At 70.5% G+C, this 56,254-nt stretch carries 52 protein-coding genes and 1 pseudogene (1 of these 53 cut by a window edge); 35 read left to right on the top strand and 18 right to left on the bottom strand.

Going from position 1 to position 56,254, the window contains the following annotated elements:
- The 8 genes from ACIOJD_RS30585 to ACIOJD_RS30550 form a co-directional block, all read left to right on the top strand.
- Nucleotides 1–1,545, top strand: the 3' portion of a protein-coding gene (locus ACIOJD_RS30585) for a DNA polymerase III subunit alpha (protein ID WP_401919323.1). The gene continues 1,908 nt to the left of window position 1, outside the view; the window shows 1,545 of its 3,453 coding nt (coding positions 1,909–3,453); the start codon falls outside the window, past its left edge; it ends in the stop codon at nt 1,543–1,545.
- A complete protein-coding gene (locus ACIOJD_RS30580; protein ID WP_401919321.1) occupies nt 1,542–2,522 on the top strand; it encodes a DNA polymerase thumb domain-containing protein in 981 nt (326 codons plus the stop codon). Before ACIOJD_RS30585 ends, ACIOJD_RS30580 begins: the two co-directional genes overlap by 4 nt.
- A 70-nt stretch (nt 2,523–2,592) precedes the next feature.
- Nucleotides 2,593–3,582, top strand: a complete 990-nt coding sequence (locus ACIOJD_RS30575; protein ID WP_401919320.1) for an RNA polymerase sigma factor — start codon at nt 2,593–2,595, stop codon at nt 3,580–3,582.
- A 130-nt stretch (nt 3,583–3,712) separates the two neighbouring features.
- The gene (locus tag ACIOJD_RS30570) at nt 3,713–4,351 is read left to right on the top strand and encodes an alpha/beta fold hydrolase (protein ID WP_401919318.1); all 639 of its coding nucleotides are present in this window, start codon (nt 3,713–3,715) and stop codon (nt 4,349–4,351) included.
- A complete protein-coding gene (locus tag ACIOJD_RS30565) occupies nt 4,336–4,614 on the top strand; it encodes an alpha/beta fold hydrolase (RefSeq protein ID WP_401919316.1) in 279 nt (92 codons plus the stop codon). The genes ACIOJD_RS30570 and ACIOJD_RS30565 overlap by 16 nt, the downstream gene beginning before the upstream one ends.
- Before the next feature lie 241 nt (nt 4,615–4,855).
- Nucleotides 4,856–5,107 carry a hypothetical protein gene (locus ACIOJD_RS30560; protein ID WP_401919315.1) on the top strand — a complete coding sequence of 84 codons (252 nt, stop codon included), beginning with the start codon at nt 4,856–4,858 and terminating at the stop codon, nt 5,105–5,107.
- A gap of 119 nt (nt 5,108–5,226) precedes the next feature.
- Entirely contained in the window at nt 5,227–6,720 is a 1,494-nt protein-coding gene (locus ACIOJD_RS30555) for an FAD-binding oxidoreductase (protein ID WP_401919313.1), read from the top strand.
- Nucleotides 6,721–7,155: 435 nt separating this feature from the next.
- Nucleotides 7,156–8,079: an esterase/lipase family protein gene (locus ACIOJD_RS30550; protein ID WP_401919312.1), complete on the top strand. Its 924-nt coding sequence runs from the start codon at nt 7,156–7,158 to the stop codon at nt 8,077–8,079.
- Nucleotides 8,080–8,163: 84 nt separating this feature from the next.
- Here ACIOJD_RS30550 and ACIOJD_RS30545 read toward each other — a convergent pair whose 3' ends face one another.
- Entirely contained in the window at nt 8,164–9,255 is a 1,092-nt protein-coding gene (locus ACIOJD_RS30545; protein ID WP_401919310.1) for a lytic polysaccharide monooxygenase, read from the bottom strand.
- Between the two features lie 438 nt (nt 9,256–9,693).
- Here ACIOJD_RS30545 and ACIOJD_RS30540 point away from each other — a divergent pair, with 438 nt between their 5' ends.
- Nucleotides 9,694–10,593 carry a putative protein N(5)-glutamine methyltransferase gene (locus ACIOJD_RS30540; protein ID WP_401919309.1) on the top strand — a complete coding sequence of 300 codons (900 nt, stop codon included), beginning with the start codon at nt 9,694–9,696 and terminating at the stop codon, nt 10,591–10,593.
- 13 nt (nt 10,594–10,606) lie between these two features.
- Here ACIOJD_RS30540 and ACIOJD_RS30535 read toward each other — a convergent pair whose 3' ends face one another.
- On the bottom strand, nt 10,607–11,284 hold the full coding sequence (locus ACIOJD_RS30535) for a response regulator (RefSeq protein ID WP_401919407.1): 678 nt from the start codon (nt 11,282–11,284) through the stop codon (nt 10,607–10,609).
- Nucleotides 11,285–11,548: 264 nt separating this feature from the next.
- On the opposite strand from ACIOJD_RS30535, the gene ACIOJD_RS30530 reads away from it, so the two are divergent.
- The 4 genes and pseudogenes from ACIOJD_RS30530 to ACIOJD_RS30515 all read left to right on the top strand — a co-directional run.
- Complete coding sequence (locus ACIOJD_RS30530) at nt 11,549–12,532, top strand: Bug family tripartite tricarboxylate transporter substrate binding protein (protein WP_401919308.1); 984 nt, start codon at nt 11,549–11,551, stop codon at nt 12,530–12,532.
- Nucleotides 12,529–13,074, top strand: coding sequence for a tripartite tricarboxylate transporter TctB family protein (locus ACIOJD_RS30525; protein ID WP_401919307.1), 546 nt, complete (start codon nt 12,529–12,531; stop codon nt 13,072–13,074). The genes ACIOJD_RS30530 and ACIOJD_RS30525 overlap by 4 nt, the downstream gene beginning before the upstream one ends.
- 3 nt (nt 13,075–13,077) lie before the next feature.
- Nucleotides 13,078–14,583, top strand: a complete 1,506-nt coding sequence (locus tag ACIOJD_RS30520) for a tripartite tricarboxylate transporter permease (protein WP_401919306.1) — start codon at nt 13,078–13,080, stop codon at nt 14,581–14,583.
- Nucleotides 14,584–14,632: 49 nt separating this feature from the next.
- Nucleotides 14,633–15,733: pseudogene (locus ACIOJD_RS30515) on the top strand (methyltransferase domain-containing protein); the annotation flags it as partial.
- 70 nt (nt 15,734–15,803) lie between these two features.
- On the opposite strand, the gene ACIOJD_RS30510 reads toward ACIOJD_RS30515, so the two are convergent.
- Nucleotides 15,804–16,724, bottom strand: coding sequence for a GNAT family N-acetyltransferase (locus ACIOJD_RS30510; RefSeq protein WP_401919304.1), 921 nt, complete (start codon nt 16,722–16,724; stop codon nt 15,804–15,806).
- A gap of 130 nt (nt 16,725–16,854) precedes the next feature.
- Between ACIOJD_RS30510 and ACIOJD_RS30505 the strand changes: the two genes are divergently transcribed.
- Nucleotides 16,855–17,229 carry a GntR family transcriptional regulator gene (locus ACIOJD_RS30505; RefSeq protein ID WP_401919303.1) on the top strand — a complete coding sequence of 125 codons (375 nt, stop codon included), beginning with the start codon at nt 16,855–16,857 and terminating at the stop codon, nt 17,227–17,229.
- A gap of 172 nt (nt 17,230–17,401) precedes the next feature.
- Here the strand turns inward: ACIOJD_RS30505 and ACIOJD_RS30500 are convergent, their stop codons facing one another.
- From ACIOJD_RS30500 to ACIOJD_RS30485, 4 genes are all read right to left on the bottom strand, one after another.
- Entirely contained in the window at nt 17,402–18,511 is a 1,110-nt protein-coding gene (locus tag ACIOJD_RS30500) for a DUF5925 domain-containing protein (protein ID WP_401919301.1), read from the bottom strand.
- A gap of 163 nt (nt 18,512–18,674) precedes the next feature.
- Nucleotides 18,675–19,451, bottom strand: coding sequence for a polysaccharide deacetylase family protein (locus ACIOJD_RS30495; protein WP_401919299.1), 777 nt, complete (start codon nt 19,449–19,451; stop codon nt 18,675–18,677).
- A gap of 155 nt (nt 19,452–19,606) precedes the next feature.
- Entirely contained in the window at nt 19,607–20,812 is a 1,206-nt protein-coding gene (locus tag ACIOJD_RS30490) for a glycosyltransferase family 2 protein (RefSeq protein ID WP_401919298.1), read from the bottom strand.
- Nucleotides 20,809–21,630, bottom strand: coding sequence for a glycosyltransferase family 2 protein (locus ACIOJD_RS30485; RefSeq protein WP_401919297.1), 822 nt, complete (start codon nt 21,628–21,630; stop codon nt 20,809–20,811). Before ACIOJD_RS30485 ends, ACIOJD_RS30490 begins: the two co-directional genes overlap by 4 nt.
- Nucleotides 21,631–22,129: 499 nt before the next feature.
- On the opposite strand from ACIOJD_RS30485, the gene ACIOJD_RS30480 reads away from it, so the two are divergent.
- Together ACIOJD_RS30480 and ACIOJD_RS30475 are read left to right on the top strand one after the other, a co-directional pair.
- A complete protein-coding gene (locus ACIOJD_RS30480) occupies nt 22,130–22,939 on the top strand; it encodes an SGNH/GDSL hydrolase family protein (RefSeq protein ID WP_401919295.1) in 810 nt (269 codons plus the stop codon).
- 203 nt (nt 22,940–23,142) lie between these two features.
- Nucleotides 23,143–23,406 carry a hypothetical protein gene (locus tag ACIOJD_RS30475; protein ID WP_401919294.1) on the top strand — a complete coding sequence of 88 codons (264 nt, stop codon included), beginning with the start codon at nt 23,143–23,145 and terminating at the stop codon, nt 23,404–23,406.
- Between the two features lie 213 nt (nt 23,407–23,619).
- On the opposite strand, the gene ACIOJD_RS30470 is transcribed toward ACIOJD_RS30475, so the two are convergent.
- Nucleotides 23,620–24,417 (bottom strand): ABC transporter permease, encoded by a 798-nt coding sequence (locus ACIOJD_RS30470; protein WP_401919293.1) that lies wholly within the window; start codon nt 24,415–24,417, stop codon nt 23,620–23,622.
- A complete protein-coding gene (locus tag ACIOJD_RS30465) occupies nt 24,414–25,454 on the bottom strand; it encodes an ATP-binding cassette domain-containing protein (protein WP_401919291.1) in 1,041 nt (346 codons plus the stop codon). The genes ACIOJD_RS30470 and ACIOJD_RS30465 overlap by 4 nt, the downstream gene beginning before the upstream one ends.
- 64 nt (nt 25,455–25,518) lie before the next feature.
- Between ACIOJD_RS30465 and ACIOJD_RS30460 the strand changes: the two genes are divergently transcribed.
- Nucleotides 25,519–26,313: a TetR/AcrR family transcriptional regulator gene (locus tag ACIOJD_RS30460; protein WP_401919289.1), complete on the top strand. Its 795-nt coding sequence runs from the start codon at nt 25,519–25,521 to the stop codon at nt 26,311–26,313.
- 13 nt (nt 26,314–26,326) lie between these two features.
- Here ACIOJD_RS30460 and ACIOJD_RS30455 read toward each other — a convergent pair whose 3' ends face one another.
- From ACIOJD_RS30455 to hmgA, 3 genes are all read right to left on the bottom strand, one after another.
- Complete coding sequence (locus ACIOJD_RS30455; protein WP_401919288.1) at nt 26,327–27,682, bottom strand: type ISP restriction/modification enzyme; 1,356 nt, start codon at nt 27,680–27,682, stop codon at nt 26,327–26,329.
- 94 nt (nt 27,683–27,776) lie between these two features.
- A complete protein-coding gene (locus tag ACIOJD_RS30450) occupies nt 27,777–28,535 on the bottom strand; it encodes a GntR family transcriptional regulator (RefSeq protein ID WP_401919286.1) in 759 nt (252 codons plus the stop codon).
- Between the two features lie 110 nt (nt 28,536–28,645).
- Entirely contained in the window at nt 28,646–29,965 is a 1,320-nt protein-coding gene (hmgA, locus tag ACIOJD_RS30445) for a homogentisate 1,2-dioxygenase (RefSeq protein WP_401919284.1), read from the bottom strand.
- Nucleotides 29,966–30,172: 207 nt separating this feature from the next.
- Here hmgA and ACIOJD_RS30440 point away from each other — a divergent pair, with 207 nt between their 5' ends.
- The 6 genes from ACIOJD_RS30440 (at nt 30,173) to ACIOJD_RS30415 (ending at nt 38,903) form a co-directional block, all read left to right on the top strand.
- Nucleotides 30,173–30,781: a TetR family transcriptional regulator gene (locus ACIOJD_RS30440; RefSeq protein ID WP_401919405.1), complete on the top strand. Its 609-nt coding sequence runs from the start codon at nt 30,173–30,175 to the stop codon at nt 30,779–30,781.
- Between the two features lie 103 nt (nt 30,782–30,884).
- A complete protein-coding gene (locus ACIOJD_RS30435) occupies nt 30,885–33,212 on the top strand; it encodes a molybdopterin oxidoreductase family protein (protein ID WP_401919283.1) in 2,328 nt (775 codons plus the stop codon).
- A 193-nt stretch (nt 33,213–33,405) separates the two neighbouring features.
- Nucleotides 33,406–34,914 carry a CitMHS family transporter gene (locus tag ACIOJD_RS30430; protein ID WP_401919282.1) on the top strand — a complete coding sequence of 503 codons (1,509 nt, stop codon included), beginning with the start codon at nt 33,406–33,408 and terminating at the stop codon, nt 34,912–34,914.
- On the top strand, nt 34,914–36,320 hold the full coding sequence (locus ACIOJD_RS30425; RefSeq protein WP_401919281.1) for an MFS transporter: 1,407 nt from the start codon (nt 34,914–34,916) through the stop codon (nt 36,318–36,320). The genes ACIOJD_RS30430 and ACIOJD_RS30425 overlap by 1 nt, the downstream gene beginning before the upstream one ends.
- Before the next feature lie 44 nt (nt 36,321–36,364).
- Nucleotides 36,365–37,777: an aldehyde dehydrogenase family protein gene (locus ACIOJD_RS30420; protein ID WP_401919280.1), complete on the top strand. Its 1,413-nt coding sequence runs from the start codon at nt 36,365–36,367 to the stop codon at nt 37,775–37,777.
- Between the two features lie 43 nt (nt 37,778–37,820).
- A complete protein-coding gene (locus ACIOJD_RS30415) occupies nt 37,821–38,903 on the top strand; it encodes a zinc-binding dehydrogenase (RefSeq protein ID WP_401919278.1) in 1,083 nt (360 codons plus the stop codon).
- A 238-nt stretch (nt 38,904–39,141) separates the two neighbouring features.
- On the opposite strand, the gene ACIOJD_RS30410 is transcribed toward ACIOJD_RS30415, so the two are convergent.
- Complete coding sequence (locus ACIOJD_RS30410; RefSeq protein ID WP_401919277.1) at nt 39,142–39,972, bottom strand: LysR family transcriptional regulator; 831 nt, start codon at nt 39,970–39,972, stop codon at nt 39,142–39,144.
- A gap of 163 nt (nt 39,973–40,135) precedes the next feature.
- On the opposite strand from ACIOJD_RS30410, the gene ACIOJD_RS30405 reads away from it, so the two are divergent.
- Both ACIOJD_RS30405 and ACIOJD_RS30400 read left to right on the top strand, forming a co-directional pair.
- Nucleotides 40,136–40,624, top strand: coding sequence for a nuclear transport factor 2 family protein (locus tag ACIOJD_RS30405; protein WP_401919275.1), 489 nt, complete (start codon nt 40,136–40,138; stop codon nt 40,622–40,624).
- Between the two features lie 8 nt (nt 40,625–40,632).
- Complete coding sequence (locus ACIOJD_RS30400; RefSeq protein ID WP_401919274.1) at nt 40,633–41,544, top strand: NADP-dependent oxidoreductase; 912 nt, start codon at nt 40,633–40,635, stop codon at nt 41,542–41,544.
- A 249-nt stretch (nt 41,545–41,793) separates the two neighbouring features.
- Here ACIOJD_RS30400 and ACIOJD_RS30395 read toward each other — a convergent pair whose 3' ends face one another.
- Complete coding sequence (locus tag ACIOJD_RS30395) at nt 41,794–42,447, bottom strand: TetR/AcrR family transcriptional regulator (RefSeq protein ID WP_401919272.1); 654 nt, start codon at nt 42,445–42,447, stop codon at nt 41,794–41,796.
- A gap of 104 nt (nt 42,448–42,551) precedes the next feature.
- On the opposite strand from ACIOJD_RS30395, the gene ACIOJD_RS30390 reads away from it, so the two are divergent.
- The 3 genes from ACIOJD_RS30390 (at nt 42,552) to ACIOJD_RS30380 (ending at nt 44,803) form a co-directional block, all read left to right on the top strand.
- Nucleotides 42,552–43,703: an acyl-CoA dehydrogenase family protein gene (locus tag ACIOJD_RS30390; RefSeq protein ID WP_401919404.1), complete on the top strand. Its 1,152-nt coding sequence runs from the start codon at nt 42,552–42,554 to the stop codon at nt 43,701–43,703.
- A gap of 88 nt (nt 43,704–43,791) precedes the next feature.
- Nucleotides 43,792–44,079 (top strand): YiaA/YiaB family inner membrane protein, encoded by a 288-nt coding sequence (locus ACIOJD_RS30385; protein WP_401919271.1) that lies wholly within the window; start codon nt 43,792–43,794, stop codon nt 44,077–44,079.
- Between the two features lie 97 nt (nt 44,080–44,176).
- Complete coding sequence (locus ACIOJD_RS30380) at nt 44,177–44,803, top strand: TetR/AcrR family transcriptional regulator (RefSeq protein WP_401919270.1); 627 nt, start codon at nt 44,177–44,179, stop codon at nt 44,801–44,803.
- An 11-nt stretch (nt 44,804–44,814) separates the two neighbouring features.
- Here the strand turns inward: ACIOJD_RS30380 and ACIOJD_RS30375 are convergent, their stop codons facing one another.
- On the bottom strand, nt 44,815–45,276 hold the full coding sequence (locus tag ACIOJD_RS30375) for a MaoC family dehydratase (protein WP_401919269.1): 462 nt from the start codon (nt 45,274–45,276) through the stop codon (nt 44,815–44,817).
- A gap of 150 nt (nt 45,277–45,426) precedes the next feature.
- Here ACIOJD_RS30375 and soxR point away from each other — a divergent pair, with 150 nt between their 5' ends.
- Nucleotides 45,427–45,972 carry a redox-sensitive transcriptional activator SoxR gene (soxR, locus tag ACIOJD_RS30370; protein ID WP_401919268.1) on the top strand — a complete coding sequence of 182 codons (546 nt, stop codon included), beginning with the start codon at nt 45,427–45,429 and terminating at the stop codon, nt 45,970–45,972.
- A gap of 49 nt (nt 45,973–46,021) precedes the next feature.
- Here soxR and ACIOJD_RS30365 read toward each other — a convergent pair whose 3' ends face one another.
- Nucleotides 46,022–46,633 (bottom strand): hypothetical protein, encoded by a 612-nt coding sequence (locus ACIOJD_RS30365; protein WP_401919267.1) that lies wholly within the window; start codon nt 46,631–46,633, stop codon nt 46,022–46,024.
- 240 nt (nt 46,634–46,873) lie between these two features.
- On the opposite strand from ACIOJD_RS30365, the gene ACIOJD_RS30360 reads away from it, so the two are divergent.
- Nucleotides 46,874–49,726 (top strand): penicillin acylase family protein, encoded by a 2,853-nt coding sequence (locus ACIOJD_RS30360; protein ID WP_401919265.1) that lies wholly within the window; start codon nt 46,874–46,876, stop codon nt 49,724–49,726.
- A gap of 126 nt (nt 49,727–49,852) precedes the next feature.
- Here the strand turns inward: ACIOJD_RS30360 and ACIOJD_RS30355 are convergent, their stop codons facing one another.
- Complete coding sequence (locus tag ACIOJD_RS30355; protein WP_401919264.1) at nt 49,853–50,260, bottom strand: RidA family protein; 408 nt, start codon at nt 50,258–50,260, stop codon at nt 49,853–49,855.
- 140 nt (nt 50,261–50,400) lie between these two features.
- Between ACIOJD_RS30355 and ACIOJD_RS30350 the strand changes: the two genes are divergently transcribed.
- The 5 genes from ACIOJD_RS30350 (at nt 50,401) to ACIOJD_RS30330 (ending at nt 56,024) form a co-directional block, all read left to right on the top strand.
- The gene (locus tag ACIOJD_RS30350; protein ID WP_401919263.1) at nt 50,401–50,781 is read left to right on the top strand and encodes a winged helix-turn-helix transcriptional regulator; all 381 of its coding nucleotides are present in this window, start codon (nt 50,401–50,403) and stop codon (nt 50,779–50,781) included.
- A 288-nt stretch (nt 50,782–51,069) separates the two neighbouring features.
- Nucleotides 51,070–53,769 (top strand): class IV lanthionine synthetase LanL, encoded by a 2,700-nt coding sequence (lanL, locus tag ACIOJD_RS30345; RefSeq protein ID WP_401919262.1) that lies wholly within the window; start codon nt 51,070–51,072, stop codon nt 53,767–53,769.
- A gap of 45 nt (nt 53,770–53,814) precedes the next feature.
- Nucleotides 53,815–53,970: a VenA family class IV lanthipeptide gene (locus ACIOJD_RS30340; protein WP_401919261.1), complete on the top strand. Its 156-nt coding sequence runs from the start codon at nt 53,815–53,817 to the stop codon at nt 53,968–53,970.
- Nucleotides 53,971–54,066: 96 nt separating this feature from the next.
- Nucleotides 54,067–55,173, top strand: coding sequence for an ATP-binding cassette domain-containing protein (locus ACIOJD_RS30335; protein ID WP_401919260.1), 1,107 nt, complete (start codon nt 54,067–54,069; stop codon nt 55,171–55,173).
- The gene (locus ACIOJD_RS30330; RefSeq protein WP_401919258.1) at nt 55,170–56,024 is read left to right on the top strand and encodes an ABC transporter permease; all 855 of its coding nucleotides are present in this window, start codon (nt 55,170–55,172) and stop codon (nt 56,022–56,024) included. Before ACIOJD_RS30335 ends, ACIOJD_RS30330 begins: the two co-directional genes overlap by 4 nt.
- A 20-nt stretch (nt 56,025–56,044) precedes the next feature.
- Here ACIOJD_RS30330 and ACIOJD_RS30325 read toward each other — a convergent pair whose 3' ends face one another.
- Entirely contained in the window at nt 56,045–56,248 is a 204-nt protein-coding gene (locus ACIOJD_RS30325; protein ID WP_401919257.1) for a hypothetical protein, read from the bottom strand.
- Nucleotides 56,249–56,254: the final 6 nt, after the last annotated feature.

The following is a 56,254-nucleotide window of genomic DNA, read 5'->3' as shown; positions in this document are numbered from 1 at the left end:
TCGCCCGGCCAGCAGGACCTGCTGTCCCGGTTGCGGCCGCGCGACCCGCAGGATGTCATCGCCGACATCAGCCTCTTCCGTCCCGGGCCGGTCGCCGGGGGCATGCCCGAGCGGTACATCGCCGCGCGCCACGGCGGCACGCCGGCTTACGCCCACCCGGACCTCGAACCGGTGCTCGCCGACACCTACGGCGTGACCATCTGGCACGAGCAGATCATCGAGACCTTCGCGGTGATGACCGGCTGCGACCGGGCCCTCGGTGAGATGGCCCGGCGCGCGCTCGGCGACAGGAACCGGCTGCCCAGGGTCAAGGACTGGTTCCACGCCCAGGCACGCGCGCGCGGCTACAGCGAGACGGTGCGCGAGCAGGTGTGGAAGACGGTCGAGGCCTTCGGGCAGTACGGCTTCTGCCGGGCGCACGCGGTCGCCTTCGCCGTACCGGCCCTGCAGAGCGCCTGGCTCAAGGCGCACTACCCGGCGTTCCTGCTGGCCGGCCTTCTCGAACACGACCCCGGGATGTGGCCCAAGCGTGTCCTGGTCTCCGACGCCCGCCGCCGCGGTGTCCCCGTCCTGCCCGTCGATGTCAACCGTTCGAAGGCGCGGCACACGGTGGAGAAGACCGACGGAGAGCAGTGGGGCGTGCGGCTCGCGCTGTCCGCCGTGCACGGCATCAGCGAGGAGGAATACGCCCGGATCGAGGAAGGCCGGCCCTACGGATCGCTCTCCGACTTCTGGCAGCGGGCCCACCCCAGCAGGCCCGTCGCCGAACGCCTCGCCGAGATCGGTGCCCTGAACTCCCTCCACGACGGCCGCCTCACCCGCCGCGACCTGCTGCTCCAGATCGCCGAACTCCACCGGGCCTCCCGGACCCGGTCCGCTGGCAAGGGCCAACTGCCCATCGACGCGGGCGCCGTCGGCGGGGCGGAGCCGAGCGGGCTGCCCGAGATGACCGGACGCGAAGCCCTGAGCGCCGAGCTGAACACCCTCGGCATCGACGTCTCCAAGCACCTGATGGAGTACCACCACCGGCTCCTGCGGGAGATCGGCGCGACGGACTCGGCCCATCTGGCCGGCCTGCGCGCCGGTCAGCAGGTCCTCGTCGCCGGCGTCCGCGCCGCCACCCAGACCCCGCCGATCGCCAGCGGCAAGCGGATCATCTTCGTCACCCTGGAGGACGGCTCCGGCCTGGTCGACCTGGCGTTCTTCGAGGACTCCCACCCGGCCTGCGCGTACACCGTCTTCCACAGCGGCCTGCTGCTGGTGCGCGGCACGGTCCAGGTGCGCGGCACCCGCCGTACCGTCGTCGCCACCATGGCCTGGGACCTGGACGAGATCGCCACCGCCCGCCGCGACAACGGCCCCGAAGCCGCGCTCGCCCTCCTCGGCGCCGACCACCCGGACCCGGCCTCCGCCCAGCCGCGGCGCACCCTGGCCAACGGCACCACCGGCGCCCGCCTCCACCCCTACGCCGACCTGCTACCGGCCGGCAGCCGCTCCGCCGACCTGAAGAAGTTCGGCTACACCAGCCCGGGGAGCGCGGGATGACCCCACGTCAGCGGCATATCGCCCACCTCCATCTGCACGCCGCGCCGAGCGGGGACGCGTACAGCAACATAATCGAACTGATGTCTGGTATCACGCCCCATGTCCAGGCCATTCCGCCCAGCGCCGTCCAACTCGACCTGACGTCGGCGCTCAGATACTTCGACCTGTCCCCCCGCGACATCGTCCAGTTGACGAAGCTCAGGCTGAAGGCCTTCTACGACATCGACAGCAGCGCCGGTCTCGCGAACAACCGGATGCTGGCCGTCATGGCGGCCGACGCGTCCGCGCCGGATGACACCACCTGGATCCGCGACGGACAGGCCGCCGCCTGGTTGTACCCCCGTCCGGTCACCGCGCTGCCGGGAATCGGCCGCGCCACGGCGCACACGCTCAACCGGTACGGAGTGCACACCATCGGCCAAGTCGCCGACATGCCGGCGGCGACCCTGCAACGCCTCCTCGGAGCCGGCCCCTCCCGGCTGCTGGCCGAGCGCGCCCGCGGCCATGATCCCCGCCCGGTCACCCCGTCGGAACCGGCGGCGTACCTGGACGCCGATCTCGTGCTGGAGCGGGACTGCCTCGACCCGGCGTGGCAACACCGAGCGGTCCTGGGACTCGCCGACCAGATCGGCCAACGCCTCCGCGGCGAAGGCCTGATCACCGGCGGACTCACCCTCACGGTGCGGTACGCCGACCGCAGCTCCACCACCCGGACGCACGCTCTGCCGGAACCCACCAACCACTCACCTGCCCTGGTCGCGGCTGCCCTGGGGCTGCTGTCCTCCCTCGGACTGCAACGGGCACGAGTCCGTGCCTTCGCGATCCGAGCCGACGGCCTCTCGCCGGCCGACAGCGCCTGCCGTCAGCTCTCCCTGGACCCCGGCGAGGACCGAGCCCGCGCCGCCGAAGCCGCCGCGGACCGGGCCCGTCGGCGCTTCGGCCCGGGAGCCGTACGTCCGGCCACTCTGGGGAACTGAGGCTCAGGGGAGAGCCTTGACGATCACGGAGTACGGTCACGCACGACGGAAGACGTCGGAAGAGGACCTCATGAATCAGAACCCGGGCGAAGCCGCGGGCACCTCGGACGAACTCGCGCGCATCGAGGACGCGGGGCTCACACGTGCCGCGCAGGCGGGTGATGTCACCGCCCTGGGCCTGCTGTTGGAGCGGCACCGGGCGGGCATGCGCGCGGTGGCGCTGAGCATTCTCGGGCCGGGGCCCGACGTCGACGACGTGCTCCAGGACGCCGCCGTCACCGCGCTCCGCCGCGTGGGCGACGTACGCGATCCGGCGGCCGTGGGCGCCTGGCTGCGGATGATCGTGCGCAACACCGGCCGCTCCCTGTTGCGGGCCTCCGTCCCCGTACAGCCGATCGACGATCTGCACCTGCCCGCCACGGACGGCGGTCCGGAGCGATGGCTGGAGCGGCACGCGATGCGGGACTGGATCTGGGAGGCCGTGGAAGAACTGACCCCCGCACTGCGCCTGCCCCTGGTGCTGCGTCACTTCAGCACCGGCGTCACTTCCTACGAGCGGATAGCCGACGCCTGCGGGGTCCCGGTCGGCACCGTGCGCAGCAGGCTCAGCCAGGGACGGGCCAAGCTCGCCACTGCCCTGGCCGCAACGGCGGACGCCCCGCACGGCGACACCGCGCGGCGCGTCCGCGCCAGCCGTACCGAGGCACACGAGACGCTGGCCGCCGCCGAGAGCGGACGCTTCGGCGCGCTGATGACGGAGCGCTGGTCGCCCGGGATCACCCTGCTCAGGGGGAACGAACCGGTGGGCGACAGAAGCGTTCTCGTACGTGGCATGGACGGCGACCTGGAGGACGGCGTACGCCAGCGCCTGGCCCATGTCGTGGCCGGCCGGTCCCTCACCGTCTGGGAGATGGACCTCCTGTCGCCCGCCGACAACCCCGACCACTGCCCGCCCTCGGTGGCCTGGCTGATGACCCTGGACGCGGCCGGCCGTCCGCACCGGCTGCGTCTCCTGCACCCCAGGCCGGTCCAGGCCCTCCAGTCACTCACCCCGATGTGACGGGACCTCGACGTGATCTCGAACGCGACGGCATCAATGTGACGGGTGTCACGTAGTCCGGGTCGAACTTCGTCCTCTCCCCGGCGTCCTGCCGGTGTCATCGACACCTGCTGGATACGGAGAGACCCTCATGACCACCTCCACGACGCCCCCGGCGACCGATCCTCTGGCCGCCGGCACACACTCCGTCGAGATCGACGGAGTCGTGCAGCGCTATCACGTCCACGGCACGGGACCGGTGTGCGTCGCGCACTCCGGTGGACCGGGCATCGGGTGGGAGTACCTGCGCATGCCCGCACTGGAGCGGCACCTGACGATCGTGTACCCCGAGCCGATCGGCAGCGGCGCCTCCGGCCGCCTGTCCTCCCACCCCCACGGCTACACCCGGCCCCGCTACAGCCAGTTCCTCGACGCGCTCATCGAGCGCCTCGGCGTCCCACAGGTGTACCTCCTGGGGCACTCGCACGGCGGCTTCGTCGCCCAGTACCACGCGCTGCACCACCCCGAACGCATCGCCGGGGTGATCCTCTACGACAGCGCACCACTCACCGGTCCCGAACACATCGCCGAGGCCATGCGCCTGGTGCAGTCGTTCGCGGAGCGGCATGCCGGCCACCCCGAACTCCCCGGGGCCCTGGCGGCCTTCCAGGCATGTCGGCCGCTTCCGACGACACACAGACGACCGCCGCCGCCAAGGGGCTGCTCCCCCTGTACTTCGCCGACTACTGGGGCCGGGAAACGGAGTTCGCCCCCATGTGTGCCTCCCTGAGCGCCACATACATCTCCGGGCTGGACGAGAACCTCTCCCCGCACATCATCAACGACCGCGAGAACCTCGGCTCCCTCACCATGCCGGCCCTCGTCGTCGTCGGCCGCCACGACGTCATCTGCGGGGTGCGCTGGGCCGAGGAACTGCACCGGCTGATCCCCGGATCGGACCTGCTGATCCTGGAGAACAGCGGGCACTTCGGTCACCTGGAGGAGCCGGAGACCTTCTCCCGGGCGGTGACGCGGTTCGTGACGGCGCGGTGATCACCGACACCGCGTCATGAACAGCCACCCGACGCGGTCACGGTGACTCGCTTCGGTGGGCAGAAAACCTGGTGGGCGGTCGCTTGGTCACAGGCTGGCCGCCCCCTTCGATTTCTGAAAGAACGTCCTGGTCAGGGGCAGCGTCCGGTTTGGAGGCAGGCGTCGAGGAACACAACTGCCGCACGGTGCTCCAACGGCCAGGAAAGGGTGAAGCGGGACACCCGGCACATCCGGTCCGATCGTGATCGTGGGCAGGGAACGGCCGCATCCCGGAGCCCAGTTGCGCTTCACCGACGCCGACGGGATGCGGCTGGCCTGCTTCGTCACCAACATGCCCGACCTCTCGATCGCGGACATGGAACCGACATATGAACGGCATGAAAATCAAGCCGAGCCGGATGCGCCCGATTGGGCTAATCAATGCTCACCCGCACTGTCATCCTTCGAAATTCGGTATTTCCCTCAATTGGCGTGTCGGGCGACGCCGTCATGATATTACCTGTTAATCTGCGAGCCCAAAGCGTTGTCCATAAATCATCGAACGCGCCAGTCGACGGACAAGAAGCGCCCTCAGTCGAATGCTGGCGTATCCCGGTCGAGAGGATACTGACCATGCACGACTTTTCTCGTCGCGGAATGCTCAGGGCTACGGCAGCAGCCAGCGCGGGCGCGGTCGTTCTCCCAGGCATTACGGCCGCAGAAGCCCCGGGCGCGAACGCCGTGGCCCAAGAGGTCGAAAGCGCGACGTGCAATCCGGCGAAGCTCACCGGCCGCATCGTCCGTCCCGACGACCCCGACTACGCAAGTGCGAGCCTGGGTTGGGACGAGCTCTTCGTCCACTATCCGCTGGTCATCGTCTACGCCCAGAAGACCCAGGACGTGATCAACGCCCTCACCTGGGCACGGCAACACGACGTCGCGCTGCGGGTGCGAAGCGGTGGCCACAGCCTTGAGGGCTGGTCGAACGTGGACAACGGCATCGTGATCGACGTCAGCGAGCTGAAATCGGCCCACATCGACACGGCCGCTCGCACCGCGACGGTCGGGGCCGGGCTCAACCAGTTGGAAGCAGTGACCATGCTCGCGAAGAAGAACTTCGCGGTGACGACCGGAACGGAGGGCAGCGTAGGCCTGGCCGGTGCGACGCTCGGTGGCGGACTCGGTTTCCTCACCCGTTACCTCGGCATGGCCTGCGACAGCCTGATCGGCGCCGAGATCGTCGTCGCTTCGGGCACCGACTGCGCCAAGGTGATCAAGGCCGACCTGAAGAACAACTCGGACCTGCTCTGGGCGCTCCGCGGGGCGGGCAACGGCAACTTCGGAATCGTCACGTCCCTCACCTACAAGGTGGCTCCGCTCAAGAGCGTCGCTTACGTGCAAGCGACGTGGGACGGCCTCGGGGACCTGCACGGGGTATTCGACACATGGCAACATGTGGCGCCGAGCGCAGACAACCGCCTCGGAACTCAACTCGAAGTCCACAGAAAGCAGATCGTGCTGTTCGCGGTCCTTGCGGAAGGAACGCCGGCGGAAGCGAAGAAGCTGCTGGCCCCTATTCTGTCGATCGGTCGTCCCGACGTCTCCGTGCAAGAAGGTAACTGGGGCGACGTGTATGCGGGATTCCAGACTCCGACCGCGGACGACCCCGCGAACTGGAAGTTCTTCTCGCAGTTCACGAACAAGCCGTTCCCGAGTGAGGCGATCAGAGTGATCGCCTCATTCATGCGAGACGCGCCGACGGACGACAGCAACTTCTTCACCCAGGCCTTCGGCGGAGCGGTCAGGAAGAGCCCCCGCGGTGGCACGGCATTCCCTCATCGCGATGCGCTCTTCTACTCCGAGCCCGGCACCGGTTGGGGGACCCGTGGAGAACCTGGCAGCGGCGACGAGCTGACCCCGCAGGCCCAGGCTTGGATCGCCGAGTTCAGCCAGGCACTACGGCCCTATGTGAACGGCGCGTACGTCAATGTGCCGAACATCGGCATGCAGGACTGGGAAACCGCCTACTGGGGATCCAACTTCGACCGGCTGCGCAAGATCAAGGCGACGTACGACCCCCTCAACGTCTTCCAGTACGAGCAGAGCATCCCGCCCGCGTTCTGCTGACCGGCTCCCAGGCGGGACAGGTTCCCCTGGGGTCCGCCGGTTTCGCGACGCCGACCGTATGCGAACGTACCACCGCGTCGAACACGGCATCGGAGCGACCGGCGGCGGCCAGAATGGCCGCGTGGCGCGGTTCCCACTCAGCTCGCGGTCGGCGTAAGGGCGGTCGCCGAACAGGCCTGGGCTGTGTCTTCGAATGATCTCGAGTGGTGGATCACGGTCCGGTGATACGTCGCCATGAAGTGTCCGATGCGGAGCGGGAGTTCGTCCTCGATGACCGGCCACGAGGTGTGTACGGCGACCATTTTTTACCGACGTGTAACTTCCCTTCCTTGTCCTACTCGTGCGTAAGTTGGCATGAGCACAGCCGTACGTGTGGTCCGGGCCACAGGGCTGACAGCCATCGCAATTTCCCTTGAGCCGCAAGGAGATCGCCCGATGCTGCCCTGGAAACGCGCGCTCGGACCACTGGCCGCACTGCTGCTGGCCACGACGGTCACGGTCCCCCCAGCCGTGGCCGCGACCACCACCCCCGCGACCGCTACCTCTGCCACCACCCCCGCGACCGCTACCTCTGCCACCACCTCCGCTTCCGGCGCCGCTTCCGGTGGCTGGAACAACTACTCCTGCAAGCCCTCCGCCGCCCACCCCCGGCCCGTCGTCCTCGTCCACGGCACCTTCGCGAACTCCGTCGACAACTGGCTCGGCCTCGCCCCGTACCTGGTGAACCGCGGATACTGCGTCTTCTCCCTCGACTACGGGCAACTCCCGGACGTGCCGCTGATCCACGGCCTCGGCCCCATCGACGACTCGGCCGGGCAACTCGCCGCGTACGTCGACAAGGTGCTCGCGGCCACCGGCGCGGCGAAGGCGGACATCGTCGGCCACTCCCAGGGCGGCATGATGCCGCGCTACTACCTGAAGTTCCTGGGCGGGGCGGCGAAGGTGAACGCCCTGATCGGCATCGCCCCGGACAACCACGGCACCACCCTGCTCGGACTGACCCGGCTGCTGCCGTACTTCCCCGGAGCGGCCGATCTGCTGACCGAGAACACCCCCGCACTCACCGACCAGGTGGCCGGATCCGCCTTCCTCACCAAGCTCAACGCGGGCGGCGACACGGTCCCCGGGGTGCGCTACACGGTGATCGCCACGCGGTACGACGAGGTGGTGACCCCGTACCGGTCACAGTTCCTGAGCGGCCCCGACGTGCGCAACGTGCTGCTCCAGGACCTGTGTCCGGTCGATCTCTCCGAGCACGTGGCGATCGGCCTGTTCGACAGGATCGTCTTCCACGAGGTGGCCAACTCGCTCGATCCGGGAAGGGCCACGCCGACCACATGCGCGTCGGCGATCGGCTGACACGTCGTCGTCCGACGCACACTGCCGTCCGCACCGGCGAGTTACCGGGGCGGACGGCAGTGTGTCCGTGGTGACGACGCGGGATCAGCGGCCGTGGCGTGCGGCCGGTACGGCCTTGCGGCGGACGGTCCCGAACATCACAGCGGCGCCGACGGCGAGGGTCGCCGCGCCACCGATCGCGATGTACGGGGTGGTGCTGGTGCCACCGGTTTCGGCGAGGTTCTCCTGACCGGCGGCGGGCTGTCCGGCACCCTGCTCGACCGGGGTGCCGACGCTCTTCGCCTCGGGGGCGTTGGCACCGCTGCCCGGCGCCTCCTCCGTCTTCTCCTCGGCCTTCGGCTCCACGGCACTCTCCGGCTTCCCGGCCCCGGTTTCGGCGGCGTCGGTGCCGGTGTCGGTGTGGCCGTCGGTGTGTGTGCCGGCGCCGGTCTCGATGTCCCCGTGGCCGTTGTGTTCCACGGTGGACTTGGCCGCGCCCTCCGTGACCTCCTGGTCGGAGGGCGCGGAGGCGGCCGGGGCGGCGCCGCCCGCGCTGCCGTTGTCCTGGCCGAAGACCACGTCGGAGCAGGTGTAGAAGGCTTCGGGGCTGTCCGAACGCTGCCAGATCGAGTAGATCAGATGACGGCCGGACCTGTTCGGGACGACGCCGTCGAAGACATAGGCCCCGTTCTTCAGCGCGGGGTCGGTGACCGTGAGGAAGGGCTTCTCCTCCAGGTCCGACCACTTCAGCGGCTTGCCCGGGTCGTAGCCGTCCTTGGTGATGTACAGCTCGAAGGAGCCCTTGTGCGGGGCGGTGGCCTTGTAGTTGAAGGTGTGGCCGCCCGGCGCCATCGTGGACGACGGCCAGTCGCCGCGCGCCAGATCGAGCCCCTTGTACTTGTCCTTGCCCGCGCTGCACAGCTTCCCGTCCGGGATCAACTGCTTGTGGTTTCCAGCCGCGTTGGCGATGTTGACCTCGTTCCAGTCGTAGAACGCCTGCGTGCCGCCGGCCGCGACCGCCGCCTTGCACGCCGCCGATCGCGGACTCTCCGGCCCCTCGGCGAAACAGGCGGCGACCCGGCTGACCGGATCCGTCATCGACCCATGAGCGGCGGCGGGCGCGGCGGCCAGCCCGGTCAGCGCGAGCGGGGCGAGACCGAGGACGACGATCCCGGCGGCCGTACGGCGAGCGGTCATGGAACTGGTTCTCCTTCGGAAGAGGCGGGAGCGGTACGAACGGGACGCGGCCATGAGCGGCACGAGCGGCACGGGCGAACCGCCGGAGCGGCGGCCAGCCTCCCCGCTGAAAGCCGCCCCGGCGATCAGAAAGCTAGCCTCTCGGAACCACGAAATCGCCTGCTGGGACGGGGTGAAGGCGATCCTTATGGCGCCTTTAAGACGAAGCTAAGAAGGGGCACAGGAAGAGGCGTGGGGAGGGGCTGAGGAAGGCCGGTCGCGATGTGTCCCCGTGCCACGGTGTGGCTCGGGTAGGGTGGCCTCCCCAAGCAGGGAACGCGTCGAGGAGGTGGGACCCATTACCGCTGTAGCAGGTCGGGTGCTCCCCTCTCATGACCGTGCGGTCCATCAGGCATAGGTGACCGCGGGAGCAGCCCGGAGGCATTCCGAAAGGCTCCTATGTCGGTTTCACCGTCCGCACCGCCCCCATCACCTCCTCTTGTCCCGCCCGCCGTCGTCACCAGACTTCGGGCCGCCGGCTGTGTCTTCGCCGAGGACGAGGCGCGTCTGCTCGTCTCCACGGCACGGTCGCGGGCGGACCTCGCGGCCATGGTCGACCGGCGTGTCGCCGGACTTCCGCTGGAACACGTTCTCGGCTGGGCGGAGTTCAGCGGTCTGCGGATCGCCGTGGACGCGGGCGTCTTCGTACCCCGCCGCCGTACCGAATTCCTTGTCGACCAGGCCGCGGCCCTCGCGGCGTCCGCCGGTCCACGGGCCGTCGTCGTCGATCTGTGCTGCGGCTCGGGCGCGTTGGGCGCGGCACTGGCCGCGGCCCGGGACAGCGCCGTACCGCACACCGCGTCGGACGACGGTCCGTACTCCGCGTCGCACGCCGGTCCGCACACCGAGTTGTACGCGACCGACATCGACCCCACCGCGGTGCGGTGTGCCCGCCGCAACGTCGCCGCCGCCGGTGGCCGGGTGTACGAAGGCGATCTGTACGAGCCGCTGCCCGCCACCCTGCGGGGCCGCGTCGGCATCCTGCTCGCCAACGTGCCGTACGTACCCACCGACGAGATCGGACTGCTGCCGCCCGAGGCCCGTATCCACGAGGCCCGCGTCGCGCTGGACGGGGGAGCGGACGGGCTCGACGTCCTGCGGCGGGTGACCGCGGCGGCGTCGTTGTGGCTGGCACCGGGCGGCCACCTGCTGTTCGAGACGAGCGAACGCCAGGCGCGCCGGGCCGTCGACACGGTCGCCCGAGACGGTCTGATCCCGCGCGTGGCCGTCTCCGACGAACTGGACGCGACCGTCGTCATCGGGACCAGCCCCGGCGAGCGATCCGGGGAACAGCCCTGACGGGCGCCGGACTTCAGGCGGTCCAGCGGTAGCGGCGTTCCGGGCGGCCCGTACCGCCGTAGCGGAGGGTCACCTGTGCTCGGCCCGTGTCCGCGAAGAACTCCAGGTAGCGGCGGGCGCTCACCCGGGACAGGGCGCCCGCGTCCGCGCACTCCGTGGCGGACAGGCCGTCCGGGTGCCGGCGCAGGACGCCTTCGACCAGGTCGGCCGTGTGAGGGGCCAGGCCCTTGGGGAGAGTGCGGCTGCCGGGCGGGCGGGTGCCGAAGATACGGTCGACGTCCTCCTGGCGGGCCTCGCCCAGCCCGGCCAGCCGGGTGCGCAGGGACGCGACATGGCGCAGCTGCTCCTGGAGAGCCGCCTGGTTGAAGGGCTTGATCAGGTAGTGCAGCGCGCCCGCCCGCAGCGCGGCGCGGATGATGCCCGCGTCCCTCGCCGCCGTGATGAACAGCGCGTCGACGCTGATCCGGGCCCGGTCCCGCTCCTCCGCCGCCCGTAGCTCGCGCAGTACGGCGATCCCGTCCATGTCGGGCAGATAGATGTCGAGCAGGACAAGGTCAGGACGCAGCCGCTCGGCCGCGCGCAGCGCTTCTCCGCCGCTGTGCGCCACTCCGACGACCGTGAAGCCGTCCATCGCGGACACATAGCGGCTGTGGAGCTTCGCGACCATGAAGTCGTCGTCCACCACCAGCACTTTCGTCACATCGACACGCTAAGCCGCGACCGCAACGACCACAACGTCCGTTGATTCCGGAAGAGAGACAGGTTGTTAACGCGCAGGCAACATGTGGCCCACCTCACATAGCTTTCCGGACACCCGCTTTCCGAATACAGCCTCTTGGAAGCACCCCTTTTCCAAGCACCCCTCTTGCGCGCACAGCCTCTTCACTCACCACTCTTCACAGCTCTTCACGTACAGCTACAGCTCTCCGAGCACTACTTCCGAAAGGCGGCAGACGTGCGATTGCGCACCCCCCTGGCCCTGCTCGGGTCGGCGCTGCTGGTGCTGGTGGGGCCGCCACTGCTCACCTCGGGCGGTGGCACCGACACCGGTACGCAGATACCCGGCCTGCGTTTCATGGTCCCCAACACCCCCGGCGGCGGTTACGACATCACCGCACGCACCATGGCCAAGAACGCCGAGGACGCCGAACTCACCCACAACATCGAGGTGTTCAACCTGCCCGGCGCGGGCGGCACCGTCGGTCTCAGCCGGCTCGTCGGCGAGCACGGCAACGGCAAGCTCGCCATGTCCATGGGTCTCGGTGTCGTCGGCGCCGTGCACACCAACAAGTCGCCCCGGACACTTGCCGATACGACCCCGATCGCCCGGATCAGCGAAGAGTCGGACATCGTCGTCGTCAGCAAGAACTCCCCGTTCAAGACCATCGGCGACCTCGTCAAGGCGTGGAAGGCCAACCCGGCCAAGGTGCCGGTCGGCGGCGGTTCCTCGGCCGGCGGTCCCGACCATCTCGCTCCCATGCTGATGGCGAAGGCCGCGGGCATCGCGCCGAAGACGGTCAACTACATCCCCTTCGACGGCGGCGGCGAACTCCTCGCCTCGATCCTCGGCGACAAGGTCTCCTTCGGCGTCTCCGGTGTCGGTGAGTACCTCGACCAGATCCAGTCGGGCGAACTGCGCGTCCTCGCGGTCACCGGGCCCGAGCGGATACCCGGCGTGGACGCCCCCACCCTGCGGGAGTCGGGACTCGACACCGATTTCACCAACTGGCGCGGCGTCGTCGCGCCGCCCGGCCTCTCCGACGCCCAGCGCGACAAACTCATCGCCCTTTTCGAGAAGTTGCACGATTCGCCCCAGTGGCGGGAGTCCCTGAAGAAGAACAACTGGGACGACGCCTTCCTCACCGGCGAGAAGTTCGGCGACTTCCTCGCGGGAGAAGACCGCCGCGTGGACTCCGTCCTGAAGGAGCTGGGACTGTGACGACACCGCACACCGAACCCTCCGGCACGACCCCGGCCGCGCCCGGCGTCCGTTCCTGGCTTCGCGAGCACTCCGAGCTCGGCGTCGGGCTCCTCCTGCTCGTCCTCGGCGTCCTCGTCCTCACCGACGCCCTCACCATGAACGTCGACATCACCCAGCGCGGCCCCGTCGGCCCCAAGACCGTCCCGGTCGTCGTCGGGACCGGCCTCCTCGTCGTCGCCGTCCTGCTCTCGCTCGACGTCCTGCGCGGCGGCCGGGGAGAGGCGGAGGGCGGCGAGGACATCGACCTCAGCGAGCCCAGCGACTGGCGGACCGTACTGCTCCTGGCCGGTGTCTTCCTCGGCAACGCCGTCCTCATCGGCCCGCTCGGCTTCCCGATCTCCGGCGCCCTGCTCTTCTGGGGCTCCGCGTACGCGCTCGGCAGCCGCCACTACGACCGCGACCCGCTGATCGCCGCGGTCCTGTCGCTCGTCACCTACTTCGTCTTCGACAACCTGCTCGGTGTCCCCCTTCCCGGTGGCCCGCTGATGGGGGTGCTGTAACCGATGGACTCCCTCAACTCCCTCATCGACGGCTTCGGTACGGCCCTCACGCCGATGAACCTGCTCTGGGCCGCGATCGGTGTGCTGCTCGGCACGGCGATCGGCGTCCTGCCCGGCATCGGCCCCGCCATGGCCGTCGCCCTACTGCTCCCGGTGACGTACGGACTCGAACCGACCGGCGCGTTCATCATGTTCGCCGGTATCTACTACGGCGCGATGTTCGGCGGCTCCACGACCTCCATCCTGCTCAACACCCCAGGTGAGAGCGCCGCCGTCGTGGCCGCCATCGAAGGCAACCCGATGGCCAAGGCAGGGCGCGGCGCCCAGGCCCTGGCGGCGGCCGCGGGCGGTCACTTCGCCGGCGGCATGATCGGCACGATCCTGCTCGTGCTCCTCGCCCCGACCGTCGCCTCGCTCGCGGTGGACATCGGGGCCCCCGACTACTTCGCGATCATGGTGCTGGCGTTCATCGCCGTGACCTCCGTGCTCGGCTCGTCCCGGATCCGCGGCCTCGCCTCGCTGCTCATCGGTCTCACCCTCGGGCTGGTCGGTCTCGACCAGATGACCGGCCAGCAGCGGCTGACCTTCGGCACGCTCCAACTCGCCGACGGCATCGACGTGGTGATCGTCGCGGTCGGCCTCTTCGCGATCGGCGAGGCCCTGTGGGTCGCCGCCCATCTGCGCCGTACCTCGGGCGAGGCGATCCCGGTCGGCCGCCCCTGGCTCGGCAAGGACGACGTCCGCCGCACTTGGCGGCCGTGGCTGCGCGGACCCCTCATCGGCTTCCCGTTCGGGGCGATCCCGGCCGGTGGCGCGGAGATCCCCACCTTCCTCTCGTACGTCACGGAGAAGCGGCTCTCCAAGCACAAGGACCAGTTCGGCAAGGGAGCCATCGAGGGCGTGGCCGGCCCGGAGTCGGCGGCCTCGGCCTCGGCGGCCGGCACGCTTGTCTCGATGCTGACCCTCGGGCTGCCCACGACCGCCGTCGCCGCCGTGATGCTGGCCGCCTTCCAGCAGTACGGGATCCAGCCCGGACCGCTGCTCTTCGAACGCGAACCCGACCTGGTCTGGGGCCTGATCGCCTCGCTCTTCGTCGGCATGGTGCTGCTGCTTCTGCTCAACCTGCCGCTCGCGCCGGTCTGGGCCAAGCTGCTGCGCATCCCGCGCCCCTACCTCTACGCGGGGATCCTCTTCTTCGCGGCGGTCGGCGCGTACGCGGTCGGCGGGGAGGCGCTGGACCTGGTCATCCTGCTGATCATCGGTCTGATCGGCTTCGGGATGCGGCGGTACGGTCTGCCGGTGCTGCCGGCCGTGATCGGTGTCATCCTGGGCCCGGCCGCCGAGCAGCAGTTGCGGCGCGCCCTCCAGATCAGCGACGGAAGCGTCACCGGTCTGGTCAACACGCCCTTCTCGGTGACGGTGTACGCCGTGATCGTGCTCCTGCTGGTCTGGCCGGGGGTGAGGAAGCTGATCGCGCGGGGGCGCGAGCGCCGTGACGTGGCGGCCTGACGCGGAGGCATGACCGACGACTGTCAGTGGTGCCTGTCACCATCGGAACATGACCACGACGGACTGGGATTCCTACGCCGACTCCTTCGACCAGGAGCCCGACCACGGCTTGCTGGACCCCGACATCCGGGCCGCCTGGGCGGCCCGGATGTCGCACTGGCTGCCCGGGGAGCCGTCCCTGGTGCTCGACCTCGGCTGCGGTACGGGAAGTCTGGCCCTGCTCGCCGCCGAGCAGGGCCACCGCGTGACGGCGGTCGATCTGTCCCCCCGCATGGCGGCCCTGGCGCGGGCCAAGCTGGCGGGGACCGGCGCCGAGGTCCTGGTCGGCGACGCGGGCCGGCCGCCCGTGGGGGAGCGGACCTTCGATGTCGTCCTGGTCCGGCATGTGCTGTGGACGCTGCCGGATCCCGAAGGGGCGCTCCGGCACTGGTCCTCGCTGCTGCGGCCGGGCGGCCGGCTGGTCCTGATCGAGGGCGTCTGGTCCGGTGCGGGGCTGTCGGCGACACGGCTCGTCACGGCCCTGGCACCGCTCACCGAGCGCGTCCACCACGAGCCGCTCTCCCACGACCCCGCCCTCTGGGGGCGCGCGGTCGACGACGAGAGGTACGCGCTCATCGCACACCCGGCGCCGCCCCGGAGGCACCGGGAAGTGGTCGACGTCCACCTGATCCTGCGCAGGGGCGACGACGTGCTGCTCGCCCGCCGGGCGGGGACGGGATATGGGGACGGGCTGCTCAACGGCCCCTCCGGGCACGTGGAGGACGGCGAGGACGTCCGTGCGGCCATGATCCGCGAGGCGTTCGAGGAGATCGGTGTCGAACTGACCCCGGACGAGCTGCGCGTCGCGCTGGTCATGCAGCACCGAGGCCCCGGTGGCAGGCCCAGGATCGGCTGGTTCTTCGAGGCGGAGTACGACTCGGCGGCCGAGCCGTACAACCGCGAGCCGCACAAGTGCTCCGGGCTCTCCTGGCACCCCCTGTCCGCGCTCCCGGACGACTTGGTCGCCTACTGCCGGGCGGGCCTGGACGCGTACCGCGCGGGAGAGCGCTTCCTCCTCCACTGGCACGCGGACGACGACCCGATCGCCCACATTCCGGCGGGCGTTGACCGGGCGGTCGTCCTGCCCGCCACCACGGGTGACACGACCCGGCGGGGCCCCGCTCCCTCACCTGAAGAGCGGCCCTGATGCTCAGCGCACCGGGGTCTCAGCGCCCGCACCCTCAGGTGAAGGTACGGACATGACGTACGTGCGACGCGCAGATCTCGTAGCCGAACGACCGGTTGACCGCCAGCATCGGCCCGTTGTCCGCGTCGTTGGCGGTGAACGCGTCCGTGTAACCGGCCGCGCGGGCGCGGCGCAGCGAGTCGGTCTTGGCCAGCTTCGCCAGGCCCCGGCCCCGGTGGGCGCGCCGGGTGCCGGTCATGCCGGACCAGTAGCGCGTGCGGCCGTCGGTCTGGACGACGGCGTACGCGGCGACCTCGCCGTCCACCACGACCACGGTCGAGAGCCCGCGGTCGAACAAGGGGTGGTTCCAGGTGTGTCCCAGCCAGTCCTCGTAGTCGTCGAGGTCCAGGCCGATGTCGTCCGGTACGTCGGACGTGGCCTCCGCGTCGGCCTCGAACAGCGGCCGGGGGCCGTCGGTGTAGTCCGCCGCCGTCCGCAGTTCGGCGCCCGCGGGCAGCGGCGGCAGGCCGGGCAGCGTGCCGCCGGCCAGATCGAGACGCTGGAAGTGCGCGGGACGGGTGGGCCGGTAGCCGCGGAGCGCGGCGAAGGCCAGGCTGGACGGCTCGTCCAGCACCCAGGCGTAGATGCTCCGCACGCCCTCGGCCGCCAGATGCTCCTCTGCCGTACGGAGGATCAGCGAACCGGCTCCCCGGCCCCAGTGGTCCGGATGGACCTCCGGGAAGACGGACGACTGCCCCGGCTCGCCGCTGTCGTACACGACGCCGGCGCGAGCCGTACCGATGATCTCCCCGTCCTCCTCGGCGATCAACAGCCGGTACTTCTTGGCCGGATTGGCGGTCGCCACCTCGAACAGGACCGCTTCCTCGGTTGTCACCAGGTACGGAGAGCACACGCGCCGGAGACGGACCAGCGCTGCGGCGTCCTCGGCGCGGAAATCGCGGACGATCATAGTCATGGGGCGGGACCCTACGGGGGTGTTCCACGGGGCGCCTCTTCTTTATCCCCCTGCGTTCACCCCGTCGTGATCCGGCCAGCCGCGCCGTGTGACGCCCGGTGCCGGTGGGCCGTGAGAGAGAATCAGATCCGTGACCCTGAAGATCGTGATCGACCCGGCCGCCGCGACCGCTCCGTACGAGCAACTGCGTACCCAGATCTCCACGCAGGCCCGCAAGGGCACTCTGCCGGTGGGGTACAAACTCCCGACGGTACGGGGGCTCGCCGGGGAACTGGGGCTCGCCGCGAACACCGTTGCCAAGGCCTACCGCGCGCTGGAGACCGACGGTGTGATCGAGACCCGAGGGAGGAACGGCACGTTCGTCGCCGCCGCGGGGGAGGCCGCCGAGCGCGAGGTGGCCCTCGCCGCCCGGACGTACGCGGAGCGCGCCCAGCGCCTGGGGCTCGGCCGGGCGGCAGCCCTCGCCGCGGTCGAGGACGCGGTGCGGGCCGTCTACGCGAAGTGACCCGCGTACGGATCGGGCCCGATGCGGTCCGGCCTGATGCGGTCCGGACCGATGCGGTCCGGACCCATCCGTTCCTCGGCGGCGGACTGGGCTGAAGAGGCCGACGGGGCCGAAGAGGCCGGCGGGGCCGAAGAGGCCGGCGGGACCGCGGCGGTGGACGTGTCCGAGCCCCTCAGAGGTAGAGGCCCGCGTCCGCGCCCGGGTGCTGCGCCGGGACCGATGCCGGGCCGCTGCCGCGCCGCAGCGCGTACAGCTCGGCCAGCGTCGCGCCCTCGCGCCCGATCGACGCCTCCCAGTCCCCGTCCTCCTCGCTCAGCCAGGACATCGCCTCCGAGCGGGTCAGCGAGCCGACCTCGATCCGGGCCAGACAGCGGCCGGGGCGGACCACGGCCGGGTGCAGCCGCTCCAGGTCCTCGTTGGTCGTCACCCCCACCAGAACGTTCCTGCCCTGTCCCAGCAGGCCGTCGGTCAGGTTCAACAGCCGCGACAGAGCCTGCCCGGCCGTGTGCTTGGCCTCCCCGCGGATCAGCTCGTCGCAGTCCTCCAGGAGCAGCAGCCGCCATCGCCCCTTGGCCGAGCCGTCGTCCTCACCGATCGCGATGTCCATCAGATAGCCGACGTCGTTGAAAAGCCGCTCCGGGTCCAGTACGCAGTCGACCTGGCACCAGTCGCGCCACGAACGGGCCAGCGTGCGCAGCGCGGAGGTCTTGCCGGTGCCGGGCGGTCCGTGCAGCAGGAGCAGCCGGCCCGCGATGTCGTCCGGCGTCACCTTCATCAGCCGGTCCATCGCGTCGGCGACCGGCGCGGTGTAGTTGGCCTTGACCTCGTCCCAGGTGCCGGCGGCGATCTGCCGGGTGGTGCGGTGCGGACCGCGCCGCGGTGAGACATACCAGAAGCCCATGGTCACGTTCTCCGGCTGCGGCTCCGGCTCGTCCTGCGCGCCGTCGGTCGCCTGCCGGTGGACCTTCTCGGCGAGCTCGGAGGTGACGGCCGTCACCGTGACATCGGCGCCGCGGTTCCAGCGGGACACCAGGATCGTCCAGCCGTCGCCCTCGGCGAGGGTCGCGCTGCGGTCGTCGTCCCGGGCGACGCGGAGTACGCCGGCTCCGGGCGGCATCAGGGTCACACCCGGCTTGACCCGGTCGATGGTGGAACTGTGGGAAAACGGCTGCTCGCCCGTCGCGAAGCGGCCGAGGAACAGCGCGTCGACCACATCCGACGGTGAGTCGCTGTCGTCGACGGTGAGCCGGATCGGCAGAGCGTCCTGAGGCTTGGCAGACATGCCGCCCATGATCCGGCACCGGGACGGCCGATGCACGGTGTTTTGCCCTGTGGCGGCGGGCCACGTTCCGCCCCGCGACGGCTGCCCGCCGCCACGTGGCGGAACGCCCGGTGGCCGGTTCGCCCCTCACCTCGGTCAGGACGGGTCTCAGCCCGTCCTGATCTCAGCCCGTCCGGCGGTCGACGACGCGTCGAGCGGCCCGGCGGGCGCCGCGCACGAGCGCGTACCCCTTGGTCAGAGCCCGGTCCCGCGCGAAGTGACGGCCGATCGACCGGCCCTCGATCAGCGTCGCGAACTCCTCGATCCCGGTGGAGCGACGTACCGTCACCCGCTCCAGGGCGTACGGACCCTGACGGCGGCGGGCCAGCGCGTTGCCCACGGCCAGCGACTGGGCGAACCCGGCCGCGCGGACCCCGTCGCGCACCCGCCGGCTGGAGTAGCCGTACGGATAGGCGAAGGACACGGGCGCCGTGCCCAGTTCGTCGGCGACGATCTCCCGGCAGCGCCGAAGCTCGAACTCAAGCCGTCTGTCGCGGAGTTGGTCCAGTTGCGGGTGGGTGTGACTGTGGCCGCCGATCTCCGTGCCGGCGGCGGCCAGTTCGCGCGCCTGGTCCCAGTCGAGCATGGTGTCCGGGGCCCCGCCGTCGTCGTACGGCCCGCGCAGCCACCCCGTCGAGACGAACAGCGTGGCGGCGAAGCCGTGCGTGGCGAGAGCGTGAAGGGCGTGCCGGTGCACGCCCTCGTAGCCGTCGTCGAAGGTGATCAGCACGGGGCGTGGCGGCAGCGGCCTCCCTGTTCGCCAGTTGTCGGCGAGGCGCGCGGTGGTGAGAGGGGTGAACCCGCGCCCGGCGAGCAGTTCCATCTGTTCCGCGAAGGCCTCGGGCGAGACGGACAGCGCGCGCGTGGCCGGAGCCGGCCGGTGTTCCACGGCGTGGTACATGAGGATCGGTACGCCGGATGCCGCACCGGCCGCCGGACCGCACGCCGTACCGGACGGTGCACCGGCCGTGGGACAGGACGGCGAAGCGGCCGCCGGACAGGAGGGTGAACCGTACGGGCCCGGCACACTGCCCGCCGGACCCGTCCGACTTCTCCTCATACGGCGGCCTCCCGAGCGCTCGTAGGACCGGGACCTGGACCGGGACCCGGACTCCGGGGGCCCGTCGCGACCTGCGAGGAGCCGCCGGGACTCTCGGCGAGCGGCGTCCCGGCCCGAGACCGCGCCCCTTCCCGCTCGATACTGCCCGACGAGAACGTCACGGCCCCACCACGGGTGCGCAAGCGGCCCACCAGATAGCCGGCCGCCGCCGCCGTCACCCCCGTCACGATCGCCCCCGCGCGGCCCAGGCCGCCCGGCCGGTCCCTCCGCGCCCGTACCGCGAACGCGTCGCGCACCCCGCGCACGACACCCGCCGGGAGTACGCGGGTGGTGTAGCGGCGCTCGGATTCGAGCCCCTTGTCCGTGCCCACGCTCCGGGCCACCAGCGCCTTGGAAAGCCCCTCGGCGTAGGCGCGTTCACGGAAGTAGCCGAACCGCTCGCGCACCGCGGGGACCTTGTGGTGGATGACCGCCCGGTCGTCGATGAGCAGCACCGCGCCCGGTACGGCCCCCGCCAGCCGGATGCACAGCTCCGTCTCCTCGCAGCCCAGTGGGCGTCCGTCGCCCTCGCGTCGCCCGATGCCCGTCGCGAAACCCCCGGCGGCGTCGAACGCCGACCGCCGGAACGAGGCGTTACCGCCGAGGACGTTGCGGACCCGTACCCGGCCCGCCGGCAGCCCCCGGTATGTACAGCCGACGACCCAGTCGAACTCCTCGGGGAACCAGCCGGGCCTGCTCCCCGACGACCAGGCAGGTACGGTCCTCCCGCCGACGGCCAGCACCCGGGGGTTCTCGTACGCCTCGTCGAAGAACCGCAGCCAGTCGCGCTCGGCCACCGCGTCGTCGTCCAGGAACGCCACCAGCTCACCGCGCGCGTGGGCGATGCCGGTGTTGCGGCCCGCGGAGAGGCCGCGGGGGCCCGCGTTGGCGAGCACCCGTATCTCTGCGCGTGCCACCTGTTCCCCTGCGCGTGCCACCTGTTCCTCCCCGCGCGCCGCCCGTTCCTCCCCGCGCGCCGCGCGCTCCCCGTACTCCCGGCCGAGCCGCTCCAGGAGAGCGGTGTTGTGGTCGACCACGAGCAGGGTCTCCAGCGGCGGCAGTGACTGCCGACATACGGAGTCGACCGCCGCGAGGATGTCCTCCCAGCGGTCCTCGGTGTAGACGCAGATCACCACGGAGAAGGACCGGGGACAGGTGTTCAAGACACCTCTCCCCGAGGGATCGTGACCCTGAGCGTGACCGGGCGACGGCGTGACGCCCGGGGAACGCCCCTCTCCTTGAGGATCACCTTGAGGACCCGCAGGCCGTCCCGGACCGCTCTCAGATTGCTGACCCCGTGGATGCGGTCGTACTCGTGGCTCGGGATCTCCTGCACCTTCAGACCGGCCTTGACGACCCGGATGTTCATCAGGGTCTCGACCTCGAAACCCGTGCAGTCCAGGGTGATCTCGTCCAGGCAGCGGCGCCAGAAGGCGTTGTAGCCATAGCAGAGGTCGGTGTAGCGGGCGCCGAACTTGGCGTTGACGACGGCGCACAGCACCCGGTTGCCGAGCTTGCGGATCGCCGTCATGTCGTCCGTGCCGCCGCCGTTGGCGAACCGCGAGCCCTTGGCGAAGTCGGCGCCGGAGACCAGGGCCGACACGTACGAGACGATCTCGTGGCCGTCCGCCGAGCCGTCGGCGTCGACCATCACGATGATGTCGCCGGTGCACGCCGCGAACCCGCTGATCAGCGCGTCTCCCTTGCCCTTGCCGCGCTGCTCGACGACTTTGACGCCCGGCCACAGGTCGCGGGCGACCTGGATGGTGTCGTCGCTGGAGTCACCGTCCACGAGGACGACTTCATGGATCCAGTCGGGCAGTGTCTTGAAGACGTACGGAAGGTTCTCCGCCTCGTTCATCGCGGGGATCACCACGCTCACCGGCGGAGCGATCGCGAGGTACGAGGTGATCGGCCGGTACTGGACCGGAGGTATCAACGGATCTTCGCCTGGCACCGCCGGGCGCAGAAAAGTGCTCACGAGTCTGATTCCCTCTCGTCCGGTGGACCGCCCACCCCCGGGCGGTCCGTGTGTGTTTCCGGTTCGAAAGGGGGGTTCTCACCCCGGTCATGACGGCATGGAACTCCGTGCTGGATGGGTGAGCTGTGGAACTGGCCGCGCGGCACGCGACTCGGCACGTAGTGCACTGTGTGCGTTCATCGAGCACGGCACCCCCCTACCGCGCCCCGCTCCGGGAGCCATCGCGGCGCTTGCCCCTCCCCTGGAGCCGCTGTGCGTGATGGGCCGATGCGGGTGAAAGTACGAAGATATTGACGATTGGGACTGTATGGCAAGGCCTGGAGGCTGGGCTCACTTTTTTACTTCTTTGGCCATACTTCGACGGTCGTATCCGGAACGTCCCCCGCGAGTGACTATCTGTCAGGAAATCTGCACCGAATGTACTTGGCATGGACGCTTCCAGCGAAGTGGGTCCGCTGGTACGACAGTTGTGGCAGAAAACCCGCTGAGGAGAGGTTCTATGAAACTGTCCCGCATCACGGCATTCTCATCCTCGCTCCTTGCCGCCGCCGTCCTCGCTCTCACCGGAGCGGCCTCGGCCAAGGCGGCGGAGTCGGCCGCCGCCGTCGACTATGTGGCGCTCGGCGACTCGTACTCCTCGGGTCTGGGAGCCGGCGGTTACGACAGTGTCAGCGGTGCCTGCAAGCGCACCCCCAAGGCCTATCCGGCCCTCTGGGCGGCCGCGCATTCACCCTCGACCTTCGCCTTCACCGCCTGCTCGGGTGCTCGTACGGGTGATGTGACCGCCGGTCAGCTCGCTCCGCTCGGAGCGGCGACCGACCTCGTCAGCATCACCATCGGCGGCAACGACGCCGGCTTCGCCGATGTGATGACGACCTGTGTGCTCCAGTCGGAGGCCACCTGCGTCAGCCGGATCAACCAGGCCCGCGCGTATGTCGACAGCACCCTGCCCGGGAACCTCGACTCGGTGTACACGGCGATCAGATCCAAGGCCCCGGCCGCCCGGGTCGTCGTCCTCGGCTATCCCCGCTTCTACCGGCTGAGCGGAAGCTGTATCGCCGGGCTCAGTGAGAAGGAGCGCACCGCGATCAACAACGCCTCCGACCATCTGAACGCGGCGACCGCCAAGCGGGCGGCCGACCACGGCTTCACCTTCGTCGATGTCGCCGGGACGTTCACCGGCCACGAGATCTGCTCGGGGTCGGCCTGGTTGCACAGCGTGAACTGGCTCAACATCGGGGAGTCGTACCACCCCACCGCCGCAGGTCAGTCGGGCGGCTACCTGCCGTCCTTCGCTTCGGCCGCCTGAACGGGGCGTGCGACGAACCTCCGGCCCGGGTGACCAACCCCTTCCGATCTGTCCAACTCGCCCTGAAATCACACGTATCGATGTGTGTCCCTCCCACCTCGTACGGGTGTGGTTGACCGTGGAGGCGGGATACACGAGTGTTGCCAAGGAGCGATAGGGTTAATCTGCCCGGGCCGGGTGTCTCGTATCGGGTGGGGAGTGAAATGGAACAGATAACAGTGCACAGCAGGGCGCGAATCCCTGCGATCACCTGCGGAAGCAGCGCGACCAGTTCGCGCCTCGACCGCCATCTCTCGGTGCTCGGCGGTCCCGCCGTACCGCAGCGGGAGACAGCCGAGGCCACGCTGCTCATGCGGGAACTGACCTCGCGTGACCGGTCGGAGCGTCACCGGAGCAGGAGCGCGCGTGTCTCGCTCTTCGCGCCGCTGCGACGTCTTCGCCGTTCGCTGTTCGGCAGCCGCGGCTGACCTCATACGGCATCACGGCGTTCTGAACGCGCTCGGGCGGATCATGTCGTCCGACGCAGTGCTGTTGCCCGGTCTTCTGACGTCCCCACGGCCGGCGGTAGTGCGTCGGTGTGGTCGCCGAGCGCGGTGATTTCCTTGTTTCAGCGGGGGCCCGGCCGGTGAGTTGACTCCCCGACACCGGCCTTGGCCTTCCGTTTTCCGCCCCGATTCCCGTCACTCTCCGTTGTTGGCATATTGCCGTACTGCTAGCGGTACGAACAGTACGAGCAGCGCCAGCGACCAGAGCATGGATCCGGCCACCGGGTGGGTCACGGGCCACGCGGCGCCCGCCGTGTCCGTCGCAGCCCCGGCGTTGCCGCAAAGATCACGTACGGCCGTGGCGAGGGCGCTGATCGGGTTCCACTCCGCGGTTGTCCGCAGCCACCCCGGCATCCCGTCCGTCGGGATGTACGCGTTGGAGAGCAGCGGCAGGACAAACGTCGTGGAACCCAGTTGACCTGCCGCTTCCTCGTTGCCGATGAGCAGTCCGAGGTACACGCCGACCCAGGTGGTGGCGAAGCGGAAGAGCAGCAACAGCCCTAGGGCGCCAAGGGTTTCAAGCACCCCGCCCTCGATCCGCCAGCCCACCGCGAGCCCCACGAGAAGCAGCGGAACCAGGCCCGCCGCCGTCGTCAGCAGGTCCGCGGCGGTCTGACCGAACGGCACCGCGACCCTGCTCATCGGCATTGTCCGGAACCTGTCCATCACCCCGCGCTGTGCGTCCTGTGACGACTGGAACATCCCGGTCATGATGCCGCCGGCGGCGGTGGCGGCGAGCAGCCCCGGCACCAGGTAGGCGCGGTACTGCTCGCCCGGCACGGCCAGCGCGCTGCCGAACACGTAACCGAAGAAGAGCAGCATGGTGATCGGCATGGTCTGGGTGAGGATCACCACGCCGGGCGCGTGCTTGATCCGCTGGAGGTGGCGGGCCAGGACGGCGCCGCTGTCGTACGCGATCGTGGTGCTGCTCATGCGGCGTGCTCCTCGGTCCTGGGGCCGGTGGGCCCGGTCGGGGTGTTGGGGCGGTGGGCGCTACGGCTCGTGGTGCGGTCGGTCAGCCGGAGGAACACCTCGTCCAGCGTCGGCGGGCGCAGGCTCGCGTCGATCACCGGCACGCCCGCCGCGTCCAGTTCCCGGACGATCCTGGGCAGGGTCAGCGCGGGGTCCCTCGCCACCGCTCCCGCCGTACGGCGCTCCCGGTCGAGCACCGGCTCCGCGCCGGTCAGCTGGTCGAGCACGCCCGCCGCCGCGAGGAGTGCCGCCTCCGAGGCCCCCGCCGTCGCCTCCTCGGCCAGGACCACTTCCGCGTACGAGCCGATACGCGACTTGAGCGCGGCCGGTGTGCCCCGGTGCGCGGCCCGGCCCTGGTCGATCAGCACGATGTCGTCGGCCAGTTGGTCGGCCTCCTCCAGATACTGCGTGGTCAGCAGGACGGTGGTGCCCTGCGTGGCGAGGTCGCGCACGGCGTCCCAAATCTGGTTGCGGCTGTGCGGGTCGAGGCCGGTGGTCGGCTCGTCGAGGAACAGCACCCGGGGGCGGGTCAGCAGGCTGGCGGCCAGGTCGAGCCGGCGCCGCATGCCGCCGGAGTAGGTCCGCGTCACCCGGTCGGCGGCGCCGGTCAGTTCGAAGCGTTCCAGGAGTTCATCGGCGCGCGCCCGGCCGGCCGCGCCCTTGATACGGAGCAGCTTGGCGAACAGCCGGAGATTCTGACGCCCCGTCAGCTCACTGTCGACGGAGGCATTCTGACCGGTGACGCCGATCGCCCGGCGCACCGCGCCCGGATCGCGGGTGACGTCGTGTCCGGCGACCAGGGCGGTCCCGGCGTCGGGTGTGGTCAGGGTGGTCAGGATCCGCACGGCGGTGGTCTTGCCCGCTCCGTTCGGCCCGAGCACCCCGCAGACCGTGCCCTCGGCGACGGCCAGATCCAGCCCGCTCAGGGCCCGCACTCCGCCGTCGCCGCCGAATCGCTTCTCCAGACCTTCACTAAGTACAGCGTACGTAGTTGTCATGCGGCCCACCGTACCGCACTACGTACGTTGTACGTAACTAAGATGGTGGGCGAGGTGATGACCGATGGCGGGGCGACCTGCTGAACCCGAAGTGATCTGGTCGCGTCCGGAGCGGGCCGGCCGCGGCCCGAGGCCGGCGTACAGCCGCGCGGACATCGCGGCCGCCGCCGTCCGGCTCGCCGACGCGGACGGCCTCGAAGCCGTCACCATGCGGCATGTGGCCGGTGAGCTGGGCTGCGGCACGATGTCGCTCTACAACTACGTGCCGCGCAAGGAGGATCTGTACGAGCTGATGGCCGACGCGGTCGCCGGGGAGTACGAGCTGCCCGAGAAGCCGTCCGGCGACTGGCGGGCGGATCTGACCGCCCTCGCCCACCGGGCGCGCACGATGATGCACGGGCACCCGTGGATGTCGCGGCTGATGTCGTCGGTGTACGGATTCAGCCCGAACTCGCTGCGGTACATCGAGTACAGCCTGGCCTGCCTGGACGCGCTCGACATGCCCTACGCCGAGAAGATGGAACTGGTGGCGATGGTCAACGGTGTGGTCACCACCTATGTCGCCAACGAGCTTCAGAGCGCCGAGCGCACCCGGTCCCTGCCCTGGTCCGCGGAGCAGGAGCACACGGTCCGGATGGCCTATCTGGGGCGCGAGATCGCCTCCGGCCGCTATCCCCGGCTGGCGTCGGCGTTCGCGGAGGATGCCGGGCCGGTCGATGTGGAGGTCTTTTTCGACCGGGCGCTCAACCGGGTCCTGGATTCGTTCACCGGGCGGCCGGAAGCGCCCGGCGGAGGTTCCGCTTCCGCTTCCGGATCTGGTTCCGCCCCGAACCGGAAGCAGGCTCCGACCGGAGCGTGAGGCCGGTCTCCCGTCAGATCAGTGCGAACTGGCCTTCCGGGCCCTCCTCGTGGTGATCCAGTACGGAAGCGGGTCTGCGGGCAGCCGCCGGTACGGGGAGAACGCCCGCCGCCCGCAGTTCCGTCCGGCCGATCCCCGGGGCGCCGTCGCCGCTGCTCTCCGAGTTGATGATCTCGTGCAATTCGCTCTGGAGCGGGCGGAGTTCCGCGAGGAGCGCCAGCACCGTGATCAGCTCCAGCAGCTCCGAGGTCCACTCCTGCGGCCAGGCCGACGGACGGATCGCCGCCAGCGTGCCCGGCTCGGGAGCGACCGTACGGCGCTCGAACCACAGCTCCAGCATCCGTACGTCTCCCACCGAGTAGTCCCAGGCCTCGGCCGGTACGGGCGAGATGCGGCCCGTGCCGAGCCGGAGCACCTGGTCCTCGGGGTCGTACGAGATCGTCCCGGGCCGGGCCGGGACGGCGGCGCGTACATAGGGTCGGCGACCACCGGGCAGCCGGGGCCGTTCGCCGCCGCGCGCTCCGCGCAGCTGGATCCCGGTCATCCGCCGTCCCAGCTCCACGCCTCGGGCCCAGGCCCCGGAATCGGCGGTCAGCGGGACGGCCGGGCCCTCGGGGGTGGCGACGGCGGCGGCCACGGACCAGGCCAGCACCTCTTCGGCGGTGACCTCACGGCCATGGCGCGCGGTCAGCACGGCGAGCAGACCGGGGGCGAGGTTCGGTTCCTGGCCGCCGGGGCGGCGGTAGAGCGGACGGATCCGCCCCGGCCGCCCGGCCGGTGAACGGCCCACCGGGAGCAGGGCGCTGACCAGCAGGGCGGGGCTCATGGCCGGGGCGCCGGGCACGTACCCCTGCTCCACGGCGAAGATCTGGTGGTCGTCGGCCACCCGCCACAGTTCGGGGCGGGCCGCGTCGATCAGCCGGTGGTCGGGGATCAGCCACTGCTCGTCGAACGGCCCGTGAAGCACCCGCGACGGCGGGGGGCAGCGGCCCGATTCCCGCACGAACCGCCCGGTGCCCGTGGCCCGCCCCGGCAGCGCGGCGACCGCGCTGTGCGGTGTACGCGCCCGGGTCGGCTCGAACAGCGCCTCGCGCTCGGCGTCCTGGGCCGCTATGAGCCGGTCCCAGCGGGCCGTGAGGGACGGGCGGTCGGGGGCGAGGATCCAGTTCCTGCCGAACCGCAGAGGAGCCGTCGACCACGGCATCAGCTCGCTCAGCAGCGGGACCTCGGAGACCGGCGCTGCCCCGGAGCGCGGCGACGGCGGCTCCGGGACCGGCTCCGTGACCGGCGGCGGGGCCTGCGGAACAGCGGGCCGTGGGGCCTCGGTGAGCGGGGCGTCCCCGGCCGAGCCGGACCGCGTCGCCGTCATGGGGGCATCCTTCCTTCGCCCTGTATGTCCGTGTGAGCCGTCGGCGGCATCGTAACCGCCCTGGCCGGACCGGGGGCCGGGGCGGGTTGGGGCTTCACCCCATGAGGTCCGCCTCGACGGTGACCGAGAACGAGAACCGGTCGCCCCGGTAGTGGATCCGGGCGACATCCACGACCCGGCCGTCCTTGTCGTACGTCACCCCCGTGTAGTGCAGGATCGGGCTGAGCAGCGGCACCCGCAGCAGCTCGGCCGTGGCCGGATCCGCGAGCCGCGCCTCGACCGTGTCCGTGATCCGGCTGATCCGTACCCCCACCACGTCGCGCAATACCTTGGTCATCGGCCAGCGCTCCAGATCGGCGACGTCGAGACGGGCCGCCACCTCCGGGTGTACCGCGTTCTCGGCCCAGTTGACCGGCTCCCCGCTCGCGGCGTCGCGGCGCAGCCGCCGGTAGGCGACCACCGAATCGACGTCCGGGAAATAATCCGAGAGCTCACCGGGCACCGGCGTCGGACCATGGCCCAGAACCGTGGTCGGTTCGCCCGACTGCTGGGCCACGATCGCGTCGATGGACCCGAGCAGCCGGCGCGGGGCGCCGCGCCGCGCGCCCGGTTCGATGAAGGTGCCGCGCCGCCGGTGCCGGCTGATCAGGCCCTCCGTCTCCAGCTCCTTGAGTGCCTGACGCATCGTCAGCACACTGACGCCGTAGTGCGCGGCGAGCTGCTCCTCGGTGGGCAGCCGCAGCGGATCGTGCGGGCGGCGGCCCAGTATCGAGGCGCGCAGCGACTGGGAGACCTGGTACCAGAGCGGCAGCTTGCGGTTCAGGTCCAGCGAGTCGGGGGCGAAGGCGGTCACGGTGTCTCCGATGGCTCCGTAAGGTCTGTCGGTTCGGTCGGTTCTGTCGGGTGTCCGGTGCCGGCGTTCTGGTGCCCGCCGGCTCCGGATCAGGGTCCGCTCGTTCCGGATCAGGGCCTGAAGTGGCGCTCCAGTCCCTGCCATACGGTGTCGTACCCGCGCTGGAGATGCCCGGCCCCCGCCGCCTGCGCGGTCGTGGTCACCGGCCAGCGGGTCTCGAACATGAAGGCCAGCCCGTCGTCGATCTTCTGCGGCTTCAGTTCGGCGGCGCTCGCCCGGTCGAAGGTCTCCCGGTCCGGGCCGTGCGCCGACATCATGTTGTGCAGTGAGCCGCCGCCGGGGACGAAGCCCTCCGCCTTCGCGTCATACGCGCCCTCGATCAGGCCCATGTACTCGCTCATCACATTGCGGTGGAAGTACGGCGGACGGAAGGTGTCCTCGCCGACCAGCCAGCGCGGTGCGAAGACGACGAAGTCGACACCGGCCAGGCCCGGGGTGTCGGACGGCGAGGTCAGTACGGTGAAGATCGACGGGTCCGGGTGGTCGTAGCTGATGGACCCGATGACATTGAAGCGGCGCAGATCGTACACGTACGGCACATGGTTGCCGTGCCAGGCGACGACATCGAGCGGGGAGTGGTCGTAGGTGGCGGCCCAGAGATTTCCGCAGAACTTGTTGACCACCTGGGTCGGCCGCTCGATGTCCTCGTACGCGGCGACGGGCGAGAGGAAGTCCCGCGCGTTGGCGAGGCCGTTGGCGCCGATCGGGCCGAGGTCGGGGAGCACGAAGGGCCGGCCGTAGTTCTCGCAGACATAGCCGCGCGCTGTGCCGTCCAGCAGCTCCACGCGGAAGCGCAGGCCGCGCGGGATCAGCGCCACCTGGCCGGGACGGGCGGCGAGCAGGCCCAGCTCGGTACGGATCAGCAGGCCGCCCCGCTCGGGGACGATCAGCAGCTCCCCGTCGGCGTCGCTGAACACCCGGTCGGTCATGGGGGCGTTGGCGTAGTAGAGGTGGACCGCCATGCCCACGCGCCGCGTCGCGTCGCCGTTGCCGCCCAGCGTCCAGAGACCCGTCAGGAAGTCGGTGCCGGGGGCGGGGTCCGGCAGGGGATTCCAGCGCAGCCGATTGGGGTCGGGGACGGTCTCGGTGAACGGGGCGCCCCGCACCGAGCCGTTGTCGACACGGACGAAGGGCGGATGCGCGGCCGACGGGCGGATGCGGTACAGCCAGGACCGGCGGTTGTGGGCGCGGGGCTCGGTGAACGCGCTGCCGCTCAGCTGCTCCGCGTAGAGCCCGAGCGGCGCGCGCTGCGGTGCGTTGCGGCCCTGGGGCAGCGCGCCCGGGACGGCCTGCGAACTGTGTTCGTTGCCGAAGCCGGGGGAGTGGTCCAGATCCCCGGCCGTCTTCCGCGCCTGCTCGATGCCGCTCATCATCCGCGTCCGCTCCTCGGTGAAGGAAACCTGGAATCCTATGGAGCACCGTAGGATTGTCGGCACAGCGCGTCAACGGCGCCGCGCGGCATCATGGAGTCCGTGTCCCACGACCGTACGAACGCGACACCGCAGGCCGGTGCCGGTGGCGGTGATGGCAGTGGCCGCGGAGGTGGCAGAAGCGCCGGCGGTCTCCGGCGGGCGCCGGTGCAGCGGCGCAGTACGGAGCGGCTCGCCCGGATTCTCGACGCCTGCGCCGAACTCCTCGACGAGAGCGGCTACGAGGCGCTGTCCACCCGTGCCGTCGCCGTCCGCGCGGGGGTGCCCATCGGCTCCGTCTACCGCTTCTTCGGCAACAAGCGCGCCATGGCCGACGCCCTCGCCCGGCGCAATCTGGACAGGTACGCCGCGCGCGTCACGGAGCGGTTCGCCGCCCACGCAGCCTCCGACTGGCGGGGTGCGCTCGATGTCGTGCTGGACGAGTACCTGGCGATGAAACGCGGTGTGCCCGGCTTCGCCCTGGTCGACTTCGGTGCCCAACTCCCGCTGGGCACGCGCGTTCCGGCGTCCGGCCGGTCCCCGGCCGACCCGGCGGCCGACCCCAACCAGTGGGTCGCCGACCGCCTCACCGCTCTCCTCTCCGGCCACCTCGGCCTTGCCCCGAGCGCGGCGCTGCGCCGTACGGTCCTGGTCGCCGTCGAGGCCACCGACGCGCTGCTCCAACTCGCCTTCCGTACCGACGCGTCCGGTGACCCCGGGATCGTCTCCGAGACCCGGGAACTGCTCCGCGCCTACCTGGCCAGGACGCTCGACTGAGCCCTCTCCGGCCAGTTGTGCGCTCCCCCTTCCGCTGGCCGTACCGGTCGGTATGCTCGGCAGTGCTCGCGCGCCACCGCTGCCGCCGCCCCGGAGGACCCCCATGCTTCCCGAGAACACCGTCCTTCCCGAGAGCACCGTCGGGGGTGCGCACCGAGCCCGTACCGCCCTCCGCATTTGCCCACTCTGCGAAGCCACCTGCGGACTGACGCTCACCATCGAGGGGCGCACCGTCACCGGCGCCCGGGGCGACCGCGAAGACGTCTTCAGCAAGGGCTTCATCTGCCCCAAGGGCGCGTCCTTCGGAGAGCTGGACGCCGACCCCGACCGGCTGCGCGCCCCACTCGTCCGACGCGGCGGCCGGGACGGAGAGCTGGCGGAGGCGAGCTGGCAGGAGGCCTTCGACTTGATCGCCGTCCGGCTCCGGCCGCTGATCGAGGAGCACGGGGCGCAGTCCGTCGGTGTCGTCCTCGGCAATCCCAATGTCCACACCATGGCGGGGGCGCTCTACCCGACGGCCCTGCTGGGCGCGCTCGGCACCCGTAACCTCTTCACGGCCAGCACGCTCGACCAGATGCCCAAGCATGTCTCCAGCGGGCTGCTCTTCGGCGACCCGTTCGCCATTCCCGTACCGGACCTGGACCGTACGGACCATCTGCTGCTCCTGGGCGCCAACCCGCTGGAATCCAACGGCAGTCTGTGCACCGCCCCCGACTTCCCCGGCAAGCTCAGGGCGCTGCGCAAACGCGGCGGCACGCTCACCGTCGTGGACCCGCGCCGTACCCGCACCGCGAGGCTCGCCGACCGGCACGTCGCCATCCGGCCCGGTACCGACGCCCTGCTGCTCGCCGCCCTCGCACAGGTCCTCTGCGAAGAGAAGCTCACCGACCTCGGACGGCTCGCGGACCATGTCGAGGGAATGTCCGAAGTCCACGACGCGATACGGGACTTCACCCCCGAGGCGGTCGCGCCTGCCTGCGACATGAGCGCCGGGGAGATCCGTGCCATCGCCCGTGAACTCGCCGCCGCGCCGACCGCCGCCGTCTACGGGCGGATCGGCAGCTGCACCGTCGAGTTCGGCACGCTCGCCAGCTGGCTGGTCGACGTACTGAACATTCTCACCGGCAATCTCGACCGGCCCGGCGGCGCGCTCTTCCCGCTCTCCGCGACCGACCGGGCGCCCCGGACTCCCGCTCCGGGCAAGGGTTTCGCCCTCGGCCGCTGGACGAGCAGGGTGAGCGGACACCCCGAGGCGAAGGGGGAACTGCCCCTCTCCGCGCTGGCCGAGGAGATCGAGACACCGGGGGACGGACGGATCCGCGCGGTGATCGCCCTCGCGGCCAATCCCGTACTGTCGGCACCCGACGGCGACCGCATCGACCGGGCCCTTGCCGGGGTCGACTTCATGGTCAGCGTCGATCCGTATCTCAACGAGACCTCCCGCCACGCGGATGTCGTGCTGCCTCCGCCGCCACCCGCGCAGAGCGCGCACTTCGACTTCGCCTTCAACGGCTTCGCCGTGCGCAACCAGGTCCGCTACACCCCGGCCGCCGTTCCGCTGGAGGACGGCGGGCTCGACGAGGGCGAGATCCTGGCCCGGCTCATTCTCGCCGTGAGCGGGATGCACGGAGCGGCCCCTTCGGCCGTGGACGAGATGGTGATCGACCGTACGCTCGGCAAGGCCGTCGCCGACCCGGACTCACCGGTCCACGGCCGTGACCCGAAAGAGCTGTCGGCGCTGCTCACCGGCCGTACGGGCCCCGAGCGGCGGCTCGATCTGATGCTCCGCCTCGGCCCGTACGGCGACGGCTTCGGCGCGGAGGAGCCCTCCGGCGCGACCGGTACGTCCGGCACCGCCGACGCGGAGGGCCTGTGCCTCGACCGGCTGCTGGAGCGTCCGCACGGCATCGACCTCGGCCCGCTGCGCCCCCGCGTCCCGGCGCTCCTCAGGACCCGCAGCGGACGGATCGAGCTGCTGCCCGCGCCGATCGCCGCCGATCTGCCCCGGCTGCGCCGTGCCCTGGCCGCGCGGCCCGCCTCGCTCGTGCTGGTCGGCCGCCGTCATCTGCGGTCCAACAACAGCTGGCTGCACAACATCCCGGCGCTGAGCGGCGGCTCCAACCGCTGCACCCTCCAGATCCACCCGGACGACGCGGCCCGGTTCGGTCTCGCGGAGGGCCGTCCGGTCCGTATCAGCGCGGACGGAGGCTCGCTGGAGGCGCCGGTGGAGATCACCGACGCCGTCCGGACCGGTGTGGTGAGCCTGCCGCACGGCTGGGGCCACAACCGCCCCGGCACCCGGACATCGGTGGCGAGCGCCCGGCCCGGGGTCAATGTCAACCAGCTGCTCGACGGCTCACGGCTCGATCCGCTCTCCGGCACCGCCGTGCTCAACGGCTTCCCGGTCGAGCTGTCCCCCACGGACCGATAGGCGGCCACGGCCGAATCAGTACCCCCGCTGCCTCACCATTTCGATCTCTGCCCCGCTACCCCCGGCATGACCTGGGCTTTTGCTCGTATTGCTCACACGTCAACATCTTGTTAACGGCTGGAAACCAGCCCTAACGTCATCCGCACCGCCGCCCCCGGCGGAGTTCAACGGTGAACGTGAGGGGCCTCCCAACATGCTGACTATCCTCGGCTTCGGCATGATCGCCACCTTCTTGGTGCTGATCATGATGAAGAAGATGTCGCCGATCGCGGCGCTGGTGCTGATTCCGGCACTCTTCTGCGTAATCGTCGGGCAGGGCGGCCAGCTCGGTGATTACGTCCTCAAGGGCGTCGGCGATCTCGCGCCCACCGCGGCGATGCTGATGTTCGCCATCGTCTATTTCGGCGTGATGATCGACGTCGGACTCTTCGATCCGATCGTCCGGGGCATCCTGCGCTTCTGCAAGGCCGACCCGATGCGGATCGTCGTCGGTACGGCCGTGCTCGCGGCGATCGTCTCGCTCGACGGTGACGGCTCCACCACCTTCATGATCACCGTCTCCGCGATGTACCCGCTCTACAAGCGGCTCGGGATGAGCCGGATCGTGATGACCGGTGTCGCCGCCACGGCGAACGGCGTGATGAACACCCTGCCCTGGGGCGGCCCGACGGCCCGCGCCGCCACCGCGCTCAAGGTCGACGCCGGTGATGTCTTCGTCCCGATGATCCCGGCGCTCGCCGTCGGACTGGTCGCCGTGCTCTTCCTCGCCTACGTGCTGGGCATCCGGGAGCGCAAGCGCCTGGGCATGCTGACCCTCGACGAGGCGCTGGAGACCGGCACCGAGACCGCGGGGGGCTCCGGAACCACGTCCGGGAGCAAGCTCGAAAAGCTGCTGGTGAAGACCGGAGCCGGCTCGTCCACGACGACCGGGAGCGGCACGGGCGCCGGTACGGGCAGTGGCACCGCGACCGGCGGTGCGGGCGATTCCGGTACGGCGTCCGCCGGGAACACCGACAAGTCCGACGGTGCCGATGAATCCGACGAGTCCGACGACGACGGCTTCCAGGGCCTCGACCCCAACCGCGCCACCCTGCGCCCCCGTCTCTACTGGTTCAACGCCGGGCTGACCGTCGCGCTGCTCACGTCGATGATCCTGGAGCTGCTGCCGATCCCGGTCCTGTTCCTCCTCGGCGCGGCCCTCGCCCTCACCGTCAACTACCCGAACATGGCCGAGCAGAAGGCCCGGATCGCGGCCCACGCCGACAACGTCCTCAACGTCTCCGGGATGGTCTTCGCCGCCGCCGTCTTCACCGGTGTCCTCACCGGTACGGGTATGGTCAAGCACATGGCCGACTGGCTCGTCGGCGCCGTTCCCGAGGGAATGGGCCCGCACATGGCGATCGTCACCGGTGTGCTGAGCCTGCCGCTCACGTACTTCATGTCCAACGACGGCTTCTACTTCGGAGTCCTGCCCGTGCTCGCAGAGGCCGGCGCCGCCCACGGCGTCTCCCCGCTTGAGATCGCCCGCGCCTCCCTCGTCGGCCAGCCGCTCCACATGTCGAGCCCGCTCGTCCCCGCCGTCTACGTCCTGGTCGGCATGGCCAAGGTCGAGTTCGGCGACCACACCAAGTTCACCGTCAAGTGGGCCGCGCTCACCTCGCTGGTGGTGCTCGGCGCCGGAATACTCTTCGGCATCATCTGATGGTCCAGGCATCCCGCCCGGAACGGGTGCCCGGTGGGAGAGGCTGGCTCCTCCGCCTCGTCATCGCCTTCGCCTTCGCGCAGGGCGCGGTGTCGATGGCTCGGCCGGCGGTCTCCTACCGGGCACTTTCCGTGGGCGCGGACGAGCGCGCCATCGGTGTGATCACCGCGGTGTACGCGCTGCTGCCACTCTTCGCCGCCGTACCCCTGGGCCGCAGGACGGACCAGGGGCGGTGTGCCCCGCTGCTGGTCGTCGGCGTCTTCCTGATATCCGGCGGCTGCGCCCTCAGCGGCCTGTCCGGCTCACTCACCACCCTGGCCGCCTGGAGCGGAGTGATGGGCCTCGGCCATCTCTGCTTCGTCATCGGCGCCCAGTCGATCGTCGCCCGCCGCAGCGCCCCGGCCGAACAGGACCGTAACTTCGGCCACTTCACCATCGGAGCCTCTCTCGGCCAGCTCGCCGGACCGATGGCGGCCGGGCTGTTCGTCTCCGGACAGGGCGAGCAGATGGCCCGTACGAGCGCCCTCGCCCTGCTGGCCGCCGCCGCTGCCGCCGCGGTCTCCTTCACCTCGCTCTGGCGGATCGAGGCCCGTACGGCGCGCCCAACGGTGGCCGAACGGCCGGCCAAGGTCCCCGTCCTGGGCATCCTGCGCACCAAGGGGGTGGCCGCGGGCATCTTCATCAGCCTGGCCGTGCTCTCCGCGACCGACATCCTCACCGCCTATCTGCCGGTCATCGGTGAGCAGCGCGGGATCGCGCCGGCCACCATCGGCCTGCTGCTGAGCCTGCGCGCGGCGGCCACCATCGCCTGCCGGCTGGTGATGACGCCGATGATCCGGCTGATCGGCCGTACGGTCCTGCTCGTCGTCACCTGTCTGGTCGGCGGGCTGCTGTGCGCGGGCATCGCGCTGCCCGTACCGGTGTGGGCGCTGGCCCTGATGCTGGCCGTGCTCGGTTTCTGTCTGGGGGTCGGCCAGCCGCTGTCGATGACGACGGTCGTACGGGCCGCTCCCGACGGGGCACGCTCCACGGCGCTGGCGCTCCGGCTCACCGGCAACCGCCTCGGACAGGTCGCGGCCCCGGCATCGGCCGGTCTGGTCGCGGGGATCGCCGGGACGGCCGCGCCGTTCGTGATGCTCGGGGTGCTTTTGCTGGTGGCGGGTGGACTGGGGCTGCGCAGGCCGGGCGGCGACGGCGCCGGGGAGGAGTCCACAGAACTCCCGGAGCGTACGGGGTCCATGGAACCCACGGAGTCCACGGAACATACGGAGACCACGGGATCCACGGAGACCACGGGATCCATGGAGTCCTTGGAACCGGCCGTCGTCGATCCTCAGGTCGTCGAACCTCAAGCCGACTCGCACGGATCTCCCGGTTCTCTGGCGCCGAAAAACTATCATCGCTAGTTTGGGGCGCACGAAGAGATGCGACAGCCCTGGGAGGAATGGCGATGAAGGCATACGACGGGATGTACATCGGGGGAACGTGGCGGCCCGCAGCGGGCACGGACACGATCTCCGTGGTGAACCCGGCGGACGAACAGATCATCGCCACCGTCCCGGCCGGTACGGCGGAGGATGTCGACGCCGCCGTACGCGCGGCGAGGGCGGCCCTTCCGGACTGGGCCGCCACCCCGCCCGCCGGGCGCGCCGCGTACATCACCGCGCTGCGCGACCTGCTGGTGGCCCGTAAGGACGAGATCGCCGAGACCGTCACCGCCGAACTGGGTGCGCCCCTCGCCCTGGCCCAGCGGGTACATGCCGGCGCCCCGGCCAGGGTCGCCGGTTCGTACGCCGAACTGGCGCTCACCTACCCCTTCGAGGAGAAGGTCGGCAACTCCACCGTGCTGATGGAGCCGGTGGGGGTCGTCGGCGCGATCACCCCGTGGAACTACCCGCTGCACCAGATCGTGGCGAAGGTCGCCCCCGCGCTCGCTGCGGGGTGCACCATCGTCGTCAAGCCCGCCGAGGACACCCCGCTGACCGCACGCCTCTTCGCCGAGCTGGTGCATGAATCAGGCCTGCCCGCAGGCGTCTTCAACCTGGTCACCGGCCTCGGCCCGGTCGCCGGCCAGGCTCTCGCCGAGCACGAGGACGTCGACCTCGTCTCCTTCACCGGCTCCACGGCGGTCGGCAAGCGGATCGGTGCCACCGCCGGAGCGGCGATCAAACGGGTCGCCCTGGAACTGGGCGGCAAGTCCGCCAATGTCATTCTGCCGAGCGCCGATCTCGCCAAGGCGGTCAAGGCCGGCGTCGCCAACGTCATGTCCAACTCGGGCCAGACATGCAGCGCGTGGACCAGGATGCTGATCCACACCGATCAGTACGACGAGGCTGTCGAGCTGGCGAAGGCCGCGGTCGCGGCCTACACCGCGGGCGACCCGCACGACCCCGCGAACCGCCTCGGCCCGCTCGTCAGCGAGAAGCAGCGGACGCGGGTGCTCGGCTATCTGGAGAAGGGCATCGCGGACGGCGCCCGGGTCGTCGCGGGCGGCACCGAGGCCCCGCACCCCGCCGGCTATTACGTCGCGCCGACCGTCTTCGCCGATGTCACCCCCGATATGACCATCGCCCAGGAGGAGATCTTCGGCCCGGTCGTCTCCCTCCTGCGGTACGAGGACGAGGAGGACGCCCTTCGTATCGCCAACGGCACGGTCTACGGCCTCGCGGGGGCGGTCTGGGCCGGGGACGAGAGCGAGGCCGTGGCCTTCGCCCGCCGGATGGACACCGGGCAGGTCGACATCAACGGCGGCCGGTTCAATGTGCTCGCGCCCTTCGGCGGCCACAAGGAGTCGGGCGTCGGGCGCGAACTGGGCGCACACGGGCTCACCGAGTACCTCCAGACCAAGTCCCTCCAGCTCTGAGCCGCTCGGGCCCCGAACAAGAGAAGAAGGAGAGAGGAAACCCGTGGTCCGCGCAGCCATTCTGTCCGCCGTCGGAGCGCCGCTGGAGATCGCCGGGATCGACCTTCCCGAGCCCGGTCCCGGCCAGGTGCGGGTCCGTATCGCCGCCGCCGGTGTCTGCCATTCCGATCTGTCCCTGTCCAACGGCACGGTGCGGGTACCGGTCCCCGCCGTCCTCGGCCACGAGGGCGCCGGTACGGTCGTCTCCGTCGGCGAGGGCGTCACCCAGGTGGCACCCGGCGACGGTGTCGTCCTCAACTGGGCGCCGTCCTGCGGCACATGCCACCCCTGCGCCATCGGTGAGGTCTGGCTCTGCGACCGTGCGCTCGTGGGCGTGGCCGGCATCCACGCCGTCCGTAGCGCCGACGGCACGGAACTCCATCCGGGCCTGAACGTCGGCGCGTTCGCCGAGGAGACCGTCGTCGCCGCCAACTGCGTCCTGCCGCTGCCCGGCGGAATCCCGCTCACCGACGCCGCGCTGCTCGGCTGCGCGGTCCTCACCGGATACGGCGCCGTCCACCACTGCGCGCGCGTCCGCGAGGGGGAGTCCGTGGTGGTCTTCGGAGTCGGCGGGGTAGGCCTCGCCGTCCTCCAGTCCGCCAGGATCGCCGGCGCCCCGACGATCATCGCCGTGGATGTCTCCCCGGAGAAGGAGGCACTGGCGCGCGCGGCCGGGGCCACCGACTACGTCGTCGCCTCCGACACCACAGCCAAGGAGATCCGCAAGCTCACCGGCGGCCGGGGCGCCGATGTGGCCGTCGAGTGTGTCGGCCGCGCCGCGACCATCCGTACCGCCTGGGACTCCACCCGGCGCGGCGGCCGTACGACGGTCGTCGGCATCGGCGGCAAGGACCAGCAGGTCGGCTTCAACGCGATGGAACTGTTTCACTGGGGCCGTACGCTCTCCGGCTGCGTCTACGGCAACAGCGACCCGGCGAAGGACCTGCCGGTGCTCGCGGAACACATCCGGGCCGGACGCTTCGATCTGGGAGCACTGGTCACCGAACGGATCGGCCTCGACGGCATCCCCGCCGCGTTCGAGAACATGCTGGCGGGACGGGGTGGCCGCGCGCTGGTCGTCTTCTAGGTCCTGTCCGGTCGGTCCTGTCCGGTCGGTCTTGTCGGATCAGCACGGGGCGTCCGGGGGGGGGGGCGTCCAGGGCGGTGGATCGCAAGGCGCCGGGGCGCCCGCAGAGTGGTTTCCCGTGGGCGTTTCGGCGACGCGGCGAGGTGCCGTGCCGGGCGTTCAGGGCCCGGCGAAGACCGACCCGACAGGACCTGGCCTGTGGTCAAAGTGCCGGCCGGAGTCCGCCCGTTGCCAATGCTCACGGGGTCCGTTCGCCGAGCAGTTGAGTGTCGGCGCGATCGGCGGCGATGCGCTGCGCGGTGCGGGCGAAGGAGATGATCTCGGGCCGTGAGGTCTGCGGGAGCCAGCCGAGGGCCAGCGTCGTCGTGGGCAGATCCGGTACGGGGACGGCGATCACCTCCCGGGTCAGGCGGTCGGCGGTGCCCGAGCCTGCGACGGTGATGAGCCGACCGAGTGCGACCCGGTCGAGGATCTCGTCCAGGCCCATCGGCGGGCACTGCTCCTGATAGACGGACTGCCGTCGGAGTTCGGTGGTGGTCACTGCCGCACGGCGCGCGAGATGGTGGTCGCGTGGCAGGAGGACGACGGGGTGTTCCTCCGCGACCTCGATGGTCCGCAGGCCGGTGAGGCCGTCGCCGTCCGTGCACAGCAGGGCGACATCGGCCGTGCCGTCGCGCAGGGCGCCCGCCTGGTCATGGGTGAAGACGAGTTCGGGTTCGGCGCCGTCGTGGTACCGCAGGATCCGCGCGAGCAGACCGGAGCCGGTGCCGGGGCGGACCGCGAGGGCGAGCCGGGAGGGGGAGACCGCCCGCCGGGTGCGATGCACGGCGGCGTCCAGAGCCAGGAGCAGACGGCGGCATTCGTCCAGGAAGACAAGGCCCGCGGCGGTGAGTTCCACGCGGCGGCTGGTGCGCTCCAGGAGCCGCACTTCCATGCGGCGCTCCAGCCGGGACACGGCCCGGGACAGCGGCGGCTGAGCGATGCCCAACCGCTCCGCCGCCCGGCTGAAGTGCAGTTCCTCAGCCACGGTGACGAAGTAGACGAGTTCCCGGGTCTCCAGTCGATCCATACCGCCAGGGTATCGCCGCGTACGGAAACGATCATGGCTCCCCGGGCGGTGCCCTGGTCTGCTGGAGGCAGCGGCTGCCGTGGGGTTCGTTGCCCCGCGGGAGGGCGCTACGCCGGGACCCCGCCGCGGGTCCCGGATGCGACGAGGAGAGGAATCCGCTCTGATGAGCGACGAGCGCAAGATCTCGGAAGTGCTGGCCCGTTACGTCCGTGCGACGGACCGGCGCGACGGCAGGGCGCAGGGTGGCCTGTTCACCGACGAGGCGGTGGTGCAGATCCACACCAAGACCGGCCCCGACAGCTACGAGCCGTTCGGTGAGCCCCTGGTCGGCGGGGCGGGCGTGGAATACGGGGTCACGAACCTCATGGCCGCACACCCGGAGGGCGGTTCCAGTCACCACATCACCTCCGACCACCTCATCGACGTCGATGGCGACCACGCCCACCTGAACGCCCAGTTCGTCGTATTCGAGACGCGGGCCTTCGCCCGCCCGGCCGACGGCTGGCCGGCCGGGGCCTCCGGCCTCCAGGGCACCGTCCGGCCGATCGAGTCCGGGTACTACGACACGGATCTGCGCCGGGTGGACGGCGAGTGGAAGATCGTCAGGCACAGCGTGCTGCTGGACATGCCGTACGCGGTTGCGGGGGCATGATGAAAGCCATGGTCTATCGCCGCTACGGCGGTCCGGAGGTCCTGGAGCCGGCCGAGCTGCCCGAGCCCAAGACCCATTTCGACTCGGTCCTGGTACGGGTGCGGGCCGCGGCGCTGAACCCTGCCGACCTCTCCCTGCAAGCCGGGGCGCGCGACAGCGCCGTCGACACGTACTTCCCGGTCGTCCCCGGCTGGGACATCGCGGGCGTGGTGGAGCGTCCCGGTCCCGCGGCCCCGGAGTTCGCCCCGGGAGACGAGGTCATCGGGTACGTGCGCGGCGACGTCCAGCGTGCCCACGGGGGCTTGGCCGAACTGGTCTCCGCCGATGTACGCACTCTCGTCCACAAGCCCCGTGCCATGGGCTTCACCGAGGCGGCAGGCCTCCCGATGGCGGGACTGACCGCCTACCAGGCCGTCGTCCACGTTCTGGACGTTCGGCCCGGCGAGATCCTGCTCGTGCGCGGAGCGGCCGGCGGGGTGGGCTCCCTCGCCGTCCAGATCGCACGATCCCGCGGAGCCCGCGTCATCGGCACCGCCTCCGCGCGCGATCACGGTTACCTGCGCTCGCTCGGCGCCGAACCGGTCACCTATGGCGAGGGGGCCGCCGACCGCGTACGGGAACTCGCCCCGGACGGTGCGGACGTGGTCCTCGACACCGTCGGCGGTGTACTCGCCGCGACGGCGGGTGCCGTCCGCCCCGGCGCACGCGTGGCGTCCATCGTCGAGGTCGGTGCACCCGGCGTCACGTCGGTCTTCTGCCGCATGAGCCACACCGATCTCACCACGCTGACGGAACTCGCCGGGACCGGGAAGCTCACCGTGCGGGTCGGGGCCGTCTACCCCCTGGAACGCGCGGCCGACGCCCAGCGCGCACTGGCCGCCGGTGGGAGCCCCGGCAAGGTTGTCGTCGAGATCACCTGACGCGACATCCCATGGTCCCCGGCCGGAACGGGGGCCTTGGATCGAAAGTGCTGGTCAAAGCGGCTCATCGATGACCGCGACGGTGGCCTCGTGGCGACAGCGGGTTTGTCGTACCTCGTGGCCACCGTCCGGTGGCGCTTGAGGCGGTCGATCCCGCACCCGACCGCGTGGCGCTCCCGGTGGTCAGCCTTGTCGGAAGCCGGTCTTGTCGAACCGTCGGCGACGGACCTGTGGCCGGGGGCTCCGGGGTCATCCGTCCGTATCCGGGGCAATCCGCTCGTACTGGAGCGAGAGCCCGTCGAGCAGTGCCCGCAGGCCGGTCTCGAAGGAGCCCTCGTCCACCTGCTGTCGTCGTTCGGCCAGCAGATGTGCCTGGCCGAGGTGCGGGTAGTCGGCCGGGTCGTACGCCGTCGCGTCGTCGACGAAGCCCCGGGCGAACGAGCCGAGCGCCGAGCCGGTGATGAAGTACCGCATCAGCGCGCCGATATGGGTGGCCTGCGCGGGCGGCCAGCCGGCCCGGACCATCGCGCCGAAGACGGCGTCGGCCACCCGCAGACCCGCCGGGCGGCGGCCGGGGCCGCGGGCCAGGACCGGGACGACGTGCGGATGGTCGGTGAGCGCGGCGCGGTAGGAGACGGCCCAGTCGTGCAGCGCGGTGCGCCAGTCGCGGTCGTCGCTCTCCTCGAACATCGACAAGTCGACCTGGGCGCTGACCGCGTCGGCGACGGCTTCGAGGATCTCGTCCTTGGTGCGGAAGTGGTTGTAGAGGGAGGGCCCGCTCACCCCCAGCTCGGCGGCGAGCCGCCGGGTGGAGACCGCTTCGAGCCCCTCGGCGTCCACGAGCGCGCTCGCCGCCACGACGATGCGCTCTCGGCTGAGGAGGGGCTTGCGCGGTCTGGCCATGGCGCTCATAGTAGGGCCTGCCGATCAGAAACTAGCAGTGCTAATTAATCGTGCTCGCACGTGCTGGTGACCGTGCCTGCTCGCCGACCCTGGGGGTGCCCGCCGTGAATCTGGAGCTGAGCGAGGAGCAGGAAGCCGTACGCAAGGTCGCCCGGGACTTCGTCGACCGTGAGGTCACGCCGTACGTCGTGGACTGGGACCGCGGCGAGAGCGTCGACCGGGGCATCGTGGCGAAGCTGGGCGCGCTCGGCTTCCTGGGGCTCACCGTGCCCGAGGAGTACGGCGGCTGCGGCGGCGACCACTTCACGTACTGCCTGGTCACGGAGGAACTGGGGCGCGGCGACTCCTCCGTGCGGGGCATCGTCTCCGTATCGCTCGGGCTGGTCGCCAAGACCCTCGCGGCCTGGGGCGACGAGGAGCAGAAGCGCGCGTGGCTGCCGGGGCTCACCTCCGGCGAGGCCATCGGCTGCTTCGGGCTCACCGAACCCGGCACGGGCTCGGACGCGGGCAGTCTCACGACCAGGGCCGTCCGGGACGGGGGTGACTGGGTCGTCAACGGCTCCAAGATGTTCATCACCAACGGGACCTGGGCCGATGTCGTCCTGCTCTTCGCGCGGACCAACGACGCTCCGGGCCACCGGGGCGTCTCCGCCTTCCTCGTACCGGCCGACAGTCCGGGGCTGACGCGCCGCACTCTGCACGGCAAGCTCGGACTGCGCGGCCAGGCCACCGCGGAGCTGGTCCTCGAAGACGTACGGGTCCCGGCCACCGCCCTGCTGGGCCCCGAGGGCAAGGGCTTCTCGATCGCCATGTCCGCGCTCGCCAAGGGGCGGATGTCGGTCGCCGCCGGCTGTGTCGGGATCGCGCGGGCGGCGCTCGAAGCGGCCGTGGGGTATGCGGGGGAGCGAGAGCAGTTCGGCAGGTCCATCGCCCACTACCAGCTGGTCCAGGAGCTGATCAGCGACATCGCCGTGGATGTGGACGCGGCCCGGATGCTCACCTGGCGGGTCGCCGATCTCATCGACCGCGGCGAGGAGTTCGCCACCGCCGCCTCCCAGGCCAAGCTCTTTGCCTCCGAGGCCGCCGTACGCTCCGCCAACAACGCGCTCCAGGTCTTCGGCGGTTATGGCTACATCGACGAGTACCCGGTCGGCAAACTGCTGCGCGACGCCCGGGTGATGACGCTGTACGAGGGCACGAGCCAGATCCAGAAACTGATCATCGGGCGTGCGCTGACCGGGGTTTCGGCCTTCTGAAGGCCGCTCCGAGGTCCCTCCCGGCTGAGTACCGCTCTGAGTACGGATGCGGATGAGATCCGCCGGGCGGCCCCGGATGCTGTCCCCCATGACCGAGACCTCCGTCAAACAGCAGAACACAGCGGCTTTCTACGGACAGGCCGTCGCCTCCTTCGCCCTCGCGCTCACGGCCGTGACCGTCGGCATCCTCAAGCTCGAAGCCAGCGCCTGGGTGCGCGGCTTCCTCGGTATCGCCGTCCTCTACCTCACGACCTCGGCGTTCACGCTGGCCAAGGTGGTCAGGGACCGGCAGGAGGCGGGGCAGATCGTCAGCCGGGTCGACCAGGCCAGGCTGGAGAAGATCCTCGCCGAGCACGACCCTTTCCAGAAGCTCTAAGCGCTTGCTCAGCCTCGGGGTATGGTGTTCGTCCTGCTGGGTGAGCCCAGTGAGCCGAGTGCCCGCAGTGGCTTGAGCGAGTGGGTTGGGGTGAGCGATGCGTACGGCGATTCAGACGGCGGACGGCGAGAACGAGCCGTGGGGTGAGGTCGCCCCGGAAGCGGCCCGGAGGCTGCTGGTCGCCGCCGTCGAGGCGTTCGCCGAGCGCGGGTACCACGCCACCACCACGCGCGATATCGCCGGACGCGCGGGGATGAGCCCGGCGGCGCTCTACATCCACTACAAGACCAAGGAAGAACTGCTCCACCGGATCAGCCGGATCGGCCACGACAAGGCCCTGGAGATCCTGACGGCGGCCGCGGGCGGCGAGGGTACGGCGGCGGACCGGCTGGCCGAAGCCGTACGGCTCTTCGTCCGCTGGCACGCGGAACGGCACACGACCGCGCGGGTCGTCCAGTACGAGCTGGACGCGCTGGGCGCGGAACACCGCGCGGAGATCGTGGAGCTGCGGCGGCGCAGCAACGCGGCGGTACGGCGGATCCTCGTCGAGGGCGTGCGGGACGGGGAGTTCGACGTCCCCGATGTGCCGGGGACCACGCTCGCGGTGCTGTCGCTCTGTATCGATGTGGCGCGCTGGTTCAACACGGCGGGGGCCCGGACGCCCGACGAGGTCGGCGCGCTGTACGCCGACCTCGTTCTGCGGATGGTCGCGGTCCGGGAGTAGCCCGGAAGGGGTCAGAAGTGGTAGCGGGAGACGGACTCCGCCACACAGGCCGGCTTGCCGCCGCCCTCTCGTTCGACCGTGACGAGCATGGTGATCTGCACCCCGTCGGTGACGTCGGTGACCTCCTTCAGGACGGCCGAGGCGCGCAGCCGGGAGCCGACGGGCACGGGGGAGGGGAAACGGACCTTGTTGGTCCCGTAGTTGATGCCCATCCTCACGTTCTCGACCCGCAGGATCTGCGGCACGAGCACCGGCAGCAGTGACAGCGTCAGATAGCCGTGCGCGATCGTCGTGCCGAACGGCCCGGCCGCGGCCCGTTCCGGGTCCACATGGATCCACTGATGATCACCGGTGGCATCGGCGAAGAGGTCGATCCGTTTCTGGTCGATCTCCAGCCAGCCGCTGTGACCCAACTGCTCGCCGACTCCGGCGCGCAGCTCATCGGCGGAGGTGAAGACTCTCGGCTCGGCCATGTCTCTGTTTCCCTGCCTCTCGGACCCGTCGAACGCGCACAGCGCGTGGCGCCTGTCTAAGCGCTTGCTCAGCATGGGCGGCGGGTGTGCTCCTGTCAACGAGGACACCGGCGCCGGTGGACGCCCGGCCCGGCCAGTAATCTTCGGGGGGTGCCACAGATTCCGGAGAAGATCCATGAGCTCAGCGTCGGCCAGCTGTCGGCGCGCAGCGGCGCCGCCGTGTCGGCCCTGCACTTCTACGAGACCAAAGGGCTGATCAGCAGCCGCAGGACGAGCGGCAACCAGCGCCGTTACGGTCGTGACGCGCTGCGCCGCGTGGCGTTCGTCCGGGCCGCCCAGCGGGTGGGTATCCCGCTCGCGACGATCAGGGACGCGCTGGCCGAACTCCCCGAGGAGCGCACCCCGAACCGCGAGGACTGGGCCCGGCTCTCCCGGGCCTGGCGCTCGGAGCTGGACGAACGCATCAGCCGGCTGGGCAGGCTGAGGGACCACCTCACCGACTGCATCGCCTGCGGCTGCCTCTCCATGGAGACCTGCGTCCTGTCCAACCCGGACGATGTCGTCGGTGACCGCATCACGGGCTCGCGCCTGCTTCCGGAACACCGGGTCCCGCAGCGCCCGAAGGCCCCCGGGGGCGCGGGGGCCGCTGAGGTTCCGCAGGCCCCTGAGGGCTCGAAGGACCCGGGAGCCCGATGACACCGCGGGGGCGCGCCCAAGAGCTGCCCGAGGCAGGCCCCCGCAGGCCTCATGCCACCGACGCCAGCTCCTCCAGCCGTATCAACTTCGCCCGGCGCAGCGCCTCGGACGTGAGGACGGGCGCCGGCACGACGATGCCGCAGCCCGTGCAGACCGGTCCCGACCACGGCTCGTTGGTCAGATCGGGCCGCCAGATGATTCCGTGCTCCGCGCACACCGGGCAGGTCACTCCGGGGCCCGTCTCCAGGCCGGAGATCAGTCGCCGCAGCACCTCGGCGAGCGACTCCGACGGATGGACCGCGGGGTTGTCGCACCGGGCGACACCGTTCCCGCCCCAGGTGCGGCGGTGCCAGTCGTCGAAACTCCCGGGTCGTCGTAGCCCGTCGTGCTTCTCGCGCTTGCGCCGCTCCGCGAACTTCACCTCGTACGCGAGCCATACGGCCCGCGCCTCTTCCAGTTCGTCCAGCGCGGCCATCAGCCGCGCCGGTTCGGGTGCCCTGTCCTCGGGTTCGATGCTGTGCCTCGCACACAGATGATCCCAGGTCGCCCGATGCCCATAAGGGGCGAATCGTTCCAGGCACTTGCGCAGTGAATACCGTCGCAAGGCCAGATCGCACCGCGGGTCGCGCACCTGTCTCGCAAGACTCCGGAATCCGGCCATCGCATGCCACCTCCGTCGCTTCTTCGGCGTTGAGGAATGGACGTACGTCTGCCCCATTCGGCTCCATCAAAAAGTAGATGGCGACCAGGAGTCGGGCATTCAGGTGGATATCGACCGTGATTCGAAGGTGATTCTCAGAAAGTGCGCGATGTCGATTCGGAAAAGGTGACTGATGTTCACCTTACTGATGAGTCATACCATCGGTAACCTCCGGCGCACCGCCCTCCCTGAGGAGCATCCATGCGACGACGCACCGGAAGACCCGACCGCTTCGCCCCCACCGCCGTCACCGTCACCGCCGCCGCGGTGTTCGCACTGGGCGCGGCTCTGCTGACCCCGCTGCCGCAAGCCGCCGCCGACCCCGCACGCGCACCCGCCGCTGCCCCCGTCTCCGCCGATGTCACCGATCACTGCCAGAGCCAGTGCGCCGACATCCTGCCGCCCGGCGAGAACGGCAACGCCACCCTCGCCGACATCCTCGGCAACCGCCTGTTCGGGACGTTCCCCGCCCACGCCTCCGATCAACTCGGGCGGTACGACTCCCTGGTGGCGGGATACGGCGGGCTCACCAACGCGAAGCTCACCGACTTCTTCAACGACTCCTCCTTCGGCGTCGCCGCGGACCAGGTCGAGTCCGTCACCTCCCCACGCGACGACGTCACGATCACCCGGGACAAGAAGACCGGCGTCCCGCACATCAAGGGCACCACCCGTTACGGCACCGAGTTCGGCGCCGGCTACGCCGCGGGCCAGGACCGGCTCTGGATGATGGACCTCTTCCGGCACATCGGCCGTGGCGAACTGACCTCCTTCGCGGGCGGCGCGCTCGCCAACCAGGGCCTGGAGCAGCAGTTCTGGCCCTCGGCCCCGTACACCGAAGCCGAGTACGAGGCCCAGATCGAACGGATCAGGACCACCCAGGGAGAGCGCGGCGAACTGGCCATGGCCGACGCCCAGGCGTACATCGACGGCATCAACGCCTACCGCCAGAAGTCCAAGGACGGACGCTACTTCCCCGGCGAGTACGTCCTCACCGGCAAGATCGACTCGATCACCAACGTCGGTGAGATCCAGCCCTTCAAGCTCACCGACCTGATATCCATCGCCTCCGTCGTCGGCGGACAGTTCGGCGGCGGAGGCGGCGGCGAGGTGCAGGCCGCCCTCTCGCTCCTGGCCGCACAGCAGAAGTACGGCGTCGTCAAGGGCACCGAGGTCTGGGAGTCCTTCCGCCAGCGCGACGACGCGGAGGCCGTGCTCACCATCCATGACGGCACCAGCTTCCCGTACGCGCAGAAGCCCGCGAACCCGCGCGGTACGGCCCTGCCGGACGCGGGCTCGGTCGCGGCCGAGCCGCTCGTGTACGACAGGACCGGCTCGGCGGGCACCAACACCAAGGCCCGGATCACCGTCCCGGCCAAGCTCAAGCCCGCCCAGGGGATCTTCGACAACGGTGTGATCCCGGCGGGGTCGCTCTCCGCCAAGCGCGGCATGTCGAACGCCCTGCTGGTCTCGGGCCGGCACACCGCGAGCGGAAACCCCGTCGCCGTCTTCGGACCCCAAACCGGCTACTTCGCGCCACAACTGATGATGCTTCAGGAACTCCAGGGCCCCGGCATCAGCGCGCGCGGCGTCGCGTTCGCCGGAGTCGGGATGTACGTCCAGATGGGCCGGGGCCAGGACTACGCCTGGAGCGCCACATCCTCGCAACAGGACATCACCGACACCTACGCCGTCGACCTGTGCGAGCCCGACGGCTCCACCCCGACCAAGGCGTCCACGCACTACCTCTACCGCTCCGTCTGCACGCCGATGGAGAAGCTGGAACGCAGCAACTCCTGGAAGCCCACCACCGCGGACTCCACCGCCGTGGGCTCCTACCGGCTCCAGGTCTGGCGTACCGCGTACGGCATGGTCACCCACCGCGCGGCCATCGGCGGCAAGCCCGTCGCGTACACCTCGCTGCGCAGCACCTACGGTCACGAAGCCGATTCGATCATCGGCTTCCAGATGCTCAACGACCCGGCGTACGTGACGGACGCCGCGTCCTTCCAGCGGGCCGCGTCCAACATCGGCTACGCCTTCAACTGGTTCTACGCGGACTCCCGCACCGCCGCCTACTACAACAGCGGCCTGAACCCGGTGCGGGCGGCGAGCGTCGACCCGGCGCTGCCCGTCAAGGCCGAACGGGCCTACGAATGGCAGGGCTTCGACCCGGCGGCCAACACCGCCTCGTACACGCCCTTCGCCCAGCACCCGCAGTCCGTCGGGCAGGACTACTACATCTCCTGGAACAACCGGCAGGCCAAGGACTACGACGCGGCCGGTTTCGGCTTCGGCGCGGTGCACCGCGGCGACCTGCTGGACGACCGGGTCCAGAAACTGGTCGCGGCCGGAGGAGTCACCCGCGCCACCCTCGCCAAGGCGATGGCCGACGCGGCCCTGACCGACCTGCGCGGTGAACAAGTGCTGCCGGAACTCCTGAAGGTGGTGCGCTCGGCGGCGGTCACCGACCCGCAACTGAACACTGCCGTACAGCAGTTGGAAACCTGGCGTGCGGCCGGCGCGCAGCGCAAGGAGACCGCGCAGGGCTCGCACACGTACGGCAACGCCACCGCCGTACGGATCATGGACGCCTGGTGGTCGAGGCTGGTCGAAGCGGAATTCAAGCCGGGCCTGGGCGACGCTCTCTACACGGCCCTCACCGCCTCGCTCCAGATCGACGAGTCCCCGGCGTCGAGCCATGGCCCGACGGGTGCGCACAGCGGTTCCGCGTTCCAGTACGGCTGGTGGGGATATGTCGACAAGGACCTCAGGCAGGTGCTCGGCGAGCCGGTGAAGGACCCGACGGCCACCACGTACTGCGGCGGCGGCGTACTGAGCGCCTGCCGGGACACGCTCCTCACCACACTCAAGGCGGCGGTGGCGGTGCCCGCGAGCGAGGTGTACCCGGCCGACGACACCTGCGCGGCGGGGGACCAGTGGTGCACGGACTCGATCATCCAGCGGGCGCTGGGCGGTATCAACCACCCCAAGATCAGCTGGCAGAACAGGCCGACCTACCAGCAGGTGGTGGAATTCCCGAGCCACCGGTGACGCGTTGAGGCATCGATCGGGGGCGGGGCCGCGAGGGACGCGGTCCGGCCCCCTGGTCGAGACCGCCGTGCAGTCCCTGGGTCAACAGTCCCTGGGTCATCAACACGCTCAGGCGGAAACCCCTGTTCAGTCGATGATCGCGGTGGCTTCGACCTCGACCAGGATGTCGGGCCCGGCCAGCGCGGCGACGCCCACCCCGGTGAGCGGCGGGGCCGGGGTGACGCCCAGCTTCGCGGAGGCCCGAGCCACCCCCTCCATGAACAGGGGCATCTTGTCGGGGGTCCAGTCGACGAGGTAGACGGTCAGTTTCGCCACGTCGTCGAAGGAAGCACCGGCCTCGGCCAGGGCCGTGCCGACGTTGAGGTAGCACTGCTCGACCTGGGCGGCGAGGTCACCCTCGCCGACCGTGACCCCATCGGCGTCCCAGGCGACCTGCCCGGCGATGAAGACCAGCTTCGATCCGGTGGCGACCGACACCTGCCGGTAGAGGCCGACCTCCGCCAGTCCTTCGGGATTTGCCAGGGTGATGGCCATGCCGACTCCTCGTTCCGAGAGCCCGATGGGCTCGCTTCCCACCGAACCACGACGTTCGTGGTCTCTTGTGGTTACTGGGAAACCGTAGGAGAGTCTCCCCTGACATGGAAGAACGCACTTTTCGGTGACTGGGGAACCTTATGGTGACCAAGCAGATCAAAGACTCACCCGACGACGCGGACCTGACACGCTCGGACTCTCTGGCGCGGGAGATCTTCTCGGAGATCGCCAACAAGTGGGCGTTCCTGATCATCGAATCCCTGGGTGAGCGCACCCTGCGCTTCAGTGAACTGCGGAACAAGGTCGAGGGCATCAGCCACAAGATGCTCACGCAGAACCTGCGCATGCTGGAGCGCAACGGCCTGGTCGAGCGGAAAGTGCACCCCACTGTGCCGCCACGCGTCGAATACACCCTCACCGAGGCGGGCCGAGCCCTGCGGGCGACCGTCGACGGAATGTGCGCCTGGACCCAGCGCTACTTCGGCCACATCGAGGCCTCGCGCCACCGCTTCGACGCCTGACGACTGAAGCACTCGCACGCGCAGCCGACAGGGTCCACGGTCCTTCGGCGGCGTCCCGGTGCGTCTGCTCCTCGCCCGCCGTGCCGCCCACGAGCGGGGACGGCGCGAGGTCACGCCGCTGCCGTCGCGGGCGACCGCGCGCCTCTTTCCGCGCTGGGCGCGCTTTATGGGCGGGAAACAACACCGCACGCTTACCGAATGGGGTGAACTCGGCCGGGCGTGTGTTGGCATGCCTACGTCAATGGGCATTCCCCCGACGGCGGTTCTCGCCGTTGGGAGGGAAAGACAATGACGAGTCACACGACCGAAGCCGGACTGGAGGGCCTCCTCCACCGGGCGCTGCACGCTTCGGGAACAGACGCGCGCTGGACGGCGGACACGGACGAGACGTGGTGCCGTGTCGCGCCCCGGTCCGGGGCGCGGCGCGAACAGGGCTGGAAGCTGCACCTGTCGGCAACCGCCGCCTCCGCGCCGACCGTCCTGGCCAAGGCCCTGGACGTACTGCTGCGGGAGGAGTCGGCGTTCAAGTTCGCGAGGTCGCTCGATCAGGTGAGCGCACTCAACTCCCGTGCCACGCCCAGGGGAAGCTCAGGCAAGTTCATCACCGTCTACCCCCGGTCCGACGCCGACGCGGCCCGGCTCGCCCAGGCGCTGCACCGGGCCACGGCGGGGCTGGCCGGCCCCAGGATCCTGTCCGACCGGCCCTACACCGCGGACAGCCTGGTGCACTACCGCTACGGCTCCTTCGTCGGCCGGCGCCGGCTGTCGGACGAGGGCCTGCTGGTGTGGTTCATCGAGGATCCCGACGGCAACCCCGTGGAGGACAAGCGCACCGGCCAGTATTCCCCGCCGCCCTGGGCGGTCTGCCCGTTCCCCGCCGCGGGGCCCATGCCGCCGCGCACGGCGGACGAGGCGAGCGGCCCGGTGCTGCTCGGCGGCCGGTTCGCGGTACGGGAGGCGATCCGGCATACGAACAAGGGCGGCGTCTACCGGGGTACCGACGTCCGCACGGGCACCGCCGTGGTGATCAAGGAGGCCCGGCCGCATGTGGACACCGACGCCTCCGGCCGCGACGTACGCGACTGGCTGCGCGCCGAGGCCCGGACGCTGGAGAAGCTCAAGGGCCTGGGTCTGGCTCCGGAGTTGCTGGCGCTGTTCGAACACAGCGGGCACCTGTTCCTGGCCGAGGACCAAGTACCCGGGGTCCCCCTGCGCACCTGGGTCGCCGAACACTTTCGCGACGTCGGAGGCGAGCGCTACCGCACCGACGCGTTGGCCCTGGTCGCACGCCTGGTGGACCTGGTCGAGGCGGCCCACGCCCACGGCTGCGTCCTGCGGGACTTCACGCCCGGCAACGTCATGGTCCGCCCGGACGGCGAACTGCGCCTGATCGACCTGGAACTCGCTGTCCTGAAGGACGACCCCGCCCTGCCGACCCGCCTGGGCACCCCCTGCTTCAGCGCCCCCGAACGCCTGGTCGACGCACCCGTATCTCCGACGGCGGACTACTACAGCCTGGGCGCCACCGCCTGCTTCGTCCTGGCCGGGAAGGTGCCGAACCTGCTGTCCGAGGAGCCTGCCACCCGAGCCGCGGAACAGCGGCTCGCCACCTGGCTGGCCGCCTGCGCCGGGCCGCTGTCCCTGCCGGACGGTGTGGCGGAGATGATCCTCGGGCTGATGAAGGACGATCCCGCCGAGCGCTGGGACCCGCCCAGGGCCCGCGAGGCCCTCCGGAAGCCGGCCCCGGCGCAACCGGTGGGCGAAGCCGCCCACACGGCCCCGGCGCAATCGGTGTGCGACGCCGCCGCCCGCACAGCGGGGGACGACGCCCCTCACGATCCGGTGGCCGCCCTCGTCGACCACCTCATCGACTCGATGACCCCGGCGGACGACCGGCGGCTGTGGCCCGTGTCCACCACGGCCGGGGAGACCGACCCCTGCACCGTGCAGCAGGGTGCGGCCGGTGTCCTGGCCGTACTGACGCGGTACCGCGAACTCACCGGCGACCCCCGCCTGCCCGAGCTGATCTCCACCGCGGGCCACTGGATCGCACGCAGCACCGACACCCGACTCCCACGCCCCGGCCTGCACTTCGGCGGCCGCGGGACCGCCTGGGCCCTGTACGACGCCGGACGCGCCATCGGCGACCGACGACTCACCGACCACGCGCTGGCCCTGGCCCTGGCACCGCAACAGCCCACGCCCAGCCACGACATCACCCACGGCACCGCGGGCAGCGGACTCGCCGCCCTCCATCTGTGGCACCGTACCGGCGACCCGCGCTTCGCCGAACTCGCCGTGGACGCCGCCGACCGGCTGGCCGCCGCCGCACAGCGCGAGCCGGCCGGAGTGAGCTGGGCGGTTCCCGCGGAAGCCGTCTCCGAGGAGGCCGGCAAACGCTACCTCGGCTTCGCCCACGGAACGGCCGGCATCGGCTGCTTCCTCCTCGCCGCCGCGGCCGTCTCGCAACGCCCCGAGCACATGGAACTGGCCGCGGCGGCCGGCGAGCACCTGCTGGCCAACGTCGTGCTCACCGGCGCGGCGGCCCACTGGCCCGCCCACGCCACGGACGTGCCCACGGCCCCGTACTGGTGCCACGGAGCCGCGGGCGTCGGCACCTTCCTCGTCCGGCTGTGGCAGGTCACCGGCGACGACAGGTTCGGCGACCTTGCCCGCCGCGGCGCGCACGCCGTCGCGGAACGCGCCTCCCGCGCCGCCCTCACCCAATGCCACGGACTGGCGGGCAACGGCGACTTCCTCCTCGACTTGGCCGACGCGACGGGCGAGCCCACGTACCGCGCCATGGCCGAGGACCTGGCCCGCCTCATCCTCGCCGAAGGGGCCTACCGCCACGGCCACCTGGTCTTCCCCAACGAGTACGGGGACGTCTCGACCGGCTGGAGCGACGGATCCGCCGGAATCCTCGCCTTCCTCCTGCGGCTCCGCCACACCGACCCCCGGCACTGGATGGTCCAGCTGCCGGTCTGAGCGGCAGGAAGCCCTGCCGCCAACCCACAGAAAAAGGAGAAGCCCATGGAAAACCAGGACCTCGAACTGCTGGCCCGGCTCCACGCCCTTCCTGAGACCGACCCTGTCGGCATCGACGGAGCGGCGTTCGCCGCGACCTGCCAGTGCATCGGTCTGCTGACCCTGCTGAACACCATCTGCATCGGTATCAGCTGCGTCTAGGACGCCGGCACCACCCCGGCCGACGGCTGCTCCGGACAGCCGCCGGCCGGATCTCAGGCGACAAGGCGACAACCCGCCAAGCGAGGAGTCCACGCTGTGAGTCGGCAGCCACACGCCGGTGATGACCACCGCACCCGGGCGGCCCTCATTACCGGCCCGCCCGTCACACACCACCCTCCGCAGCCCGTGTACGCCATCCGCGCCCGCGGTCTGGTCAAGAGCTACCCGGGCCCGGAGGGCAGTACCACCCACGCCGTACGCGACGTGGACCTGGACGTGCCACAAGGTGAGACCTTCGCCTTTCTCGGCCCCAACGGCGCCGGGAAGTCCACCACTATCGCCATGCTGTGCGCCCTGGTCCGCCCCACCGCCGGGCACGCGACAGTGGCCGGCGCCGACGTCCTCGCCCAGCCCCACGAGGTACGGCGGCAGATCGGCATGCTCTTCCAACACAGCGCCCTGGACCCGGACCTGACAGCCGACCAGAACCTCCACATCCACGCACGCCTCTATGGGCTGCGCCGCCGTCACGCCCGCGAGCGCGCGACCGAGGTACTCGACATGGTCGGTCTGACCGACCGGCGGCGCAGCCCGGTTCGCACCCTGTCGGGCGGCATGCGGCGCCGCCTGGAGATCGCCCGCGGCATGCTGCACACCCCCCGGGTGCTGTTCCTGGACGAGCCGACCACCGGACTCGACCCCCACGCCCGCGCCCAGGTCTGGGAGCACTTGCGCACCCTGCGCGACCGGCACGGCAGCACGCTTTTCGTCACCACCCACTATCTGGAGGAGGCGGAGAACTGCGACCGAATCGCCATCATCGACCGCGGCCGCCTGGTGGCACAAGGCACGCCCCTCGCTCTCAAGGCCGCGATCGGAGATGACCGGGTGGCGCTGCACACCAGCGACGACGCGACAGCACAGCAGGTCGTGCGCCGGATCGCGCCGTCGAACCGCGCCATCACCGTGGACACCGACGGGATCCGTCTGCGAGTGCCCGACGGCAGCGCCTGGATTCCCCGCCTGTGCGCGGCACTGGAAGGCCACGGCATCGCCGTGCACGCGGCTTCCGCGACCCCACCCACACTCGACGATGTCTTCTTCCGCCACACCGGCCGCAGCATCCACGCCACAGAAACCGGCCGGACACCGGCCGACCCGACCCCGTGCGAAACCACGGCGGAAGCCGGAGGCGGCCGATGACCACACCCACCCTCCGGACCCCAGCCGCCTCCGGCAGCGAACGGCCGCCCCGCCTGCGGCACGAGCTACGCGCGGTGCACGCCCTGGTCCACCGCGATCTGCTGCGCCTGGCCGGTCAACGCACCCACACCGCACTGATGCTGCTCCACCCCGTGCTCTACCTCCTCGTCCTGGGCGGCGGACTGGCCGCCCTCATCCCCAGCAGCTCACTGGGCGTCGGCTACCAGGCCTACCTCTTCCCCGGGATGCTGATGATGACGGTGCAGATGCCGGCCATCACCGTCGGCATGCGCCTGATCGCCGACCGGCAGAGCGGCTACCTCCGAGAACTCCTGATGGCCCCGGTCAGCCGCTCGACCCTGCTCCTGGGAAGCTGCGTCGGCGGCACTCTGGTCGCCACGACCCAGGGCTCCGTGCTGCTCGGCCTGGCCGGTGCCGTGGGCCTGCCCTACGACCCACGGCTCCTGGGGCTGCTTCTCGCCGGCATCATCCTGGCCTCCTTCACCATCACCGCCCTGGCCCTGGCCCTGGCCGTGGGCCTCCGCAGCGCGGAGACGTTCCACATGCTGCTCGGCCTGGTGATGATGCCGCTGCTGTTCCTTTCCGGTGCCTTCTTTCCGCTGGAGTCCATGCCGGGCTGGGCCCGCACACTGGCCGACGCCAATCCGCTCGCCTACGGAGTGGACCTGCTGCGCCGCTGCATCGCCCTACGGGTACCGGACCAGGCAGCCGTAGGCGGCATCGAATGGGCCGGCCGGCAGCCTCCCCTGCTCCTCGAAGCCGCCCTCCTCCTGACCTGTGGCACATTGGCCCTCCTATGGGCGGCCCGCCGCTTCGGCCGCCCGGAATGACGAGCCGGCAGCCGTGGTACCTACGGCTGGATGCGCTCGGCGGTGTCCGGCTGGTTCAGCAGTGCGAACCGTGTCAGAGAGCGGACCTGCTCGAAGGTCTGGAGCCCACCGATGTCCTCCGGGCCGACCAGGCCGCTCCGTGGACCTCCTCCAGTTGCGCTTCCACGGCCTGAATCGCGGGCCCGCTGGAGATCGCTGATGTCCTGAGGTTCGGAGATCTGCATGCACGG

The organism is Streptomyces sp. NPDC088116, from assembly GCF_044741745.1.
In the GTDB taxonomy this organism is placed as follows: Bacteria; Actinomycetota; Actinomycetes; order Streptomycetales; family Streptomycetaceae; genus Streptomyces.
The sequence above is the reverse complement of the archived record's forward strand: the minus strand, read 5'-3'. Positions and strand labels throughout refer to the sequence as shown.

What these genes read in the sequence shown, in the direction of transcription:
- ACIOJD_RS30580 (WP_401919321.1), top strand. Translation starts at nt 1,542, where the DNA reads ATGACCCCACGTCAGCGGCATATCGCCCACCTCCATCTGCACGCCGCG.
- ACIOJD_RS30575 (WP_401919320.1), top strand. Translation starts at nt 2,593, where the DNA reads ATGAATCAGAACCCGGGCGAAGCCGCGGGCACCTCGGACGAACTCGCG.
- ACIOJD_RS30570 (WP_401919318.1), top strand. Translation starts at nt 3,713, where the DNA reads ATGACCACCTCCACGACGCCCCCGGCGACCGATCCTCTGGCCGCCGGC.
- ACIOJD_RS30565 (WP_401919316.1), top strand. Translation starts at nt 4,336, where the DNA reads ATGTGTGCCTCCCTGAGCGCCACATACATCTCCGGGCTGGACGAGAAC.
- ACIOJD_RS30555 (WP_401919313.1), top strand. Translation starts at nt 5,227, where the DNA reads ATGCACGACTTTTCTCGTCGCGGAATGCTCAGGGCTACGGCAGCAGCC.
- ACIOJD_RS30550 (WP_401919312.1), top strand. Translation starts at nt 7,156, where the DNA reads ATGCTGCCCTGGAAACGCGCGCTCGGACCACTGGCCGCACTGCTGCTG.
- ACIOJD_RS30545 (WP_401919310.1), bottom strand. Translation starts at nt 9,255, where the DNA reads ATGACCGCTCGCCGTACGGCCGCCGGGATCGTCGTCCTCGGTCTCGCC.
- ACIOJD_RS30540 (WP_401919309.1), top strand. Translation starts at nt 9,694, where the DNA reads ATGTCGGTTTCACCGTCCGCACCGCCCCCATCACCTCCTCTTGTCCCG.
- ACIOJD_RS30520 (WP_401919306.1), top strand. Translation starts at nt 13,078, where the DNA reads ATGGACTCCCTCAACTCCCTCATCGACGGCTTCGGTACGGCCCTCACG.
- ACIOJD_RS30510 (WP_401919304.1), bottom strand. Translation starts at nt 16,724, where the DNA reads ATGACTATGATCGTCCGCGATTTCCGCGCCGAGGACGCCGCAGCGCTG.
- ACIOJD_RS30500 (WP_401919301.1), bottom strand. Translation starts at nt 18,511, where the DNA reads ATGTCTGCCAAGCCTCAGGACGCTCTGCCGATCCGGCTCACCGTCGAC.
- ACIOJD_RS30495 (WP_401919299.1), bottom strand. Translation starts at nt 19,451, where the DNA reads ATGTACCACGCCGTGGAACACCGGCCGGCTCCGGCCACGCGCGCGCTG.
- ACIOJD_RS30480 (WP_401919295.1), top strand. Translation starts at nt 22,130, where the DNA reads ATGAAACTGTCCCGCATCACGGCATTCTCATCCTCGCTCCTTGCCGCC.
- ACIOJD_RS30475 (WP_401919294.1), top strand. Translation starts at nt 23,143, where the DNA reads ATGGAACAGATAACAGTGCACAGCAGGGCGCGAATCCCTGCGATCACC.
- ACIOJD_RS30470 (WP_401919293.1), bottom strand. Translation starts at nt 24,417, where the DNA reads ATGAGCAGCACCACGATCGCGTACGACAGCGGCGCCGTCCTGGCCCGC.
- ACIOJD_RS30465 (WP_401919291.1), bottom strand. Translation starts at nt 25,454, where the DNA reads ATGACAACTACGTACGCTGTACTTAGTGAAGGTCTGGAGAAGCGATTC.
- ACIOJD_RS30460 (WP_401919289.1), top strand. Translation starts at nt 25,519, where the DNA reads ATGGCGGGGCGACCTGCTGAACCCGAAGTGATCTGGTCGCGTCCGGAG.
- ACIOJD_RS30455 (WP_401919288.1), bottom strand. Translation starts at nt 27,682, where the DNA reads ATGACGGCGACGCGGTCCGGCTCGGCCGGGGACGCCCCGCTCACCGAG.
- hmgA (WP_401919284.1), bottom strand. Translation starts at nt 29,965, where the DNA reads ATGAGCGGCATCGAGCAGGCGCGGAAGACGGCCGGGGATCTGGACCAC.
- ACIOJD_RS30435 (WP_401919283.1), top strand. Translation starts at nt 30,885, where the DNA reads ATGCTTCCCGAGAACACCGTCCTTCCCGAGAGCACCGTCGGGGGTGCG.
- ACIOJD_RS30430 (WP_401919282.1), top strand. Translation starts at nt 33,406, where the DNA reads ATGCTGACTATCCTCGGCTTCGGCATGATCGCCACCTTCTTGGTGCTG.
- ACIOJD_RS30425 (WP_401919281.1), top strand. Translation starts at nt 34,914, where the DNA reads ATGGTCCAGGCATCCCGCCCGGAACGGGTGCCCGGTGGGAGAGGCTGG.
- ACIOJD_RS30420 (WP_401919280.1), top strand. Translation starts at nt 36,365, where the DNA reads ATGAAGGCATACGACGGGATGTACATCGGGGGAACGTGGCGGCCCGCA.
- ACIOJD_RS30410 (WP_401919277.1), bottom strand. Translation starts at nt 39,972, where the DNA reads ATGGATCGACTGGAGACCCGGGAACTCGTCTACTTCGTCACCGTGGCT.
- ACIOJD_RS30405 (WP_401919275.1), top strand. Translation starts at nt 40,136, where the DNA reads ATGAGCGACGAGCGCAAGATCTCGGAAGTGCTGGCCCGTTACGTCCGT.
- ACIOJD_RS30400 (WP_401919274.1), top strand. Translation starts at nt 40,633, where the DNA reads ATGGTCTATCGCCGCTACGGCGGTCCGGAGGTCCTGGAGCCGGCCGAG.
- ACIOJD_RS30395 (WP_401919272.1), bottom strand. Translation starts at nt 42,447, where the DNA reads ATGGCCAGACCGCGCAAGCCCCTCCTCAGCCGAGAGCGCATCGTCGTG.
- ACIOJD_RS30385 (WP_401919271.1), top strand. Translation starts at nt 43,792, where the DNA reads ATGACCGAGACCTCCGTCAAACAGCAGAACACAGCGGCTTTCTACGGA.
- ACIOJD_RS30380 (WP_401919270.1), top strand. Translation starts at nt 44,177, where the DNA reads ATGCGTACGGCGATTCAGACGGCGGACGGCGAGAACGAGCCGTGGGGT.
- ACIOJD_RS30375 (WP_401919269.1), bottom strand. Translation starts at nt 45,276, where the DNA reads ATGGCCGAGCCGAGAGTCTTCACCTCCGCCGATGAGCTGCGCGCCGGA.
- ACIOJD_RS30365 (WP_401919267.1), bottom strand. Translation starts at nt 46,633, where the DNA reads ATGGCCGGATTCCGGAGTCTTGCGAGACAGGTGCGCGACCCGCGGTGC.
- ACIOJD_RS30360 (WP_401919265.1), top strand. Translation starts at nt 46,874, where the DNA reads ATGCGACGACGCACCGGAAGACCCGACCGCTTCGCCCCCACCGCCGTC.
- ACIOJD_RS30355 (WP_401919264.1), bottom strand. Translation starts at nt 50,260, where the DNA reads ATGGCCATCACCCTGGCAAATCCCGAAGGACTGGCGGAGGTCGGCCTC.
- ACIOJD_RS30350 (WP_401919263.1), top strand. Translation starts at nt 50,401, where the DNA reads ATGGTGACCAAGCAGATCAAAGACTCACCCGACGACGCGGACCTGACA.
- lanL (WP_401919262.1), top strand. Translation starts at nt 51,070, where the DNA reads ATGACGAGTCACACGACCGAAGCCGGACTGGAGGGCCTCCTCCACCGG.
- ACIOJD_RS30340 (WP_401919261.1), top strand. Translation starts at nt 53,815, where the DNA reads ATGGAAAACCAGGACCTCGAACTGCTGGCCCGGCTCCACGCCCTTCCT.
- ACIOJD_RS30330 (WP_401919258.1), top strand. Translation starts at nt 55,170, where the DNA reads ATGACCACACCCACCCTCCGGACCCCAGCCGCCTCCGGCAGCGAACGG.
- ACIOJD_RS30325 (WP_401919257.1), bottom strand. Translation starts at nt 56,248, where the DNA reads ATGCAGATCTCCGAACCTCAGGACATCAGCGATCTCCAGCGGGCCCGC.